Here is a 50,225-nt window from a genome sequence, read left to right as displayed (position 1 = left end):
CACGATGAGTGGAACGGTATGGGTGTCAAGAGGGCCCACAGACACCCACGGCGTTCCACTCGTCGCCAGATTCAGTCGCGAGTGGAACGCCATAAGTGTCTGTGGGCGCACGCCGCGCGGGGCAAGCCCCGACGCTCGCACGCCGACGAGCGAGCGCACCCCCAACGCGCGAGCGGGCGCGTATGTACCGGCAGGGACGGTCAGAGGATGGCGTCCAAGGCGGTCAGGTCCTCGTCGGACGGCTGCCACGTCCCGGCTTCGGCATTGGCCTTCACCTGGTCGGGAGTGGTGGCGCCGGCGATCACCGACGTCACGGCGGGACGGGCCGCCAGGCCGCCGATCGCCACCTGGAGCATGCTGATGCCGCGCTCGGCCGCGTACGCCTCGATCGCCTCGATGACGTCCCAGCGCGCGGCGGCCAGCCGCTCGGCGTACCGGCCGCCACCGGCCAGGCGGCTGCCCGCCGGGGGCGCCTCGCCGCGCTTGTACTTGCCGGTGAGCAGCCCGTTGGCGAGCGGGAAGAACGGCAGCATGCCGAGGCCGAACCGCTCGCAGGCGGGGATCACCTCGTCCTCCACCCCGCGCTCCACCAGCGAGTAGTGGTTCTGCGCGGAGATGAACCGGGTACGCCCCTGCGACGACGCGGTCCAGTCGGCGTCGGCGATCTGCCACCCGGCGAAGTTGGAGTTGCCGAGGTAGCGCACCTTGCCGGCGGTCACCAGGTCGTCCAGCGCGGCGAGCGTCTCGTCGATCGGGGTGCCCGGGTCGGGCTCGTGCATCTGGTACAGGTCGATGTGGTCGGTGCCGAGCCGGCGCAGCGACGCCTCGACCGCGCGGGCGATGTAGCGGCGGGCGCCCCGGGCGCCGTGGTCCGGCCCGTTCGCGCCGTTCATGTCCATGCCGAACTTGGTGGCCACCACCACGTCGTCGCGGCGGCCCTTGAGCGCCTGGCCGAGCAGTTCCTCGGAGGCGCCCTGCGGCTCGCCGTAGATGTCGGCGGTGTCGAAGAAGTTGATCCCGGCGTCGAGCGCGGCGTCCACCACCGCCCGGGTGCCGTCGAGGTCGAGTTTGCGGCCGAAGTTGTTGCAGCCGATACCGACCACTGACACCACGAGCCCGGAGTCGCCCAGCCGGCGATAGGTCATCTCACTCACGAGATCCACCCTATGCCCGCTGCCCGGGTGTCATCCGGGCAGCGGCAGCACCTGGTCGACCAGCATCCGGGCGGCACCGATCGTCGCCGCCAGTTCCTCAGGGGTACGCCCCACCGCGCCCAGCAGCGCCTGCGCCCGCTCGGCGAAGTCCGGCGGCGCACCGGGCAGGCGCCCGGCGGAGACGATCATGCCCTTCTCGTTGACCAGCCACCGTCCGGCCCGGCCGTGCAGCGCGTGGACCAGCACGCCGACCACCCGGAACAGGCAGCCCGCCACGTAGCCGGCGTCACCCCCTGCGGCGCCCTTCGCGGCGCCGTCGAGCAGCAGCCCGATCTCCCAGCCACCGGCGACCAGCGCGGCGCCGAGCGCGGGCGGGTAGTCGACGGTCTCGGCCCGCAGCGCGGTCAGCTCACCGGTCGGGTCGCCGAGCACCCGCCCGAGCGCCACCTCCCCGGCGTACGCGTGCGAGTAGAAGCCGAGCGGGTGCCCGGCCTGCGCCTCGACCGTGTAGCGGCCGGCCCGGCAGTCCGCCCAGACCCGGTGCACCCGGTCCAGGTCGCGGTAGATCCAGTCCACCGCCACCCCGCCGACGCGCAGCCAGCCGCCCCCGTCGACCCACGGTCCCCAGCCGCCCGGGGCGGTGAGGCCCACCGGCCCGTCGGCGATCGAGGCGGCCACCGCGCGCAGCCCGGCCAGGTCCGGCGCGCCCCGGTAGTAGAGGCCCACGTCCCAGTCGGAGTCGGGCCGGTGGTCGCCGCGGGCCCGGCTGCCGCCGAGCGCCACCGCGACCACGCCGTTCACCGCGCACAGCCGGTCGGCCAGGTCCCTGTCGATCACCCCACGTCCCAGACCGGCTCCGGCGTCTCCACCACGTCGCCGTCGCCCCGGAACAGCACGAACCGGTCGAAGGTACGGGTGAACCACCTGTCGTGTGTCACCGCGACCACAGTCCCCTCGAACGCGGTCAGCCCGGCTTCCAGCGCCTCGGCCGAGGCCAGGTCGAGGTTGTCGGTGGGCTCGTCGAGCAGCAGCAGCGTGGCCCCGGACAGCTCCAGCAGCAGCACCAGGAACCGCGCCTGCTGCCCGCCGGAGAGCGTGCCGAACCGCTGGTCGCCCTGGCCGGCCAGCTCGTACCGGGACAGCGCCGCCATCGCGGCGTGCCGGTCCATGCCGGCCCGGTGGTCGTCGCCGCGCCACAGCACCTCGACGAGCGTCTTGCCCATCAGCTCCGGCCGGTCGTGGGTCTGCGAGAAGTGCCCGGGCCGGACCCGTGCGCCGAGCCGGACCACGCCGCCGTGGGCGACAGGTGCGAGCGCGGCGGCGCCGTCCACAGGCGTGTTGCCCGGCTCCGGGTCGGTGCCGCCCCGGGCCAGCAGCCGCAGGAAGTGAGACTTGCCGGTGCCGTTCGCGCCCAGCACCGCGACCCGGTCGCCGTACCAGAGTTCCAGGTCGAACGGGTACGTCAGGCCGTCCAGCTCCAACTGCTCGGCGATCACCGCGCGCTTGCCGGTCCGCCCGCCGGTCAGGCGCATCCGGATGTCCTGGTCCTTCGGGGGTACGGGCGGCGGCCCGGCCTCCTCGAACTTGCGCAACCGGGTCTGCGCGGCCTGGTAGCGGGAGGCCATCCCGTCGTTGTACGCGGCCTTCTGCTTGTACATCAGCATCAGCTCGCGCAGCTTCTGGTGCTCCTCGTCCCAGCGCTTGCGCAGCTCGTCGAGGCGGGCGTGCCGGGCCACCCGTGCCTCGTGCCAGCTCGCGAAGCCGCCCGGGTGCACCCAGGCGCTGCCGCCCTCCACCGCGACGACCCGGTCGGCGGTCTGCGCCAGCAGTTCCCGGTCGTGCGAGACGTAGAGCACGGACTTGCCCGACTCGCGCAGGCGCGCCTCCAGCCAGCGTTTGCCGGGTACGTCGAGGAAGTTGTCCGGCTCGTCGAGCAGCAGCACCTCGTCGGGGCCGCGCAGCAGCAGCTCCAGCGCGAAGCGCTTCTGCTGGCCGCCGGACAGTGTGCGGACCGGCCGTTCCCGGGCGCTGTCCCAGGGCAGGTCGAGCACGATGGTGGCGACGGTGTCGAAGAGGACCTCGGCGTCGTACCCGCCGGTCTCGCCCCAGGCGGCCAGCGCCTCGGCGTACGCGAGCTGGGTCTTGGCGGCGGCGGAGCTGTACTTGCCGCGGACCTCGGCCGCCCGCATGGCCGCCTCGGTCTCGGCGAGCCGCCGCCCGGCGTCGCGCAGCGCCGGCGGCGCCAGCGACAGGGCGAGGTCGGCGAGCGTGGAGTCGTCGCCGATCATGCCGATGAACTGCCGCATCACGCCCAGCCCACCGGAGCGGGCGACAGCGCCGGTCTTCACCGGCAGGTCACCGGCGACCATCCGCAGCAGCGTGGTCTTGCCGGCGCCGTTCGGGCCGACCAGCGCCACCTTGGCACCCTCACCGACCCGGAACGACACGTCGCTGAACAGCTCACGCCCGTCCGGGAGGATGTGCCCTACTCCTGCCACGTCCACGTATCCCACGCGGGCATCCTGCCCGAGCCGGGTCGGTGGACGACACCGGATTACCGGGTGACCCGCAGCACCCGGTAGCCCTTCTGGCTGGCGTGCCGCTCGACCGACCAGCCCTGCTCGACCAGCCAGCGGTGCAGCGAGTCGCCGCCGAGGTGCCGGGCGACGACCAGCCAGGCCACGCCGTCCGGGGCGAGGCGGGGCAGCCAGCGCAGCAGCAGGCCGTGCAGTTCCGGCTTGCCGATGTGGATCGGCGGGTTGGACCAGATCTGGGCGAAGGTGACGTCGTCCGGCAGTTCGTCGGGCGCGACGGCGCGTACCCGGTCGGCGGCACCGACCCTTGCCGCGTTGGCGGTGGTGAGGGCGCGGGCGCGCTCGTTGACGTCCACGGCCCAGACGGTGGCCTTCGGCGCGACAGTGGCCAGGACGCAGGTGATCGGGCCGAAGCCGCAGCCGATGTCGAGCAGCACACCGGTGACGTCGGCGGATGGCAGGTCGGCCTTGCGCAGCAGTACGGCGGTGCCCGGGTCGAGCCGGTCGGCGGAGAAGACGCCGCCGGCCGAGGCGAGCGTGTAGTCGCGCCCGGCGACTGTGAACTCGACCTCGCGGGTGCGGGCCGGGGTCGAGGGCTCAGCTGTGAAGTAGTGGTCGCCGGTCACGCCCGCATTCTCGCACCGGGCCGCAGGGGTTCCGGCGACGGTGTCACGGGCGGGGTCGCACGCCACTCCGCCAGAATTTCCCGATATTACCCCTGAAAGGGACAATCAGTCCTACTCTATGCCACATGGTGTACCGGTACGAGTCCGATGAGGACGCCTTCCTGGAGTACCCGAAGCCCGGGTCGGCCCCGAACGGGCCCGCAGCCACGCCTCCGCCCGCGGGTCCGTCACGTTCCCGCTTCCCCACGCCGTCGCTGCCCCCGCCGCCGCGCCCGCAAGCGGCGCCGCCGCCGACCGGCGCGGCCGAGCAGGCCGATCCCGGCGGGCAGGCGGTGGCGGACGACGCTCGCGCACCCGCTCCGGCGCCCCCGGCCCCGGCGCCGACACCGGGACGGCCCGCCCCACCACGGGAGCCCTCCCCGGTGCCGCACCCCGCGCCGCCCATGCCGGCACCCGTACCGGCGGCGGCGAACCGGCCGACGGTGCCGATCCCGGCCAGCCCCACCGCCCGCGCCGCCGACGTCTCCGAACTGCCCCGGACCCGGCGCGCCGAACGCCGCGGCGGCGGCCGGTTCTGGCAGACGCTCGTCGGCGGCGCCGCCGTACTGCTCCTGCTCTCGCTCACCGGGCTCGCCGTCGCGGCCCTGCTCGACGAACGCACCACCACGCCGCCGGCGGGCCAGCCGACCCCGCAGCCGACCGAGTCGAGCACGCCGTCCGGCGGCACCGACCTGGACTCCCGGGACACCGACCAGGCGTCGCTCACCGCCAAGGAGGTCTTCCCGACCAAGGACCTGGTGGTCACCGACGGGAAACCGGCCTACCGGGTGCTGAAGACCCAGGCCAGCACGAAGTGCCAGGTCGCGGCCACCGGCGAGATCGCCGACCTGCTGGTCCGGCTCGGCTGCAACCAGGTGGTGCGGGGCACGCTCCGCTCCCCCGACGGCGACCACCTGATCACCGCCGGTCTGTTCAACCTCACCGACGTGGCCACCGCCCAGCGGGTACGCGACCGCATCCGGCCGCTGCTCGACGCGCGCCAGGGACGGTTCCGTGGCATGGCGGCGGGCGACGACACCGACGCGGTGGAGAAGGCCGCGGCCCGGGTCGCCTGGCAGGTACGCGGACACTACGTCGCCTTCTGCCTGGTCACCCGCGCCGACGGGGAACGCATCCCGAGCGACGACGCGACCGCCCGCGAGATCATGTACGACCTGGTCGAACTGCACCTCAACCGGGGTGTGCTGGACCGTCGCGCGGCGGCCGGCACGGCCGGGCAGCCCGACGCCGACTCGGCCGAGGACAGCGCCGGTCAGCGGGGCACGGACTGAGCCTGGCTCAGCCCTCGGCCACCGGCACCCGCAACCGGCGGGTCTCCTCGGCGCGGCGGGCGTACTCGGCCGGGTCGCCCGGGTAGCCCACAGCGACCAGGGCGAGGCCGTGCGCGGGCGCCACAGTCACCTCGCTGGAGCGCTCGCGGCGGGTCAGCAGGCCGGCCGGCCACTGGACCGGCCGCCGCCCGTCGCCCGCCACCAGCATCGCCCCGACCAGGCTGCGCACCATGTTCTGGCAGAACGCGTCGGCCTGCACGGTGGCGACCAGGATCCCGTCCGGGTCGCGCCGCCAGTCCAGCCGGGTCACCTCGCGCAGCGTGGTGGCGTTCTCCTTGCGCCGGCAGTACGCGGCGAAGTCGTGCTCGCCCACCAGCCCGGCAGCGGCGGCGTTCAGGGCCGCCAGGTCCAGCGGCTTCGGCCAGGCCAGGGTGTCCCCGCGGCGCAGCGGCTCGGCGCCCCACGGGGCGTCGGTGACCCGGTACTCGTAGCGCCGGAACGTGGCCGAGAACCGGGCGTCGAAGTCGGCGGGCACCTCGGTCATCGCGCGTACCCGGACGTCCGGGGGCAGGAGCCGGGCCAGCCGGCGCAACAACCGGCCCTCGTGCTCCCGCCACACGGGAGTCGGCAGGTCGAGGTGGCAGACCTGCCCGGTGGCGTGCACCCCGGCGTCGGTACGCCCGGCGACTGTCAGGCCGGTCGCCGTGCCCGCGCCGAGCACCAGGTCCAGCGTCTGCATGAGCACGCCGGCCACTGTGCGCCGGGCCGGCTGGGGCGCCCAGCCGGAGAAGTCGGTGCCGTCGTACGAGACGTCCAGCCGCAGCCGGGTCCGCTCGTCCACCTCGTACCTCCTGTCGACGGCGACGGGCCCGGCACCCCCGAGGGGATGCCGGGCCCGGTCGAGCCTGATGTCAGGCCTTGTCGTTCTCGGTGGCCTCGTCGCTGTCCTCACGGGCGGCGGCGGTGTCACCCGACGCGGAGACCGGCGCCTCGGCGTCCTGGTCACCGGCGCTGGAGCGCGGGGTCTCCTCGGCCGGGGCCAGGGCCTCGACCTTGTCCTGCTGGGCGGCCTTGCGGGCGGCGGTCTTCTTGTTCGCCTTCGGCTCGGCGACCTGAAGCTCCTCCACCAGCTCGATGATCGCCATCGGAGCGGCGTCACCCTTGCGCGGACCGGTCTTCACGATCCGGGTGTAGCCACCGTTGCGGTTGGCGTACCGGGGCGCGATCTGGTCGAACAGGGCGTAGACCACGTCCTTGTCCTTGACGACGCCCAGCACGCGGCGGCGCGAGGCGAGGTCGCCGCGCTTGGCCTTGGTGATGAGCTGCTCGGCCAGCGGACGCAGCCGCCGGGCCTTCGTCTCGGTGGTCTGGATCTTGCCGTGCTGGAACAGCGCGGTGGCCAGGTTGGCCAGCATCAGCCGCTCGTGCGCGGGGCTGCCGCCGAGGCGGGGGCCCTTGGTGGGCGTGGGCATGCTTGGTGCTCCTCAGGTGTGGCGGCAGCGCGGACTAGAGCTGCTCGGTCTCGCGGTAGTCGTCGGTGTCGTAGTCCGCCTCGCCGAAGGCGTCCACGACGTGCGCCGGGTCGAAGTTCGGAGCCGAGTCCTTCAGCCCCAGGCCCATCCCGGCGAGCTTCATCTTGACCTCGTCGATCGACTTCTGACCGAAGTTGCGGATGTCGAGGAGGTCGGCCTCGGTACGCCCGATGAGCTCACCAACGGAGTTGATGCCCTCGCGCTTGAGGCAGTTGTAGGAGCGGACGGTGAGGTCCAGCTCCTCGATCGGCAGGGCCAGGTCCGCCGCCAGCTGGGCGTCCTGCGGGGACGGCCCGATGTCGATGCCCTCGGCGGTCTCGTCCAGCTCCCGGGCCAGCCCGAACAGCTCCACCAGCGTCGAACCGGCCGAGGCCAGCGCGGTACGCGGGCCCATCGACGGCTTGGTCTCGACGTCGATGATGAGCCGGTCGAAGTCGGTCCGCTGCTCGACACGGGTCGCCTCGACCCGGTACGTCACCTTGAGCACCGGCGAGTAGATCGAGTCGACCGGGATCCGGCCGATCTCGGCGCCCGCCTGCTTGTTCTGCGCCGCGGTGACGTAGCCGCGACCCCGCTCGACGGTCAGCTCCATGTCGAGCCGGCCCTTGCCGTTGAGGGTGGCGAGCTTCAGGTCCGGGTTGTGCACCGAGACACCGGCCGGGGGCTGGATGTCACCGGCGGTCACGTCGCCCGGGCCCTGCTTGCGCAGGTACATGCTGACCGGCTCGTCGTGCTCGGAGCTGACGCACAGCTCCTTGATGTTCATGACGAGCTCGACCACGTCCTCCTTGACGCCGGGGATCGTGGTGAACTCGTGCAGCACACCGTCGATCTTGATCGAGGTGACCGCCGCACCCGGGATCGAGGACAGCAGCGTACGCCGCAGCGAGTTGCCCAGCGTGTAGCCGAAGCCGGGCTCCAGCGGCTCGATGGTGAACCGGGAGCGGGTCTCGTTGATCGACTCTTCGGAGAGAGACGGTCGCTGGCTGATGAGCATCTTTTCTCTTCTCTTCCGGGGCGCCCGCTATTTGACGCCCACGACACAACTGTTCCGGTGGCCCGCCCCGGAGGACGGGCCACCGCAACGAGCCCTTACTTGGAGTAGAGCTCGACGATCAGCTGCTCCTGGACCTGGGTGTCGATCACCTGGCGGGCCGGGAGCGAGTGCACGAGGATCTTCATCTGGCTCGGGATCGCCTCCAGCCATGCCGGAACGGTCCGCGAGCCGGCCTCACCCTGCGCCACGAGGAACGGGGTGAGCTCCTTGCTCTTGGCACGCACCTCGATGATGTCGTGCTCCTTGACGCGGTACGACGGGATGTCGACCTTCTTGCCGTTCACCGTGAAGTGGCCGTGCTTGACCAGCTGACGGGCCATGTCCCGGGACTTGGCGTAGCCAGCCCGGTAGACCACGTTGTCCAGCCGCGACTCGAGGATCTGCAGCAGGACCTCGCCGGTCTTGGCCTCCTTGCTCACGGCCTCTTCGTAGTAGCCGCGGAACTGCTTCTCCAGCACGCCGTAGACACGACGGGCCTTCTGCTTCTCACGGAGCTGGAGCAGGTACTCCGTCTCCTTCGTGCGGCCGCGGCCGTGCTGCCCGGGCGGGAACGGCCGGGACTCGAACGGGCACTTCGGACCATCGCACTTGCTGCCCTTGAGGAACAGCTTCATCTTCTCCCGCCGGCAACGGCGGCAGTCAGCACCGGTGTAACGAGCCATCTCTCTCTAACCTCTCAGACCCGGCGACGCTTCGGCGGACGGCACCCGTTGTGCGGCTGCGGCGTGACGTCGGAGATCTGCCCGACCTCGAGGCCGACTGCCTGCAGCGAACGGATGGCGGTCTCCCGGCCGGAGCCGGGGCCCTTGACGAACACGTCGACCTTGCGCATGCCGTGCTCCATCGCGCGGCGCGCGGCGGCCTCGGCGGCGAGCTGCGCGGCGAACGGAGTCGACTTGCGGGAGCCCTTGAAGCCCACCTGGCCGGAGGAGGCCCAGGAGATGACCGCACCGGTCGGGTCCGTGATGGACACGATGGTGTTGTTGAAGGTGCTCTTGATGTGCGCCTGCCCGTGGGCGACGTTCTTGCGTTCCTTGCGCCGGACCTTCTTGACGGCGGCTCCGGCACGAGCCTTCGGTGGCATAAGTCTGTGCGCTCCTAGTTACTTCTTGCCGGGCTTCTTCTTGCCGGCCACGGTCCGCTTCGGGCCCTTCCGGGTCCGCGCGTTGGTCTTGGTGCGCTGGCCACGCACGGGCAGACCGCGGCGGTGCCGGATACCGGCGTAGCAGCCGATCTCGACCTTGCGGCGGATGTCAGCGGCGACCTCGCGGCGCAGGTCGCCTTCAACCTTGTAGTTGCCCTCGATGTGGTTCCGGAGCTCGACGAGCTCCTCGTCCGTGAGGTCCCGAACGCGCTTGTCCGGCGAGATGCCGGTCGCGGCGAGCGTCTCCAGGGCGCGGGTGCGACCGACCCCGAAGATGTAGGTGAGCGCGATCTCCATCCGCTTCTCGCGGGGGAGATCCACGCCGACTAGACGTGCCATGTGCGGGCGTACTCCTCGTGATGTTGTGGCGGAGGTGTGGACCCGTCCCACCCCGCCACCGGCCGTCCCTGTCCTTCCGGCGTCAAGCACGCCGGCGACCGGGATCGGTCGCTGCCCGAGCGGGCCCCGGCCTCCGACCGGGGGTCAACCACGAGGGGGTACGCGCTGCGCACCCGACCGCGGCTGGGACGAGCTGGTGATGTGTGGGGCGTCAGCCCTGGCGCTGCTTGTGGCGCGGGTCGGTGCAGATGACCATGACCCGGCCGTGCCGGCGGATCACCCGGCACTTGTTGCAGATCCTCTTGACGCTCGGCTTGACCTTCACGGTTGCCTTACTTCCCATCTGGCCCGGACCCGCGACACAGCGCGACCCGGACGTCGAAGACGGACACGGAAACGTCCCGGCCGCCGTCAGGCTTACTTGTAGCGGTAGACGATGCGCCCGCGGGTCAGGTCGTACGGCGAGAGTTCGACGACGACCCGGTCCTCCGGCAGGATGCGGATGTAGTGCTGCCGCATCTTGCCGCTGATGTGAGCCAGCACCTTGTGACCGTTCGCGAGCTCCACCCGGAACATGGCGTTCGGCAGGGGCTCGATGACCCGACCCTCGATCTCGATGGCTCCGTCTTTTTTCGGCATGTCCTCCGCTGTCCTGACGTCGGTTACTCCGGACGGCCCACAACGTCTTACACGGGTGAACTGACCAAGATCAGGAAACCCGCGCCAGCCGCGGCTCCGACTCCCACCGAAGCGCAGGGTGGGCATGGCGGAGTGGACGCTGTGCGCCGATCAGAAAGTGTACGCCGACCCGTACGTGCTCGCCAAACCGACCGGCGCGACAGTCACCCGGACGGCTCGGATATGACGCAGGTCACGTCTCCGGAAGCTCGCGCTTCGCCCGCCGGCGGGCTTCCCGCTCGACCTGCTTGCGCCGCCGGCGTTCGGCGTCCTTCTCCGGCGCTCCGGTGGCCAGCCCCTGCGCGGTCTGGTAGAGCAACACGGCGCCCCACGGGCCGAGCACCCAGAGCGGCCAGTAGTCGTCGAACTCGAACTCGCCCTCAGCCAGCTGGGAGACGAACCAGATCGCGGTGAGGATCAGGGCCACCTTGAGCCACGGCCCCCAGACCCCCAGCAGCCAGGCGCTGCGCGCCCCGCTCACGGCCTCCGTGCCCGGGACCGCGACCCCGCCCTCCCCGGCCGCACGAGGCGCCGGCAGGGGGCGCCCGGCCGGGCCGGCGCCGGGCAGGTCGGTCAGCAGCTCGTCCAGCTCGCCGTAGGTCTTCGACCCGTACGCCCGGCGCAGCCGGTCGTCGTACTCGTGCAGGTCGAGCCGGCCCTCGTTCAACGCCGCCCGGAGTCGCTCCGCGGTGGCCTCACGGTCCGCGTCGGCCGCCCGCATGCGGTTGCGCTCCTCCATGGGAGCAAGCATGTCACCCGATCGCCAGCCCGGCACGACGTGGCCGGTCATCCGGGGCGGCCGGGGCCCCGATCAGGCCGGGGAGTCCACCGACGTCTGCCGCTTGGTCACCAGGTCACCCAGGCGGGCCCGTCCGCCGTCCTCGGCGGTCAGCACCCACACGCCGTCGTCCAGCAGCGCCATCGAGTGCTCGACGTGCACCGCCATCGACCCGTCCCGGGTCACCACGGTCCAGCCGTCGGACAGCTCGACGGTACGCGGCGAGCCCATCGTGATCATCGGCTCGATCGCGAGCGCCAGGCCCGGCACCAGGCGCGGCCCCTTACCGGGACGCCCGTGGTTGAGCACGTGCGGGTCCTGGTGCATCTCGGTGCCGATGCCGTGGCCGCCGTAGCCGTCGACGATGCCGTACCGGCCGCCCTTGCGGACCGCCGTCTCGACCGCGTGGGAGATGTCGGTGAGCCGGCCCTTGCCGGAGGCCGCACCGCGCGCCGCGGCGGCGATCCCGGCCCACATGGCGTCCTCGGCCACCGCCGTCATCCTCAGCAGCGCCGGGTCGACCTCGCCGACCGGCACCGTGACCGCCGCGTCGCCGTGCCAGCCGTCCAGCACCGCGCCGCAGTCGATCGAGATCAGGTCGCCCTCGCGCAGCACCTGCTCGGCCGACGGGATGGCGTGCACCACCTGCCGGTTGACCGAGGAGCAGATCGACGCCGGGAAGCCGTGGTAGCCCTTGAACGACGGCACGGCGCCCGCCTCGCGGATGGTCGACTCGGCGATCGCGTCCAGGTCGGCCGTCGACACGCCCGGCGCCACCGCCTCCCGCATCCGGCGCAGGGCACGGGCGACGACCAGACCGGCGGCCCGCATCAGCTCGATCTGCTCGGGGGTCTTCAGCTGGATGTCCAGCTGGGGACGGCGCATGGTGGTGGTTACCTTTCGTCACGCGTACGCGGAGCAGCGGGGCACGTCGCACGTACCCCGCTGTTCGCACTCTATCCGCCGGGTGGCGGGTGGGACCTCAGCCGCCGTACGAGCGCAGCGCGTCGATGGCGCGGACGGTGACGTCCTCCACCGGGCCGGTCGCGTCGATGCCGACCAGCTTGCCCTGGGCGCCGTAGTAGTCCACGAGCGGCGCGGTCTTCTCGGCGTACTCCCGCAGCCGGGCGGCGATGGTCTCCGGCTTGTCGTCGTCGCGCTGGAACAGCTCGGCGCCGCAGCGGTCGCAGACGCCCTCCCGGCTCGGCGAGTCGAACTCGACGTGCCAGATCTTGCCGCAGCCGCGGCAGGTGCGCCGGCCGGACAGCCGCCGGATCACCTCGTCGTCGTCGACGACCAGCTCCAGCACCAGGTCCAGCGCGGTGCCGAGGTCGGCGAGGAGCTTGTCCAGCGCGGCGGCCTGCGGAGTGGTCCGCGGGAAGCCGTCGAGCAGGAAGCCCTCGCTCGCGTCCGGCTCGGCGAGCCGGTCCCGCACCATGTTGATGGTGACCTCGTCCGGAACCAGCTTGCCGGCGTCCATGTACCGCTTGGCCTCGACGCCCAGCGGCGTGCCCTGGGAGACGTTCGCCCGGAAGATGTCACCGGTCGAGATCTTCGGCACCGAGAGGTGCGCGGCGACGAACTCCGCCTGTGTGCCCTTGCCCGCGCCCGGCGGGCCAACCAGAACGAGTCTCATCTACCGCAGGAACCCTTCGTAGTTCCGCTGCATGAGTTGGCTCTCGATCTGCTTCACGGTCTCCAGACCGACGCCGACCATGATGAGCACAGCGGTGCCGCCGAACGGGAAGTTCTGGAACTGCTGGTTGTCGAGCCAGATGAAGAAGAAGTTCGGCAGGATCGCGACGATGCCCAGGTAGAGCGCGCCCGGCAGGGTGATCCGGCTGAGGATGAAGTCGAGGTACTCGGCGGTCGGCTTGCCGGGGCGGATGCCCGGCACGAAGCCGCCGTACTTCTTCATGTTGTCCGCGACCTCGGTCGGGTTGAACGTGATCGACACGTAGAAGTACGTGAAGAAGATGATCAGCAGGAAGTAGATCGCGATGTGCTCCGGCGCGCTCGCCTTCACGATGTGGTTCTGGATCCACGCCTGGACCTTGCCCGGGTCGTTCTGATCGAAGAACTGGAGCGCGAGCTGCGGCAGGTAGAGCAGCGACGAGGCGAAGATGACCGGGATGACGCCCGCCTGGTTCACCTTCAGCGGGATGTAGGTCGACGTGCCGCCGTACATCCGCCGGCCGATCATGCGCTTGGCGTACTGCACCGGGATGCGGCGCTGCGCCTGCTCGATGAACGTGACAGCGGTGATGACCACCAGCACCAGGGCGATGACGAGGAGGAACATCCCCCAGCCCTTGGTGGTCTTGATCTTCCAGCCCTCGCTGGGGAGGCGGGCCGCGATCGAGGTGAAGATCAGCACGGACATGCCGTTGCCGACGCCCCGGTCGGTGATCAGCTCACCGAGCCACATCACCACGCCGGTGCCGGCGGTCATGGTCATGACCAGGATGCTCAGGGTCAGCCAGTTCGGGATGCCGGTGCCCTCGGGCACGATCGGGAACTGGTCGCACTGGTTGTTGAACAGCTGCCCGGAGCGGGCCAGCGCCACGAACGCCGAGGCCTGGAGGACACCCAGGCCCAGCGTCAGGTAGCGGGTGTACTGCGTGATCTTGGCCTGCCCGGCCTGGCCCTCCTTGCGGAGCTGCTCCAGGCGCGGGATCACCACCGTCAGCAGCTGAAGGATGATCGACGCGGTGATGTAGGGCATGATGCCCAGCGCGAAGACCGAGAGCTGGAGCAGCGCGCCACCGGAGAAGAGATCCAGCAGGTTCAGCACACCCGTGCTGCCACCCTGGATCGTGTCGAGGCACTTCTGCACGTTGCCGTACGAGACGCCCGGGCTGGGCAGCGTGGCGCCCAGCCGGTAGACCGCGATGATGCCTACTGTGAACAGCAGCTTCTTGCGCAGGTCAGGCGTACGGAACGCACTGAGAAAGGCGGACAGCAACTTCTTCCTCCTGCGCGACGCGGGCCGCCGGTGACGAGTCCCTGGCGGGGCGGGGTGTGGTGCCGGACGGAGTGTCCGGAATCCATGGCTGGGAACGGACTCTAACAGCCCGGTCCCGGTCCGGGCAGATGCGCCCGGCTACATAAACCGAATCCGATGTTACCCGGCGCACACGTGGCCGGTAGACCATGGCGCCCGCCCAGTCGCGAACAACTGAGCGGGCGCCATGAACATCGTCTTACAGCTCGGTGACCGAGCCACCGGCGGCGGTGATCTTCTCCTTGGCCGACGCGCTGAACGCGTGCGCCGACACCTGGAGGGACACGCCGCCGAGGTCGCCGGTGCCGAGCACCTTGACCGGGTGACCCTTGCGGACCGCGCCGGCCTCGACCAGCTCGACCGGGCCGACCTGGCCGCCGTTCGGGAACAGCTCGGCCAGCCGGTCCAGGTTGACCACCTGGAACACGACCTTGAACTTGTTCTTGAAGCCCTTCATCTTCGGCAGGCGCATGTGGATGGGCATCTGCCCACCCTCGAACGCCGCCGAGATGTTCTTGCGGGCCTTGGAACCCTTGGTACCGCGACCGGCCGTCTTGCCCTTCGAGCCCTCACCGCGACCCACACGGGTCTTGTCGGTCTTGGCGCCGGGAGCCGGACGCAGGTGGTGCACCTTGATCGTCATTACTCGACCTCCTCGACCTTCACGAGGTGGTTGACCGTGAAGATCATGCCGCGGATCTCCGGCCGGTCCTCCTTGACCACCACGTCGTTGATCCGCTTGAGACCGAGGGAACGCAGCGAGTCACGCTGGTTCTTCTTGGTCCCGATCTCGGACCGGACCTGGGTGACCTTCAGGCGTGCCATCAGGACGCCACCCCCGCCCGCGACGCCAGCATGGCGGCCGGCGCGACGTCCTCGACCGGCAGACCACGACGGGCCGCGACCTGCTCCGGGGACTCGAGCCCCTTCAGGGCCGCCACCGTGGCGTGCACGATGTTGATCGGGTTGGACGAGCCGAGGCTCTTGGAGAGCACGTCGTGGATGCCCGCGCACTCCAGCACGGCACGCACCGGGCCACCGGCGATGACGCCCGTACCGGCGGAGGCCGGCTTGAGCAGCACCACACCGGCGGCGTCCTCGCCCGTGACCGGGTGCGGGATCGACTGACCGATCCGCGGCACCTTGAAGAAGTGCTTCTTGGCCTCCTCGACACCCTTGGCGATCGCCGCGGGCACCTCCTTGGCCTTTCCGTAGCCCACACCGACGGTGCCGTCGCCGTCGCCCACGATCACCAGGGCGGTGAAGCTGAAGCGACGACCACCCTTCACGACCTTGGCGACGCGGTTGATCGCGACGACCCGCTCGAGGTGCGGGGTCTTCTCGACGGGCGCGTTTCCGCGGCCGCCCTCACGGCGGTTGTCGCGGCGACCACCCTCGTTGCCACCGGACCCGCCGCCACGGCGCTGTTGACCTGGCATCAGCAGCCTTCCTTCTCTCTCGTGACGGGGTTTCTAGAACTCGAGCCCGGCTTCGCGGGCGGCGTCGGCAAGCGCGGCGACACGCCCCGCGTACCGGTTGCCACCGCGGTCGAAGACGACCTTCGAGACGCCGGCGGCCTTGGCGCGCTCGGCGAGCAGGGCGCCGACCTTGCCGGCCAGGGCGCTCTTGTCGCCCTCGGCGCCGCGCAGCGAGGCGTCCATGGTCGAGGCCGACGCCAGGGTGTGACCCTTGGTGTCGTCCACGACCTGGGCCACCACGTGGCGCAGGGAGCGGGTGACGACCAGGCGGGGACGCTCGGCGGTGCCGCTGACGTTCTTGCGGACCCGGAAGTGCCGACGCGCACGCCCGACGGCACGCTTGGCGGCGACGCCGCGGCGGCGCTTGAGCAGCGTGGCGCTCACTTCTTACCTGCCTTTCCAGCCTTGCGGCGGATGACCTCGCCCTGGTACTTCACGCCCTTGCCCTTGTAGGGCTCCGGCGGACGGATCTTCCGGATGTTGGCGGCGACCTCGCCGACCTGCTGCTTGTCGATGCCGGCCACGTGGAACAGCGTCGGCTTCTCGACCGTGAAGGTGATGCCCTCCGGCGCCGGAACCAGGACCGGGTGCGAGAACCCGAGCGCGAACTCCAGGTCCTTGCCCTTGGCGGTCACGCGGTAACCGGTACCGGCGATCTCCAGGCTCTTGCGGTAGCCCTCGGTGACACCGACGATCATGTTGGCCACCAGCGTACGGCTCAGGCCGTGCAGCTCCTTGGCCTTGCGCTCGTCGTTGGGCCGGTTGACGTGCAGCTCGCCGTCCTCGCCCCGCTCCGCCGTGATCGGCTCGGCCAGCACGTGGCTCAGCTCGCCCTTGGGGCCCTTGACCTTGACGGTCCGGCCGTCGATCGTGATGTCGACGCCGGCAGGCACCGGGATCGACTTACGTCCAATACGCGACATTTCTACCTGTCTCCCGTTACCAGACGAAGGCGAGGACTTCCCCGCCAACGCTCCGCTTGCGGGCCTGCCGGTCGGTGAGCAGCCCCTGGGACGTCGAAATGATCGCCACGCCCAGCCCGCCGAGCACCCGCGGGAGCCCGTCCGACTTGGCGTACACCCGGAGACCGGGCTTGGACACGCGCTTGATGCCGGCCAGGCTCCGCTCGCGGTTCTGGCCGTACTTCAGCTCGACGACCAGTCGCTTGCCGACGGCGCCCTCCTCGGGCTCCTCGACCGACCAGGTGGCGATGTAACCCTCGGCCTTGAGGACCTCGGCGATGTTCGCCTTGATCTTCGAGTAGGGCATCGTCACCCGGTCGTGGTACGCCTGGTTGGCGTTACGCAGACGCGTGAGCATGTCTGCGATCGGGTCGGTCATCGTCATGAAAACTCGTCAACCTTTCTCGCCGGGGTTCCCCGGGCCAGGCCCGGGGCCTACGGCGAAGAGACAGTTCAGCTGACGCGCCGGAGCGCGCCGGGCTATTACCAGGAAGCCTTGGACACGCCGGGCAGCTCACCGCGGTGGGCCATCTCCCGGATGCACACCCGGCAGAGACCGAACTTGCGGTAGACCGCCTTCGGACGCCCGCACCGCTGGCAGCGGGTGTACGCGCGAACCGAGAACTTCGGCTTCGCGGCCGCCTTGAGGATCAGCGCCTTCTTGGCCATCTCAGTTCTCCTTGAACGGGAAGCCCAGGAGCTTGAGCAGCGCCCGGCCCTCGTCGTCGGTCGTGGCGGTCGTGACCACCGTGATGTCCATGCCCCGCTGGCGATCGATCTTGTCCTGGTCGATCTCGTGGAACACCGACTGCTCGGTCAGGCCGAACGTGTAGTTGCCGTGCCCGTCGAGCTTGCGCCCGTCCAGGCCGCGGAAGTCACGGATACGCGGCAGCGCGATGGAGAGCAGCCGGTCCAGGAACTCCCACATCCGGTCGCCGCGCAGGGTGACCTTCGCGCCGATCGGCATGCCCTCGCGGAGCTTGAACTGCGCGATGGACTTGGTGGCCCGCCGGACCTGCGGCTTCTGGCCGGTGATGGTGGCCAGGTCGCGGACGGCCCCGTCGATCAGCTTGGCGTCGCGAGCAGCCTCGCCGACACCCATGTTGACGACGATCTTGACCAGCCGCGGAACCTGCATCGGGTTGGCGAACTCGAACTGCTTCTGCAGCTCGCCCACGATCTCGTTGCGGTACCGCTCCTTGAGGCGCGGCAGGGTCTTGGTTTCGGTAGCCGTGGTCATCAGAGGTCCTTACCGGTGCTACGCGCGATGCGGACCTTCTGGCCGTTGTCGTCGATCCGGTAGCCGACGCGGGTCGGCTTGCCGTCGGAGTCCAGGACCATCACGTTCGAGACGTGGATCGGGGCCTCCTGGGTGACGATGCCACCGGTCTTGGCGCCACGCTGGGTGGTGCTGATGCGGGTGTGCTTCTTGACCCGGTTCACGCCCTCGACCAGGACCTTGTCCTGCCGCGGGTAGGCCGCGATGACCTTGCCCTTGGCACCCTTGTCCTTGCCGGCGATGACGACGACCGTGTCGCCCTTCTTGACCTTCACGGTCACAACACCTCCGGCGCGAGAGAGATGATCTTCATGAACCGCTTGTCCCGCAGCTCCCGGCCCACCGGGCCGAAGATGCGGGTACCGCGCGGGTCCCCACCGTCCTTGATGATGACGGCGGCGTTCTCGTCGAAGCGGATGTACGACCCGTCCGGCCGCCGCTTCTCCTTGGCGGTCCGAACGACGACGGCCTTGACGACGTCGCCCTTCTTCACACCGGCACCGGGGATCGCGTCCTTGACGGTCGCCACGATGACGTCGCCGATGCTCGCGTAGCGCCGACCGGAGCCGCCGAGCACCCGGATGCACAGGATCTCCCGGGCACCCGTGTTGTCGGCGACGCGCAGTCGCGACTCCTGCTGAATCACGTCTATCTCCTATGTCTGCCGGTTCTCCGGCCGCTCGGGGCGGCCGGAGCCTGGCGGAACCTGCGCCCGACCGAGACCCGGCCGAGCTCGAGCCTTCGCTACTTGGCCTTCTCGAGGATCTCCACGAGCCGCCAGCGCTTGGTGGCGGACAGCGGCCGGGTCTCCATGATCAGGACCCGGTCGCCGATGCCGGCCGAGTTCTGCTCGTCGTGCACCTTCAGCTTGCTCGTACGGCGCATGATCTTGCCGTACAGCGCGTGCTTGACGCGGTCCTCGACCTCGACCACGACGGTCTTGTCCATCTTGTCGCTGACCACGAGGCCCTCGCGGACCTTGCGGCGGGACCGCGCGGGGGCGGTGGTGTTCTCACTCATGATGCAGTCACCTCAGTCGGCGCGGCCGAGAGACCCAGCTCACGCTCACGCATGATCGTGTAGATCCGGGCGATCTCCCGACGGATGACCTGCAGCCGCCGGTTGTTGTCCAGCTGCCCGGTTGCGGCCTGCACGCGGAGGTTGAACAGCTCCGCCTTCGCCTCGCGCAACTTCGTGACCAGCTCCTCCTCGGAGAGCTCACGCAGCTCGGAGGGCTTGACGCCCGCTGCCATCAGGATTCACCCACTTCGCGCGTAACAATGCGGCACTTCATCGGGAGCTTGTGGATCGCGCGACGCATCGCCTCTCGCGCGATCTGCTCGTTGGGGAAGGACATCTCGAAGAGAACCCGCCCCGGCTTCACGTTGGCGACCCACCACTCGGGCGAACCCTTACCGGAACCCATCCGGGTCTCGGCCGGCTTCTTGGTGAGGGCCTGGTCCGGGAAGATCGTGATCCAGACCTTGCCGCCACGCTTGATGTGGCGGGTCATCGCGATACGCGCCGACTCGATCTGGCGGTTGGTCACGTACGCCGGCTCGAGAGCCTGGATCCCGAACTCGCCGAACACCACCCGGTTACCACCCTTGGACGCGCCACTGCGGTCCGGGTGGTGCGGCTTGCGGAAGCCCTTCGGGGGCTTGCGCGGCATCAGCATCTGTCAGCCCTCCTGCTGCGTTTCTGCCGGCTGGGTCGCGGCTGCGGCGACAGCGCTGCTGTCGACCGGCTCACCGGCCGGCGTCTCCGCCTGCTGCGCGATGGTGGTCGCGGCAGCCCGGCCGGCCTCGGTGCCACCGGCGGTCGTACCGGACGAGCCCGAGCGGCCACGGCGCGGCCGGTCCGGCCGGTCGCCACGGTCGCGGCGCGGGCCGCGCGACGGGGCGGCCTCGGCCGGGGCCTCGCGGCCCGGGACGGCGTCGCCCTTGTAGATCCAGACCTTCACGCCGATCCGGCCGAAGGTGGTACGGGCCTCGAAGAAGCCGTACTCGATGTTGGCCCGCAGCGTGTGCAGCGGAACCCGGCCCTCGCGGTAGAACTCGGTCCGGCTCATCTCGGCGCCGCCCAGACGACCCGAGACCTGAACCCGGATGCCCTTGCAGGCGGGGTTCTTCATCGCGGACTGCATCGCCTTGCGCATGGCCCGACGGAAGCTGACCCGGCTGGAGAGCTGCTCGGCGACGCCCTGGGCGACCAGCTGCGCGTCCGACTCGGGGTTCTTCACCTCGATGATGTTCAGCTGGACCTGCTTGCCGGTGAGCTTCTCCAGCTCGCCGCGGATCCGGTCGGCCTCCGCACCCTTACGGCCGATGACGATGCCCGGCCGGGCGGTGTGGATGTCGACGCGGACCCGGTCACGGGTGCGCTCGATGTCGACCTTGGAGATGCCGGCGCGCTCGAGGCCCTTGGACATCATCCGGCGGATTTTGACATCCTCGCCGATGTAGTCCTTGTAGAGCTTGTCCGCGAACCAGCGGGACTTCCAGTCGGTCGAGATGCCGAGCCGGAACCCGGTCGGGTGAACCTTCTGACCCATTACTCGGCACCCTCCGTCGTGCTCTGCTCCTCAGCGGCCGGCTTGGCCGGAGCGGCCTTCTTCGCCGACTTCTTCGGCGTGGCCGCCGCAACCGCCTCGACCGCCACGGTGATGTGGCAGGTGCGCTTCCGGATCCGGTACGCCCGGCCCTGCGCACGCGGCCGGAACCGCTTCATGGTCGGGCCCTCGTCGACGAACGCCTCGCTGACGAGCAGCGCGTCGGGGTCCAGCCGCTCGTTGTTCTCCGCGTTGGCGATCGCGCTCGCGAGCACCTTGTACACCTGCTCGCTCGCAGCCTGCGGCGCGAACTGCAGCACCGTGAGCGCCTCCTTCGCGGGCAGGCCGCGGACGAGGTTGACCACCCGGCGCGCCTTCATCGGCGAGATGCGCACGTGCCGCGCAACCGCCCGCGCGCCCGGAAGCACCGGAGCGTCGCCCTTTCCTGGCATCGCTGTAACCCCTTGTTCCTCTATCCGTATGCCCGCGGCGTCAGCGCCGGCGGCTCTTCCGGTCGTCCTTCTCGTGACCCTTGAACGTGCGGGTCAGCGCGAACTCGCCGAGCTTGTGCCCGACCATGGCCTCGGTCACGAAGACCGGGACGTGCTTGCGTCCGTCGTGCACGGCGATCGTGTGACCCAGCATCTCCGGGATGATCGTCGAGCGCCGCGACCAGGTCTTGATCACGTTCTTCGAGCCCTTGTCGTTCTGCGTCTCCACCTTCTTGAGCAGGTGGTCGTCGACGAACGGGCCCTTCTTCAGGCTGCGAGGCATGTCTTATCTCCCTCAGCCGCGCTTACGCGTGGCGTAGCGGCGGCGGACGATCAGCCGGTCGCTCGGCTGGCCCTTACGACGGGTGCGGCCCTCGGGCTTACCCTGCGGGTTGACCGGGTGGCGACCACCGGAGGTCTTACCCTCACCACCACCGTGCGGGTGGTCGACCGGGTTCATCGCGACACCACGGACGGTCGGGCGCTTGCCCTTCCACCGCATACGGCCGGCCTTACCCCAGTTGATGTTCGACTGGTCGGCGTTGCCGATCTCGCCGATGCTGGCGCGGCAGCGCACGTCCACACGCCGGATCTCACCGGACGGCATACGCAGGGTCGCGTACGCGCCCTCACGGCCGAGCAGCTGGATGCCGACGCCGGCCGAGCGGGCCAGCTTGGCGCCGCCGCCCGGACGCAGCTCCACGTTGTGGATGGTGGTACCGACCGGGATGTTGCGCAGCGGCAGGTTGTTGCCCGGCTTGATGTCGGCGCCCGGACCGGACTCGACACGGTCGCCCTGCTTCAGGTCCTTCGGCGCGATGATGTAACGCTTCTCGCCGTCGGCGTAGTGCAGCAGCGCGATGCGCGCGGTGCGGTTCGGGTCGTACTCGATGTGGGCGACCTTCGCCGGTACGCCGTCCTTGTCGACCCGCTTGAAGTCGATCAGACGGTACTGGCGCTTGTGGCCGCCACCGTGGTGCCGCGTGGTGATCCGGCCGTGGGCGTTGCGTCCGCCCTTCTTCGGCAGCGGAGCCAGCAGCGACTTCTCGGGCGTCGACCGGGTGATCTCGGCGAAGTCGGCAACGCTCGAGCCACGCCGGCCCGGCGTCGTCGGCTTGTACTTACGGATAGCCATTGTCTACACCCCTCAGCTGACCGGGCCGCCGAAGGCCTCGATACGGTCACCGTCAGCCAGCTTCACCATCGCGCGCTTGGTGTCCTTGCGCTTGCCGAACCCGGTACGGGTCCGCTTGCGCTTGCCCTCGCGGTTGAGCGTGTTGACCGTCAGGACGCGGACGTTGAAGATCTGCTGGATAGCGATCTTGATCTCGGTCTTGTTGGCGTCCGGGTGCACCAGGAAGGTGTACCAGTTGCGGTTCAGCTCGCTGTAGCTCTTCTCCGAGACGACCGGCGCGACGATGACGTCACGCGGATCGGCGATCGTGCTCACTTGCCATCCTCCTCGGTGGTCTCGGCGGGAACGCCCAGGAACTCGTCCAGGGCCTCCTTGGTGAAGACCACGTCGTCGGCCACCAGCACGTCGTAGGTGTTGAGCTGGCCGGCCTCGATCAGGTGCACCCGGCTGTCCCGCGCGTTGCGCAGGTTCCGCAGCGACACCCAGTTCAGCTCGTCGGTGCTGCTCAGCACGACCAGGACCCGACGGGCCTGGGTCAGCTTGGTCAGCGTGGCCAGGGCCGCCTTGGTGGACGGCTTCTCGCCGGAGACGAACGCCTCGACGACGTGCACCTGGCCGGCGCGGGCCCGGTCGGAGAGGGCGCCACGCAGGGCGGCGGCCTTCATCTTCTTCGGGGTGCGCTGGCTGTAGTCGCGCGGCACCGGGCCGTGGACCACGCCACCGCCGGCGAACTGCGGCGCGCGGGTCGAGCCCTGGCGGGCACGACCGGTGCCCTTCTGCTTGTACGGCTTCCTGCCTCCACCGGAGACCTCGCCGCGGGTCTTCGTCTTGTGCGTACCCTGGCGGGCCGCCGCAAGCTGGGCCACCACGACCTGGTGCATCAGGGCGATGTTGGCCTGCGCGTCGAAGATGTCGGCCGGCAGCTCGACGGAGCCGCTCTTGGCGCCTTCGACGTTGATGACGTCAACGGTGGTCACTTGGCCGCACCGCCCTTCTTCACCTTCGCCTTGGCCGCGGTGCGGACCAGGACCAGCGCGCCCTTCGGGCCGGGGATGGCACCGCGGACGAGCAGGAGGTTGTTCTCGGTGTCGACCGCCTGGACGGTCAGGTTCTGGACGGTGTAGCGCACGCCACCCATCCGGCCCGCCATCCGGGTGCCCTTGAAGACGCGACCCGGGGTCGCGCAGGCGCCGATCGAGCCGGGCGAGCGGTGCTTGCGCTCGACACCGTGGCTGGCACGCAGACCGTGGAAGCCGTGCCGCTTCATCGGGCCGGCGTAGCCCTTGCCCTTGGTCTTGCCGGTCACGTCGATCACGACGCCGGCCGGGAACTCCTCGACCGTGACCTCCTGGCCCGGCGCGTAGTCCGCGGCGTCGGAGGTGCGCAGCTCGACGATGTGCCGGCGCGGCGCGACGTCCGCCTTGGCGTAGTGCCCGGCGATCGGCTTCTTGACCTTGCGCGGGTCGATGACCCCGTACGCCAGCTGGACCGCGGAGTAGCCGTCCTTGTCGGCGCTACGAACCTGGCTCACGACGCACGGGCCGGCCTGAACCACGGTCACGGGCACAACCTTGTTGTTGTCCCAGACCTGGGTCATGCCGAGCTTGGCGCCCAGGATCCCCTTGACTTGCCTGTCCATTTGTCCGGTCCCTACAGCTTGATCTCGATGTCGACGCCAGCCGGCAGGTCGAGGCGCATGAGCGAGTCGACCGTCTTCGGGGTCGGGTCGATGATGTCGATCAGACGCTTGTGCGTACGCATTTCGAAGTGCTCGCGCGAGTCCTTGTACTTGTGCGGCGAGCGGATGACGCAGAAACGGTTGATCTCCGTGGGCAGCGGCACCGGGCCAGCGACCTGCGCCCCGGTACGCGTCACCGTCTCGACGATCTTCCGAGCCGAGGAGTCGACGACCTCGTGGTCATAGGCCTTGAGCCGGATGCGGATCTTCTGTCCCGCCATGGTGGCTTCTGTTCCTTCTCTCGATGCCGCTGTGTTGCGGGCGCCTGTACCGGCTGGCACAGGCCCACTTCCGCCGACCCCCGCGGTCGGGCGTGTCGCGCCCATGGGCCAGGCTCCGCCCCGGGACTCCGGAGCGATTCTCTGACCACGCGGTGGGTCATGGCGCCGATCGCGGTGACCGCGACCTGGACGCCGCGCGAGGGTGGTTGACCGCCGATGGCGGCCAACCACCCTACGCGAGACAGTCTGACTCCCGGAGGTCCAGCGTCAACCGGACGCAGGTGACCGACTGTCGTTACGCAACCTGACTAGTATGCCGCACGACCGGCGGCAACGCTAATCGGGGTTACCCAGCTCACTTGATGATCTTGGTGACGCGACCAGCGCCGACCGTACGACCACCCTCGCGGATCGCGAACTTCAGGTTCTCCTCCATGGCGATGGGCTGGATCAGCTTCACCGTCATCGAGGTGTTGTCGCCCGGCATGACCATCTCGGTGCCCTCGGGCAGCGTGACGACGCCGGTGACGTCCGTGGTCCGGAAGTAGAACTGCGGGCGGTAGTTCTGGAAGAACGGGGTGTGCCGGCCGCCCTCCTCCTTGGAGAGGATGTAGACCGTCGCCTCGAACTCCGTGTGCGGGGTCGTGGTGCCCGGCTTGATGACGACCATGCCGCGCTCGACGTCCTCGCGCTTGATGCCGCGCAGCAGCAGACCGACGTTCTCACCCGCGCGGGCCTCGTCGAGCAGCTTGCGGAACATCTCGATGCCGGTGCAGGTGGTCTTCATCGACTTCTCACGGATGCCGACGATCTCCACCTCCTCGTTCGGCTTGAGAATGCCGCGCTCGGCGCGACCGGTGACCACGGTGCCGCGACCGGTGATGGTGAAGACGTCCTCGATGGGCATGAGGAACGGCTTCTCGGTCTCGCGCTCCGGCTGCGGGATCGCGGTGTCCACGGCGTTCATCAGGTCCAGGAGCTTCCCGGTCCACTCCGGGTCGCCCTCGAGGGCCTTCAGCGCCGAGACCCGGACGACCGGCAGGTCGTCACCCGGGTACTCCTGCGAGGAGAGCAGCTCACGGACCTCGAGCTCGACGAGCTCCAGGAGCTCCTCGTCGTCGACCATGTCGCTCTTGTTGAGCGCCACGACGATGTACGGCACACCGACCTGACGGGCCAGCAGCACGTGCTCGCGGGTCTGCGGCATCGGGCCGTCGGTCGCCGCCACCACCAGGATCGCGCCGTCCATCTGCGCGGCACCGGTGATCATGTTCTTGATGTAGTCGGCGTGACCGGGGCAGTCGACGTGCGCGTAGTGACGCGCCTCGGTCTGGTACTCGACGTGCGCGATGGAGATCGTGATGCCGCGGGCCTTCTCCTCCGGCGCCTTGTCGATCTCGTCGAACGGCGTGTACGGGTTCAGGTCCGGGTACTGGTCGTGCAGGACCTTGGTGATGGCCGCCGTCAGCGTCGTCTTACCGTGGTCGATGTGACCAATGGTGCCGATGTTGACGTGCGGCTTAGTCCGCTCGAACTTCGCCTTCGCCACTGGTGTCCTCCTGTGGACTTTCTTGGTTCGTTCGCCCCGGCGCGCCGTTCGGCGCTTAGGACTCTGTCGACAGCCTTTCCGGCCGGAAGGCCGGAGAGCTTTTGTGGGTTCTGCGGCGATGAAGCCTACAGGCCCGGTCTCACGCAATCCGATCGAGGTGGCCGCGGGCGGGAGAACCCTCCCGCGACCGCCCTCGTGTCATCGGGTCAGCCGAGGGTGAGCGTCACTCACCCGTCGCCTTGGCGATGATCTCCTTGGCCACCGAGTTCGGAACCTCGGCGTAGGAGTCGAACTGCATGCTGTAGCTAGCCCGGCCCTGGGTCTTCGACCGCAGGTCGCCGACGTAGCCGAACATCTCCGACAGCGGCACCAGAGCCCGGACGACGCGAGCGCCGCTGCGCTCCTCCATCGCCTGGATGATGCCACGCCGGGAGTTGAGGTCGCCGATGACGTCACCCATGTTCTCCTCAGGAGTGGTGACCTCAACGGCCATCATCGGCTCGAGGAGAGCGGGGTCGGCCTTGCGGGCCGCCTCCTTCATCGCCATCGAGCCGGCGATCTTGAACGCCATCTCCGACGAGTCGACCTCGTGGTACTGGCCGTCCACCAGGGTGAGCTTGACGCCCACCAGGGGGAAGCCGGCGAGGATGCCGTACTGCATGGCGTCCTGCGCGCCCGCGTCCACCGAGGGGATGAACTCCCGGGGGATGCGGCCACCGGTCACCGCGTTGGCGAACTCGTACGTCGGGGCGTCGTTGCCGAGCGGCAGCGGCTCCACGCTGATGATCACGCGGGCGTACTGGCCGGAACCACCGGTCTGCTTCTTGTGGGTGTACTCGACCTTCTCCACCTTGCGGCGGATGGTCTCGCGGTACGCCACCTGCGGCTTACCGATGTTCGCCTCGACGTTGAACTCGCGGCGCATCCGGTCGACCAGGATGTCCAGGTGCAGCTCGCCCATGCCGGAGATGACCGTCTGACCGGTCTGGTCGTCCAGCTTGACGCGGAAGGTCGGGTCCTCCTCGGCCAGCCGCTGGATGGCGGTGCTGAGCTTCTCCTGGTCGGCCTTGGTCTTCGGCTCGATGGCCACCTCGATGACCGGCTCCGGGAAGGTCATCGACTCCAGGATGACCGGGTTCGCCGGGTCGCACAGGGTGTCACCGGTGGTGGTCTGCTTCAGACCCTGCACCGCGATGATGTCGCCGGCCTGGGCGGAGCTGCGCTCCTCCCGCTTGTTGGCGTGCATCTGGTAGATCTTGCCGATCCGCTCCTTGCGGTCCTTGGTGGAGTTGATCACCTGAGAACCGGACTCGAGCGTGCCGGAGTAGATCCGGACGTACGTCAGCTTGCCGAGGTGCTTGTCGGTCTGGATCTTGAAGGCCAGCCCGGAGAACGGCTCGGAGACCGAGGGCTTCCGCTGCAGCGGGGTCTCGCCGTCGGTGGCCGTACCCTCGATCGCCGGGATGTCCAGCGGCGAGGGCAGGTACGCGACGACCGCGTCCAGCATCGGCTGGATGCCCTTGTTCTTGAAGGCGGTACCGGTGAGGACCGGGTTGGCCTTGCCGGCGATGGTGGACCGGCGGATGGCGGCCTTGATCTCGTCGACCGAGATCTCCTCGCCCTCGAGGTACTTCTCCATCACCGAGTCGTCGACGTCGGCGAGGGTCTCCATCAGCTTCTCGCGCCACTCGGCAGCCGAGTCGGCGAGGTCGGCCGGGATCTCCTCGACCGCGTAGTCCTCACCCTTCTGGGTCTCGCCGCGCCAGGTCAGCGCACGCATCTCGACCAGGTCGACCACGCCGATGAAATCGGACTCGGCGCCGATCGGGATCTGGAGGACCAGCGGGGTGGCGTTGAGCCGGTCGATCATCATCTGCACGCAGCGGAAGAAGTCGGCGCCGGTCCGGTCGAGCTTGTTGACGAAGCACATCCGGGGGACGTTGTACTTGTCCGCCTGCCGCCAGACGTTCTCCGTCTGGGGCTCCACGCCGGCCACGCCGTCGTAGACCGCGACCGCACCGTCCAGAACACGCAGCGACCGCTCGACCTCGACCGTGAAGTCGACGTGGCCGGGCGTGTCGATGATCTGGATCGTGTGGCCCTTCCACTCGCACTTGGTGGCGGCGGAAGTGATGGTGATACCGCGCTCCTGCTCCTGCTCCATCCAGTCCATGACGGCGGCGCCCTCGTGGACCTCACCGATCTTGTACGTGATGCCGGTGTAGAACAGGATTCGCTCGGTGGTAGTGGTCTTACCGGCATCGATGTGGGCCATGATGCCGATGTTGCGTACGTTGGCGAGCGCGTCTGCGGCGGCCACTTCAATCCCTACTTATCGTCGTCTCGACACAACTGGTGGCGGTTCCGGCGCCGGTGGGCGCCGGAACCTCAGGTGTTACCAGCGGTAGTGCGCGAAGGCCTTGTTCGACTCGGCCATCTTGTGCGTGTCCTCACGCCGCTTGACGGCGGCGCCGAGGCCGTTGCTCGCGTCCAGCAGCTCGTTCATCAGCCGCTCGACCATGGTCTTCTCGCGCCGCGCCCGGGAGTAGGTCACCAGCCAGCGCAGACCGAGCGTGGTCGCGCGGGACGGCCGGACCTCGACCGGAACCTGGTAGGTGGCGCCACCGACACGGCGGCTGCGCACCTCGAGGGTCGGCTTGACGTTGTCCATCGCGCGCTTGAGCGTGACGACGGGGTCGGTGCCGGACTTCTCGCGGCAGCCCTCCAGGGCGGCGTACACGATGCGCTCGGCGAGCTGACGCTTGCCGCGCAGCAGGATCTTGTTCACCAGCTGGGTGACCAGGGGCGAGTTGTACACCGGGTCAGCGACCAGCGGCTTCCGCGGAGCGGGTCCCTTACGCGGCATGTCAGCTCTTCTCCTTCTTCGCGCCGTAGCGGCTGCGAGCCTGCTTGCGGTTGCGGACACCCTGGGTGTCCAGCGAACCGCGCACGATCTTGTACCGCACGCCCGGGAGGTCCTTCACACGACCGCCGCGCACGAGCACGATCGAGTGCTCCTGGAGGTTGTGGCCGACGCCCGGGATGTAGGCGGTCACCTCGATCTGGCTGCTGAGCTTGACACGAGCGACCTTGCGCAGCGCCGAGTTCGGCTTCTTCGGGGTGGTGGTGTACACACGGGTGCACACGCCGCGCCGCTGGGGAGACCCCTTGAGCGCCGGGGTCTTGGTCTTGGTCGTCTTGGCCTGACGGCCCTTTCGGACCAACTGCTGAATGGTGGGCACCGGGTTTCTCCGCTCCCTTCGGCCGCTGCGAGGCGACCGCGCCGTCTGCTCCAGCCGTCCGGATGGGCGGCTCTCCTACATTTCAACCAGGGCCGCCTGACGGCTCCCCAGCACCCGCGGTCGGGCGTGTCGCCCGAGTCACGGTTCCGGTGCCGGCCGCTCACGCGTCGTACCGGATCTTCTGGTCTTGGTGGTGCGACCGCGCGATCACCGGCTGACCGGTTCCAGCGCACGCACGCATTGCCCGGGCGGGCCCGGGCACAAGGGGAAAGAGTACCTACCACAGCCGCGCCGGTCAAAACGGATGGGTCGGGAAGGACCGCTGTGCGGTCCGCCGCCCGGTCTCCGGGTCGCCGATGCGCCGGTGATGGGCACCTACAGTGACAAGTGTACCGGCTCGTCCGCCGCGTGACCCGGCGGCCCCGACACCGCCCGGCCTTCGGACACCCGGACATTCCGCTCAACCCAGGTCACCGGCCGCAGGCGTCGCAGACGCGGCGTCACGTGATCTGCACCACCAGGGCCAGCGCGAGCCCGATCAGGCCGAACAGCACCCCCGCCGCCCCGCAGGAGATCCCCGCCACGGCCAGGCCGGCGCCGGTGAAGCGCACCGACGGCGGCGGCGCCGGCCGCCGGATCTGCCGCCGGGCGAGCAGCCCGGCCACCACCGCGCCGGCGCCGATCAGCCCGCCGAGCACTGTGAACGCGCCGGCCGCCCAGGCGCCGCCGACGTCGCGGCCGGCCAGACCGAAGCACAACACCAGCAGCGACACCCCGATCGCGGCGATGCCTGCGACGAGCGACCCGATCGCCAGGCCGGAGGTGACGGGCGGCACGTCGAGGTGGACCACGCCGAACGGCGTACCCGGCACCGCGTCGACCCGCTTCGGCGGCCGCGGCGTCTCGGCCGGCGGCGGAAGCGCCGGCCCGCCGTGCGGACCCCAGCCGCCGTGGCCGGGCACGCTCGCCGGCGCCGGCCACCCGCCGCCGTGCGCCGGCGGACTCCCCGGGTACGCCCCGTACGGCCCCGGCTGGTGCGCCGGCGCGGACGCGGAACCCGGCGGGTACGGCCCGGGGCGCGGCTGGTCGCCTCCCGGCGGAGCCGGTTCCGTCACGGGGTCCTCCTGTCCACACGCGCCCGCCGCGCGGCGGACACCGGCCAGGCTACCGCCGCCGATCATTGCGGGGTGGGCGGGCGCGGGCCCGCTCCCCCACCGGGTCAGTCGAAGTTCGGCGCGAAGTCGTGGCCGAACGAGGCGTCCGCGGCCCGGACCACGCCGATCACCACCGCCGCGACCACCGCGGCGGCGGTCAGCACCAGACCGGTCCGCGCCATCTGCTCGCCGCGCCGCAGCCAGTCCGCGCCGGTGAGATAACCACCCGAGGCGTACGCCTCCCGGCGCGCCTGCCGGGCGAGCACGAGCGCGATCGTGGCCGGCACCGCGCCGCCGAGGAACAGACCGGTGAGCACGCCGATCAGCCCGAGCGCGAAGACGGCGCGGGCCTTGGTGGAGCGGACCGGCTCCGGGTCGTACGGATGGCGGTACGCCTGCGGCACGACGGGCGCCTGCCCGGGCACGGTCGTCATGCCTCCATCATGCCCCGACCCGGCCGTCCGTCCCGGCGGAAGGCAGCCGGTCCCGGCACTCCGGACGCGACGAGGCCCCCGGCGGATGCCGGGGGCCTCGTCGTTCCTACTGCTTAGCGGTACGACCCGAAGTCGAAGTCGTCCAGCGGAACCGCCTGGCCGCTGGCCGGCCCGAAGCCGTAGTCGGTCTCCGGGTAGCCGGTCATCGAGTAGACCTTGGCCTTCGCCTCCTCGGTCGGCTCGACCCGGACGTTGCGGTACTTGCTGATGCCCGTACCGGCCGGGATGAGCTTACCGATGATCACGTTCTCCTTGAGGCCGATCAGCGAGTCGCTGCGGGCGTGGATCGCCGCGTCCGTCAGCACCCGGGTGGTCTCCTGGAAGGAGGCCGCCGACAGCCAGGAGTCAGTGGCCAGCGAGGCCTTGGTGATACCCATCAGCACCGGGCGACCGGCGGCGGGCTCGCCACCCTCGCCGACGAGCCGGCGGTTCTCCGACTCGAACAGCGCCCGGTCGACCAGCACGCCCGGCAGGAACTCGGTCGAGCCGGAGTCGATCACAGTCACCCGCTTGAGCATCTGGCGGATGATGATCTCGATGTGCTTGTCGTGGATGAGCACACCCTGCGAGCGGTAGACCTCCTGGACCTCCTGGGTCAGGTGGACCTGGACCGCGCGCGGGCCGAGGATGCGCAGCAGCTCGTGCGGGTCGATGGTGCCCTCGGTGAGCTTCTCGCCGACCTCGACGTGGTCGCCGTCGTGCGCCCGGAGCCGGACCCGCTTCGAGATCTTGTCGTACACGATCTCGTCGCTGCCGTCGTCCGGGATGACCACGATCTTGCGGGACCGCTCGCCGTCCTCGATCCGGATGCGACCCGGGGTGTCGGCGATGGGCGCCTTACCCTTCGGCACCCGGGCCTCGAAGATCTCCTGGACACGGGGCAGACCCTGGGTGATGTCCTCACCCGCGACACCACCGGTGTGGAAGGTACGCATCGTCAGCTGCGTACCCGGCTCACCGATCGACTGGGCGGCGATGATGCCGACCGCCTCGCCGACGTCCACGGTCTTGCCGGTCGGCAGCGAGCGGCCGTAGCACGCACCGCAGACGCCCAGCTTCGACTCGCAGGTGAGCACGCTGCGCACCCGCACCGTCTCGGTCCCGGCGGCGACGATCGCGTCCACCAGGATCGAGTTGATGTCCTGGCCGCGGTGGGCCACCACGGTGCCGTCCGGCCCCTTGATGTCGTCGGCGAGCGTCCGGGCGTGCACGCTGGTCTCGGCGTGCTCGTGCACGACCAGCTTGCCGTCGATGCGCTCACCGACCTGCATCGGGATGGCGCGGTCGGTGCCGCAGTCCTCCTCACGGATGATGACGTCCTGCGAGACGTCCACCAGACGCCGGGTCAGGTAACCCGAGTCGGCGGTACGCAGGGCGGTGTCCGCGAGACCCTTGCGGGCACCGTGCGTGGAGATGAAGTACTCCAGCACGGACAGACCCTCCCGGTAGCTGGCCTTGATCGGCCGCGGGATGATCTCGCCCTTCGGGTTGGCCACCAGACCACGGATCGCCGCGATCTGCCGGAGCTGGAGCAGGTTACCGCGGGCACCCGAGTTGATCATCTTCCACAGCGGGTTCTCCTGCGGCAGCGCGGTGTCCATCTCCTTGGCGACCTCGTTGGTCGCCTTGGTCCAGATCTCGATGAGCTCGCCGCGGCGCTCCTCGGCGGTCATCAGACCACGCTGGTACTGCTTGTCGATCCGGTCGGCTTCCTTCTCGTACCGCTCCAGGATCTCCCGCTTGCGCGGCGGAGCGATGACGTCCTCCATGCCGATGGTGACGCCGGACCAGGTGGCCCAGTGGAAACCGGCCTCCTTGAGCCCGTCCAGGGTGGCCGCCAGGGCCACCTTCGGGAAGCGCTCGGCGAGGTCGTTGACGATCGCGGAGAGCTGGCCCTTGCGGATCTCGTAGTTCACGAAGCGGTAGCCCGGGGGCAGCGTCTCGTTGAACAGGACCCGGCCCAGCGTGGTCTCCACGGTCACCGGCTCGCCCTCGGTCCAGCCCTCGGGGGCGGTCCACGGCTCGGCGCCGGCGCCGTTGTCCACACCGACCACGTCGCGCAGCCGGATCCGGACCGGCGTCTGCAGGTGCAGCTCGCCGTTGTCGTACGCCATCCGCGCCTCGGCGTCCGAGCTGAACGCCCGGCCCTCGCCCTTGCCACCCGGGGTGAGGTGGGTGAGGTGGTACAGACCGATGACCATGTCCTGGGTCGGCATGGTGACCGGCTTGCCGTCGGCCGGCTTGAGGATGTTGTTCGACGACAGCATCAGGATCCGCGCCTCGGCCTGGGCCTCGGCGGACAGCGGCACGTGGACCGCCATCTGGTCACCGTCGAAGTCGGCGTTGAACGCGGTGCAGACCAGCGGGTGGATCTGGATGGCCTTGCCCTCGACCAGCTGCGGCTCGAAGGCCTGGATGCCCAGACGGTGCAGGGTCGGCGCGCGGTTCAGCAGAACCGGGTGCTCGCCGATGACCTCTTCCAGCACGTCCCACACGACCGGCCGCTGCCGCTCGACCATCCGCTTGGCGGACTTGATGTTCTGCGCGTGGTTGAGGTCGACCAGCCGCTTCATCACGAACGGCTTGAACAGCTCCAGCGCCATCTGCTTGGGCAGGCCGCACTGGTGCAGCTTGAGCTTCGGGCCGACCACGATGACCGAACGGCCGGAGTAGTCGACGCGCTTGCCCAGCAGGTTCTGGCGGAACCGGCCCTGCTTGCCCTTGAGCATGTCGGACAGCGACTTCAGCGGCCGGTTACCCGGGCCGGTGACCGGACGGCCACGGCGGCCGTTGTCGAACAGCGCGTCGACGGCCTCCTGGAGCATCCGCTTCTCGTTGTTGACGATGATCTCGGGCGCGCCGAGGTCGATCAGCCGCTTGAGGCGGTTGTTCCGGTTGATCACACGCCGGTACAGGTCGTTCAGGTCGGAGGTCGCGAAGCGGCCACCGTCGAGCTGCACCATCGGGCGCAGGTCCGGCGGGATGACCGGGACGCAGTCCAGCACCATGCCGAGCGGCGAGTTGCGGGTGTTCTGGAACGCCGCGACGACCTTGAGCCGCTTGAGCGCACGGATCTTCCGCTGGCCCTTGCCGGAGCGGATGGTCTCGCGCAGGTTCTCCGCCTCGGCCTCCAGGTCCATGTTCTGGACCAGGGCCTTGATCGCCTCGGCGCCCATGCTGCCGGTGAAGTACTCACCGAAGCGGTCGCGCAGCTCGCGGTAGAGCAGCTCGTCGGTGACCAGCTGCTTCGGCTCCAGCTTGCGGAAGGTGTCGAGGACCTCGTCGAGGCGGTCGATCTCGCGCTGGGCCCGGTCGCGGATCTGGCGCATCTCGCGCTCTCCGCCCTCCTTGACCTTGCGCCGGACGTCCGCCTTCGCGCCCTCGGCCTCCAGCTCGGCCAGGTCGGCCTCCAGCTTGGCGGCCCGCTTCTCGATCTCCGAGTCGCGGCTGTTCTCGGCCTGCCGCTTCTCGGCCAGGATCTCGTTCTCGATGGTCGAGAGGTCGCGGTGACGCGCTTCGGCGTCCACGCTCGTCACGACGTACGAGGCGAAGTAGATGATCTTCTCGAGGTCCTTCGGGGCGAGGTCCAGCAGGTAGCCCAGCCGGCTCGGCACGCCCTTGAAGTACCAGATGTGGGTCACCGGAGCGGCCAGCTCGATGTGACCCATCCGCTCCCGGCGAACCTTGGAGCGCGTCACCTCGACGCCGCAGCGCTCGCAGATGATGCCCTTGAAGCGGACCCGCTTGTACTTACCGCAGTAGCACTCCCAGTCCCGCTGCGGACCGAAGATCTTCTCGCAGAAGAGCCCGTCCTTCTCCGGCTTGAGGGTGCGGTAGTTGATGGTCTCGGGCTTCTTGACCTCGCCGTGGGACCACTGACGGATGTCGTCAGCGGTGGCGAGGCCGATGCGCAGCTCGTCGAAGAAGTTGACGTCGAGCACTATGTCCCCTATGTCGTCGTCTGTACTGCTAGCTAACGAGTGGGATCCGGGGCAGGGTGACCCTGCCCCGGATCACCACCTCAGACCTCTTCGACCGAGCTCGGCTCGCGCCGGGACAGGTCGATGCCCAGCTCCTCCGCCGCCCGGAACACCTCGTCGTCGGTCTCGCGCATCTCCAGGGCCACACCGTCGCTGGAGAGCACCTCGACGTTGAGGCACAGCGACTGCAGCTCCTTGAGCAGCACCTTGAACGACTCCGGGATGCCCGGCTCGGGGATGTTCTCGCCCTTGACGATCGCCTCGTAGACCTTGACCCGGCCCAGGACGTCGTCGGACTTGATGGTCAGCAGCTCCTGCAGGGCGTAGGCGGCGCCGTACGCCTGCATGGCCCAGCACTCCATCTCACCGAAGCGCTGGCCACCGAACTGCGCCTTACCACCCAGCGGCTGCTGCGTGATCATCGAGTACGGGCCGGTCGACCGGGCGTGGATCTTGTCGTCGACCAGGTGGTTGAGCTTCAGGATGTAGACGTAGCCGACCGCGATCGGGTCGGGCAGCGGCTCGCCGGAACGACCGTCGAACAGCTGCGCCTTGCCGCTGCCCCCGATGAGCTGGTTGCCGTCCCGGTTGGGCAGGGTCGACGCCAGCAGGCCGGAGATCTCCTCCTCGCGTGCACCGTCGAAGACCGGCGTGGCCACGTTGGTGTCCGGCTCGGACTCGTGCGCGTTGATCGAGCGGAGCTGGCGCTTCCACTCGGCGTCGTCGCCGTCCACGCTCCAGCCGGTCTTGGCCACCCACCCGAGGTGGGTCTCCAGGACCTGACCGATGTTCATCCGGGACGGCACACCGAGCGGGTTCAGCACGATGTCGACCGGGGTGCCGTCCTCCAGGAACGGCATGTCCTCGATCGGCAGGATCTTGGAGATGACGCCCTTGTTGCCGTGGCGGCCAGCGAGCTTGTCACCGTCCTGGATCTTGCGCTTCTGGGCCACGTAGACCCGGACCAGCTCGTTCACGCCCGGGGGCAGCTCGTCGCCGTCCTCGCGGGAGAAGGTACGCACACCGATGACCGTGCCGGTCTCGCCGTGCGGCACCTTCAGCGAGGTGTCCCGGACCTCGCGCGCCTTCTCGCCGAAGATCGCGCGGAGCAGCCGCTCCTCGGGGGTCAGCTCGGTCTCACCCTTCGGGGTGACCTTGCCGACCAGGATGTCACCGGGGACGACCTCGGCGCCGATCCGGATGATGCCGCGCTCGTCGAGGTCGGCGAGCATCTCCTCGCTGACGTTCGGGATGTCGCGGGTGATCTCCTCCGGGCCGAGCTTGGTGTCCCGGGCGTCGACCTCGTGCTCCTCGATGTGGATCGAGGTGAGCACGTCCTGCTGCACGAGGCGCTGCGACAGGATGATCGCGTCCTCGTAGTTGTGGCCTTCCCAGCACATGAACGCCACCAGCAGGTTGCGTCCGAGCGCCATCTCGCCCTCGTCGGTGCACGGACCGTCGGCGATGACCTGACCGGCCTCGACGCGGTCGCCCTCGAAGACGACCGGCTTCTGGTTGACGCAGGAGCCGGCGTTGGAGCGGCGGAACTTGTGCAGCAGGTACGTCCGGCGGTGGCCGTCGTCCTGGTGGACGGTGATGTAGTCCGCGCACAGGTCCTCGACCACACCGCCGACCTCGGCGACGACGACGTCACCGGCGTCGACCGCGGCGCGGTACTCCATGCCCGTACCGACCAGCGGAGCCTCGGCCTTGACCAGCGGCACCGCCTGACGCTGCATGTTCGCGCCCATGAGCGCGCGGTTGGCGTCGTCGTGCTCCAGGAACGGGATCATCGCGGTGGCGACCGAGGTCATCTGCCGCGGCGACACGTCCATGTAGTCCACGGCGCCCGGCGCGACGTCCTCGGTCTCGCCGCCCTTACGGCGGACCAGGACGCGGTCCTCGGCGAAGGTGCCGTCCGACTTCAGCGGGGCGTTTGCCTGCGCCTTGACGAACCGGTCCTCCTCGTCCGCGGTCAGGTAGTCGATCTGGTCGGTGACCCGGCCGTCGATGACCTTCCGGTACGGCGTCTCGATGAAGCCGAACGGGTTGACCCGGGCGAACGTGGACAGAGCGCCGATCAGGCCGATGTTCGGGCCTTCCGGCGTCTCGATCGGGCACATCCGGCCGTAGTGGGACGGGTGCACGTCCCGGACCTCGAAGCCGGCCCGCTCGCGGGACAGACCACCCGGGCCGAGCGCGCTCAGCCGGCGCCGGTGGGTCAGGCCCGCCAGCGGGTTGGTCTGGTCCATGAACTGGGACAGCTGCGACGTACCGAAGAACTCCTTGATCGCCGCCACCACCGGGCGGATGTTGATCAGGGTCTGCGGCGTGATCGCCTCGACGTCCTGGGTGGTCATCCGCTCGCGGACGACCCGCTCCATCCGGGAGAGACCCACCCGGACCTGGTTCTGGATCAGCTCGCCCACGGTACGCAGGCGACGGTTGCCGAAGTGGTCGATGTCGTCGGCCTCGTAGCCCTCCTCACCGGCGTGCAGCCGGCAGAGGTATTCCACGGTGGCGACGATGTCGTCCTCGGTGAGCGTGCCGGTGGTGATCGGCACGTCCAGCTCGAGCTTCTTGTTGAACTTGTAGCGCCCGACCTTGGCGACGTCGTACCGCTTCGGGTTGAAGAAGAGGTTGTCGAGCAGGGTCTGGGCGTTCTCACGGGTCGGCGGCTCGCCAGGGCGGAGCTTCCGGTAGATGTCGAGCAGGGCCTCGTCCTGGCCGGCGATGTGGTCCTTCTCGAGCGTGGTCATCATGAGCTCGGACCAGCCGAACTTCTCACGGATGCGCTCGGCGGACCACCCGATGGCCTTGAGCAGGACGGTGACGGCCTGGCGGCGCTTGCGGTCGATGCGAACGCCGACCGTGTCGCGCTTGTCGATGTCGAACTCCAGCCAGGCACCCCGGCTCGGGATGACCTTGACGCTGGAGAGGTCGCGGTCGGAGGTCTTGTCCGGCTGCTTGTCGAAGTACACGCCCGGCGAGCGGACGAGCTGGCTGACCACGACGCGCTCGGTGCCGTTGATGATGAAGGTGCCCTTCGGCGTCATCATCGGGAAGTCACCCATGAACACCGTCTGGCTCTTGATCTCGCCAGTGGTGTTGTTGGTGAACTCCGCGGTCACGAACAGCGGCGCGCAGTAGGTCAGGTCCTTCTCCTTGCACTCCTCGATCGAGGCCTTGACCTCGTCGAAGCGCGGAGCCGAGAAGGAGAGCGACATGGTGCCGGAGAAGTCCTCAATGGGACTGATCTCGTCGAGGATCTCCGCGAGACCCGAGCGTGCGTGCGGGTCGTCCGCCGACCGGCCCTGCCAAGCCTCGTTGCCGACGAGCCAGTCGAAGGACTCGTTCTGGATGGCGAGGAGGTTGGGGACCTCGAGGTGTTCGGTGATCCGACCGAAAGAAACTCGGCGGGGCGCGAATGCGCTCGACGTACGACTGGTCTTCGCAGGGCGGGAAGCTGCCAAGATGCGTCCTTCCGAGGACCGGTGCTGCAGAACGGCTGGTACGCGTGCACTCCAATGACCCCACCAGAAATATCCACAATCGGACATTTCCGAGCAGGGGTCAAGTCGGAAGGCAGCGCAAACTAGCAGTGTAGCCGAGAGGCTAACCGCTGTCCAGCCCACCCCGCAGGTCGTCGCGGAACAAGCCCTGGGACCTCGGAAACCGGGTCGACCGGGCCGCTCGGAACGCGACGCTCCTGCCGGTCCGCTCGGGAGCCGCGGCGGCGGTGCTGCCGTTGCCTTACCCGAGAGGCGGCCGTTGCAAGCGCGGAAGGTCTTGCTGATGTTCAGCGTGCCTGGCAGGCCCGTGCCGCGTCAAGGGCCGGTTACTGCTCGGGGTGTCTTTCCCACCGACGGGCTACCGACAGACGTCGCTGACCGGCCGATGAGAGGACGCTGTACGCCCTGCTCACGCCGTTCGCCGGCGGGCGGCACCAACACGGCGGGCGGTGACCCGGTCTCCCGGATCACCGCCCGCCGCGACGCGATGTGCCCCGGCTCACGTGAGCCGGACGCGCGTCAGGTGGAGCAAGGTCACTTGAGGGTGACCTTGGCGCCCTCGCCCTCGAGCTTGGCCTTGGCCTTCTCGGCGGTCTCCTTGTTGGCCTTCTCCAGGACGGCCTTCGGAGCGGCCTCGACCAGGTCCTTGGCCTCCTTGAGGCCCAGGCCGGTCAGCTCGCGCACGACCTTGATGACCTGGATCTTCTTGCCACCGTCGGCGTCGAGGATGACGTCGAACTCGTCCTTCTCCGGCTCGGCCTCGGCGGCCGGTGCACCCGGACCGGCCGGGCCGGCGACGGCGACCGGAGCGGCGGCGGTGACCTCGAAGGTCTCCTCGAACTGCTTCACGAACTCGGAGAGCTCGATCAGCGTCATCTCCTTGAACGCGTCGAGCAGCTCGTCGGTGCTGAGCTTCGCCATGTCTGGCGTCCTTTCTCGCAATGAAAACTAAGAACGTGGTGCGCCGGGAGGGCCTCAGGCCGCCTCGGCGCCCTCCTGCTCGCGCTTCTTGTCCGCCAGGGCGGCCGCCGCGCGGGCGGCCTTGGAGAGCGGAGCCTGGAACAGGGCCGCGGCCTTGCTCAGGTTGCCCTTCATGGCGCCGGCCAGCTTGGCCAGCAGCACCTCGCGGGACTCCAGGTCGGCGAGCTTCGTGACCTCGGCCGCGGAAATGGCCTTGCCCTCGAAGACACCGCCCTTGATGACGAGCTTCGGGTTGGCCTTCGCGAAGTCGCGAAGCCCCTTCGCCGCCTCGACGACGTCGCCCGAAACGAAAGTCAGCGCGGTAGGACCGGAGAACAGCTCGTCGAGCCCGGAGATGCCCGCATCGGCCGCGGCACGCTTGGCAAGCGTGTTCTTCGCAACCGTGTAGCTGGTCTCCTTGCCGAGCGAGCGCCGCAGCTGGGTGAGCTGCGAAACCGTGAGCCCGCGGTACTCGGTCAGCACGGTCGCTCCCGCGTTGCGGAAGCTCTCGGTCAGCTCGGCGACGGCCGTGGCCTTGTCGGCCCGGATCGGCTTGTCCGCCATGTCCCTCCTCTCTCGTTGCTCGGAGCTGGTACGCCGGCGGCGAGCCGAGGCTCGACGACGGCGGCGGAGGCATCACGACAACGAAAAAGCCCCGGCGCAGGGCGCACGGGGCGAGGGCCGGGGACACGGGCACAGTCGGCGGACCGTGCGTGAAACCGAGTTTCGCTTACCGCCCTGCGCGGGTCGCCCGTCGTCGCGGGACCTTCGACCGTGCCGGAGCACGGTGACCAGCGGTCTTTGGGTGGAACTACCGCACCAGGTTACGCGACGTGCGCCGCAGCACCAAATCGCCGGAGGTGCTCCCGGTCACCAGGGCTCAGGCCCGGGTGCGCCGCGCCCAGGCGTAGCCGGTCAGCGCCACCGCCGTCCAGGCCAGGGCCCAGCCGGTGAGCAGCAGACCGGCCCCGGCCGCGACCGGCCCGGTGACCGCCCGCGCGGTCGCCATGACCGGCGGGGCCAGCCACGGCACGACCGAGCCGGAGAGCCCGAGCACCACGACCCCGACCGCGCCCGTGACCAGCACGGCGACCCCGTAGCCGGCGCTGCGGGTCACGGCCCGGCTCGCCAGCGCGCCGAGCGCCACCGCCGCCGGCAGCGAGAGCAGGTGCGCCCAGAGCCCGAGCGCCACCCCGACGAGCACCGGCCGCTCCCCCGGCCCGACGGTCGCGGTGACCCCGCCGAGCGGCCACGGCAGCGCCAGCGCGACGAGCACCACGGCGAGCCCGGCCACCAGCGCCGCGAGCAGCCCGGCCGCCCGCTCCCGGGCCGGGCCGGCCACCACCCGGGCCATCCGGCGCTGCACGTCGGGTTCCACGTCCAGCAGGATCTTGGTCTGCCAGGCCAGCACCGGGAACAGCACCACGGCGGAGACGCCGTAGGCCTCCGCCGGCCGGGCCCGGCCACCGCCGTAGAGGACGCCGAGGACGAGCAGGCCGGCCAGCACCGGCGCCAGCGCCCGTCCGGTACGCACGAAGCCGGCCAGCCGCAGCCGGACCAGCGCGATCACCGGGCCACCTCCGGCGCCGGCCCGGGCCGGGCGGAGTCCCCGGCCTCGGCACCGGCCTGGTCCGGGGAACCAGCGGCGGACGCGCCGACCGACCCGCCGGTGCCCGACGGCCCGGCGGAGGCCGGCACCGGGTGCGTGGCCGGGGGCGGGACGGCGTGTTCGCGTACCCGAAGGATCTGGTGGCCGTCGGCGCGCAGGCGGGCGACGGCGGCGGCCAGCCCGGCGGCCGGGACCGCCAGCTCGACCACGGCGACGGCCGCGCCGCCCGACGACGCCTCCTCGGTCACCGTGCCGTCGGTGACCGACAGGTGCCGGGCTCCGGGGAGCCGGACCGTCTCGCCGCGGTGGTCGCTGACCAGCACCGTGCCGCCGTCGGCCAGCACCTCGCCGATGATCTCGGGGACCGACTCGCGGGCGGTGGCGTCCAGCCCCTCCCAGGGCTCGTCGAGCACCAGCAGGCCGGGCGGGCGCAGCAGTGCCTGCGCCAGGCCGACCTTCTGCGCGGTGCCCTTGGACAGCCGCGGCAGGCGCACGTCGTGGAAGCGGGTCAGGCCCAGTCGCTCCACCCAGTGGCGCACCGCCCGGTCGGTGGCGGGACCGCGCAGGCCGGCGACGCGGCCCATGGCGGACAGGTAGGCCCCGACTGTGAACGGCTGGTCGGCGGGGAAGCGCTCCGGCACCCAGCCGACGACCGGCGGCCGGTCGGCGACCCGGCCCCGGCTCGGGCGCAGCACCCCGGCGGCGAGCTGGAGCAGAGTGGACTTGCCGGCGCCGTTGCGGCCGAGCACGACCGCTGCCTCACCCGGGCCGATCGCGACGTCGACCTGCCGCAGCACCCACGGGCCGTGCCTGTGGTAGCGGAGCCAGACGCCGTCGAGCCGCATGCGCCCGAGAGTGCCACACCGGACAGACGAACGGGGCCCCGCCACGACGTGGTGGCGGGGCCCCGTTCGGGAGTACGCGTGCTCAGCCCTCGGCCGAGCCCTCCTGGAAGTTCTTCACGACCTTCGGGTCGACCGGGATGCCCGGACCCATGGTGGTGGTGAGGGTGACCTTCTTGAGGTAGGTGCCCTTGGCCGCGGACGGCTTGGCCCGCAGCACCTCGTCCAGCACCGCGGCGTAGTTGTCCACCAGCTGGTTCTCCGAGAAGGAGGCCTTGCCGATGATCAGGTGCAGGTTGGAGTGCTTGTCCACCCGGAAGGTGATCTTACCGCCCTTGATGTCCGAGACGGCCTTGGTGACGTCCATGGTCACGGTGCCGGTCTTCGGGTTCGGCATCAGACCGCGCGGGCCCAGGATCCGCGCGATCCGGCCGATCTTGGCCATCTGGTCGGGCGTGGCGATCGCCGCGTCGAAGTCCAGCCAACCGCCCTGGATACGGGCGACCAGCTCGTCGGTGCCCACCTCGTCCGCACCCGCGGCGACGGCCTCCTCGGCCTTCGCGCCGGCGGCGAAGACGATCACGCGGGCGGTCTTACCGGTGCCGTGCGGCAGGTTGACCGTGCCGCGGACCATCTGGTCCGCCTTCCGGGGGTCGACGCCGAGGCGCATCGCGACCTCGACCGTGGCGTCGAACTTGACGTTGGTGGTCTCCTTGGCCAGCTTGACGGCCTCGACCGGGGTGTAGAGCTTCGACCGGTCGATGACATCGGCGGCCTTGCGGTAGCTCTTGCTGCGCTGCATTTCTGGTGACTCCTGTGGTCTCTGGCGGGCGCGCGGCGTACGCGGCCCTCCCACGAACAGACAGATCGGGTGGAGCGGTGGAGCGAGATCAGTCGGCGACGGTCAGGCCCATCGACCGGGCGGTGCCGGCGATGATCTTCTCGGCCTGGTCGATGTCGTTGGCGTTGAGGTCCGCCATCTTCTTCTCGGCGATCTCGCGCAGCTGGGCGCGGGTGACCGAGCCGACCTTCTCCTTGTGCGGGACGCCCGAGCCCTTCTGCACGCCGGCGGCCTTGATCAGCAGCCGGGCGGCGGGCGGGGTCTTCAGCACGAAGGTGAACGTGCGGTCCTCGTAGACGCTGATCTCGGCGGGGACGATGTCGCCCCGCTGGGACTCGGTCTGCGCGTTGTAGGACTTGCAGAACTCCATGATGTTCACGCCGTGCTGGCCGAGCGCGGGGCCGACCGGCGGCGCCGGCGTGGCCTGGCCCGCCGGCAGCTGAAGCGTGAACGTCTTGACGAGCTTCTTCTTCGGAGGCATGTCTCTTCCTGGGGCTTGGAACTGGGATTCTCGCCGGTCCGCGGGCGCGCACGGTCAGCACGGTGCGGACAGCCGACGTTCTAGGGTAGCGCAGCCGTCGGCCACCCCCGCGCCGAGGTCGGCGGATGGCGAAACGGCGCACCGGCGGCCACCCCGGGAAGGGGCGGGCCGCCGGTGCCGACGTACGTCAGATCTTGGCGACCTGGTTGAAGTTCAGCTCGACCGGCGTCTCCCGGCCGAAGATCGACACCAGCACCTTGAGCTTCTGCTGGTCGGCGTTGATCTCGCTGATCGTCGCCGGCAGCGACGCGAACGCGCCGTCGGTGACGGTGACCGAGTCGCCGACCTCGAAGTCGAGGACCTTGATCTCGGGCTTGGCCTTCTTCTGCTCGGTCTCGACCGCCGGGGCCAGCCACTTGAGCACCTCGTCGAGGCTCAGCGGCGCCGGCCGGTCGGCCCGGTCGGTCGCGCCGACGAAGCCGGTGACCCCCGGGGTGTTCCGGACGCAGGAGTAGGACTCGGCGGTCAGTTCCATCCGGACCAGGATGTAGCCCGGGAAGACCTTCGCCTGGACCTGCGACCGCTTGCCGTTCTTGACCTCGACCTCTTCCCGGGTCGGCACCTCGACCTGGTAGATGAAGTCCTCCATGTCGAGGGAGGTGATCCGGGTCTCGAGGTTGGTCTTGACCTTGTTCTCGTAGCCGGCGTACGAGTGCACCACGTACCAGTCGCCGGGCGCGTAACGCAGCTTCTGGCGCAGCTCGGCGACCGGGTCGAAGTCCTCGTCCGGGGCCGGCTCGGTGGTCGGGAACTCCGGCTCGCTGGCGGCCTCGACCGACTCGTTGTTGGCCGCCGTCGCCACCGTGGACTGCTCGTCCGGGGTTCCGGCGGTCTCGTCGTACTCAGGCACGCTCGCTCACTTCCGTCAGTATCGCTGTCCGCAGGTCAGCTGGACTCGCCGAAGACCCACAGCACCGCCTTGGCGAAGCCGTAGTCCAGGCCGGCCACGATCGCCAGCATCACCGCGACGAAGGTGACCACCACGGCCGTGTAGGTCAGCAGCTCCTTGCGGGTCGGCCAGATGACCTTACGCAGCTCTGCCACGACCTCGCGGAAGAACCGCGCGATGCGGGCGAACAGCCCGATCCGCTCGGTGTCCTTGCGGGTCTTCCGGCCCTCGGCCGGCTCGGCCTGCGCCCGCTTGCGGGTCGCGGTGCCACCCCGGGCGACCGGCTCGTCCGCGTCGGTGGCGTCGTCGTCGGCCACGTCGTCGACGGTCGCGTCGTCGTTCAGACGCTCGTCGCCGTCGTCCTCGCCGCGGCGCTTGCTCTCGGCCACTTCGCCCTCCGTGCGGGTATGGGGTCGCACGCCGGGCGGCGTGCGCGGCGTGTTGGTCACGCCGGCCGGACCAACCGTCCCGCGACGGGCCGCGGCCGGCGGACCGGCCGGGAGGGCCCGAACGCCTCGGAACCACCCCACCGATGCCACCACCACGGGCCGGACGCCGCCGGTGAGGGCGGCGCGACCCACGGAACGGTCAGGCCTGAGGCGCAGGGGTGACAGGACTTGAACCTGCAGCCTGCGGTTTTGGAGACCGCTGCTCTGCCAATTGAGCTACACCCCTGTGCGGCAACTCACCTCCACCCGGACACGCTGTGCCGAGCGGGGGTCACTTGCCCCACGGCGGACCAGTGTACGGGTAGTCGTGCGACTTTCCCAACCGGTCTGCCTCTCGCGCGTCGGGCGAACCCTCAGCGCGTCGTGCGGATCAGTGCCCGAGCCTGCGACAGCACCTTCTCGCCCTGGCAGGTGGCGGTGATGTCGAGCCTGGTCAGGCCCTCTTCGGTGACCTCCTTGACCACCGCTGACACCTCGATCTCGGTGCCCTCGTCGGTGTCCGGGACGACCACCGGGCGGGTGAACCGGACGCCGAAGTCGACCACCGCGTCCGGCGCGCCGGCCCAGCCGGCCACCGCCCGGCCGACCAGCGCCATGGTGAACATGCCGTGGGCGATGACGCCCGGCAGCCCGACGCCGGTGGCGGTGCGGTCGCTCCAGTGGATCGGGTTGAAGTCGCCCGAGGCGCCCGCGTAGCGGACCAGGTCCGCGCGGGTCACCCGGTACGTCTGGGTGGGCAGCTCCATGTCCTCAGGCCTCCCCGCGTACGACGATCTTGGACCACACGGCGACCACCGGCTCACCGTCCACCGTGCTCACGTCCGTGCGCGTGGTCAGGAAGCCGTGCCCGCCCCGGGTGGTGACCTCCTCGATGGTGTTCACGCACACCAGCTCGTCCCCGGCCACCACCGGCCGGGTGTACGCGAACCGCTGGTCGCCGTGCACCACACGGCTGTAGTCGACGCCGAGCGCCGGGTCCTCGACGATCTGCCGGCTGGCCGACATGGTGACGACCACGGGGAACGTCGGCGGCGCCACCACGTCGGGGTGGCCGAGCGCCCGGGCCGCCTCCGGGTCGTGGTGGACCGGGTCGGTGGCGCCGACGGCGGTGGCGAACTCGCGGATCTTTTCTCGGCCCACCTGGTAGGGGGCGGTCGGCGGGTACGTCCGGCCGACGAAGGACGGGTCCAGGGACATGCCGCCGAACCTACACGGAAAACACGAACGCCGATCCGCCCGGTCGGGCGGCCCGGAGGCCACCCGTCAGGTGGATCGGCGTTCGAGAAGCTGTTGCGGTGCCGGCTTGTGCCGGCCGCGGTCAGCGGGTCTCGCGGTGGACGGTGTGCTTGCCGTCCCGGGGGCAGAACTTCTTCAGCTCGATGCGGTCCGGGTCGTTACGGCGGTTCTTGCGCGTGATGTAGTTGCGCTCCTTGCACTCCACACACGCCAAAGTGATCTTCGGCCGGACATCGGTCGCCTTCGCCACGGCGGAGTGCCTTCCTCGCTCACGGATATCAACTACGGCGTGTCAGCGTACGCGCTGACGACGCGGACATGCAAAGTGGGCGCCTGTGGCGCCCATCCCACCGGCCACCGGGCTGGGCCCGGAGGACGAGAGTAGCGGTGGCCGGACTTGAACCGGCGACACAGCGATTATGAGCCGCTTGCTCTGCCATCTGAGCTACACCGCCGTGGCGGGTCCAGCCGGACCCTCTGAGCCCCCTTACGGAATCGAACCGTAGACCTTCTCCTTACCATGGAGACGCTCTGCCGACTGAGCTAAGGGGGCCTGCCCGATCACCCCGGGGGGTGTCGCGCAGGGGAAACAGTACACGACCGCGTCGCGCAGGTGAAATCGGATCCCCCGAGTGCGTGTCCGCCCTGGTCAGGGCACCACTCGCAGGCGCGGCAGCTCCCCCGCGACCACCGTCTCCGGGTCGACCTGGGCGCCGAACCAGGCCTCCAGCCGCTCGTACGGCAGAGGGCGGCTGAACAGGAATCCCTGGCCGATCTCACAGCCGATGTCCTGGAGCAGCTCCAGCGTCAGCTCGCTCTCCACGCCCTCGGCCACCACCGCCAGGCCGAACTGCTGCGACAGCGTCACCACCGCGTTGACGATCGCCAGGTCGCCCGGATCGGTCGCCATGCCCTGCACGAACGACCGGTCCACCTTCACCTCGTGCACAGGCAGCCGGCGCAGTTGCGCCAGCGACGAGTTACCCGTGCCGAAGTCGTCCACCGAGAGGCGGACACCGAGGTCACGCAGGCTGCGCAGGGTGGGTATGGGACGTTCGGTGCCGTCCAGGACACCCGCCTCGGTGACCTCCAGCGTCAGCCGCTGCGGCGGTACGCCGTACTCGGCCAGCAGGTCGCGTACCAGCGCCGGGAAGTGCTGGTCGGTGAGCGTACGCGCGGCGAGGTTGACCGCGACGGACAGCGGCTGTTCGCCGTGGCTCCAGTCGCGGCTGCGCCGCAGGCTCTCCCGGAGCACGAACTCGGTGAGCCGGCCGAGCTGGCCGGTGTGCTCGGCCACCGCCACGAAGTCGTCCGGGGCGACACTGCCGTGCGCCGGGTGCTCCCACCGGGCCAGGCACTCCACGCCCACCAGGCGGCGGTCCCGCAACGTGACCTTGGGCTGGAAGTAGACCTCCAGCTCGCCCTCGTCCAGCGCGCGTTGCAGGTCGCCGGCGAGGCCGAGCCGGCGCAGCGACCGCGACTCCAGCGCCGGGCTGTAGAGCTGCACGCTGCCCGGTACCGACTTGGCCGCGGTGGCGGCCAGGTCGACGCGTTGCAGCAGCGCCACCGCGTCGCTGCCGTGGTCCGGATGCACGGCCACCCCGACGACCGTGTCCACGTCCAGGGTGAGCGCGTCGAAGACCATCTCGTCGCGGATCTGCTCCCGCAGCTGGGCCGCCAGTTCCAGGGCCGCCTCGGTGCTCTCCAGCCGCAGCGTCACCAGGAACTCGTCACCGCCGGCCCGGCCGACGAGCGCCGAGGAGGGCGCGCAGGAGCGCAGCCGCTCGGCCACCTCCATGAGCACCTTGTCGCCGGCGGCGTGGCCCAGCGACTCGTTCACCTGGCGGAGCCGGTCCACGTCGAAGAGCAGCAGCGCCACCACCTCACCCGGGGCGCGGATCTTGACCGCCTCCGCCACCGACGAGGTGAGGCGCCGCCGGTTGGGCAGGCCGGTGAGTGCGTCGTGGTCGGCGTCGTGTCGCAGCCGGTCGACCAGGCGGGAGTTCTCCAGCGCCACAGCGGCGTGCGCGGCGACCGTCTCGAAGACGGGGATGTCGCCGGGGGCGAAGTGGCCGATGTCGCTGAGCCGGTTGGTCACCTCCAGCGTGCCGATCACGGCCTGGCCGGAGCGCAGCGGCACCACGATGGCGTCCTTGACCCGCTCCTCCCCCGCGGCCTGCCGCAACGCCGGATCGCCGCCGAGCCAGCGGCCGATCGAGAGGGTACGACCCTTCTTGTGCACCTGCTGGCGCAGGCTCGCCGGGGTGGGCGCCAGGTCCAGCAGGCCGGGGGTGTCCACCCGGGCGGTGAGCAGCACCTCGGGATGCCGGCCCTGGGCGGGCAGCCAGAGCGTCGCGTACTCGGCCTGCATCAGCGCGCGTACCCGGTCGAGGAGGATGTCGGCGAGTGACCGCTCGGTGCCGGAGGCGAGAAGGCGGGTGAGCTCGTACATCCCGGCCAGCGTGCGGTGCTGGCGGAAGAACTGGGAGTAGGAGCGGTAGACCAGGACCAGGCCGCTGAAGAGGGCGGCGAGCAGCAGCGCCGACCACCACGTCGTCTTCAGGGCGATCAGGACGAGCAGGCCGATCGCCACGTTGATGGCGGCGGTGAGCAGAGCGGTCGGCATGCTGCGCAGCGCGTCCCGCCCGGCCTGCCAGCCCTGGAGCAGCACGTGCACGCCGACCACGCTCACGAGGCTGACCAGCGTGACCACGCAGACGGCGAGGAACAGCGAGCCCCAGGTCCCCGGTCCGACACCGCGCAGCGGCGGCAGCGCCAGGAGTACGAGGCTGGCCAGCGAGGTGGCGGCGGCGGCCTTGGCGACGTTGAACCAGAGCTTCGCCGCGCCGAAACGGTGCGAGGCACTCCAGATCAGCACCGAGAGTGTGTAGATCAGTACGACACTCAAGGGCGGCAGGAAGTAGAGCGCCACGATCAGTGGCACCTCGGTGAGCGTCACGCCCACCGACTGGCGCCGGACGTAGACGTTCAGCACCGCGAAGCTGATCCCCGCCATGACGACGAAGAACACGAAGGCGAGCGGCCACTTGCCGAACGGGTGGTCCGCCACCAGGGCGATGCAGGTGCTGAAGACCACCGCCAGCAGCGCCAGAGGGGCGGTGACGAGCCAGGCACGTTCCGTTGACCTACGAGGTCGGCCCTGGCTTGCCATGCCCCTCCTACCCGAGACGTCGTCCGCCGGCCGGCGGACGACTCGATGATTCAGCGCGGGGCGTCCATCGTCCAGACGATGTCGGCGAGTTGCGCGCTACTGGTGCCGGGGAGGATGCCGAAGGCGCCTGCGATGGCGGCGAGCACGAGGAGCGAGCCAAGCAGCCGGCCCAGCGTTCGACCAGACATGATTGCTCCTGTCGGGAGATTGCCACAGGGATGGTGAAGGTTTCCCGATCGTGCCACAAGCCTGAGGGGCAGAAAAGCGGAGAGGACCCGCCCAGCCCGAGTAGCTGTCAGGTTCCGCCGTTCGGCCCGGCCACCCACGACACGCAGCCAGGTCATGGGGGTGAAGGGACGTCAGCCGCTTCGTCCATTGCGGATTCCCACCTTCACCCACGAAGGGGATCAAGTCACGCGAAACCCCACACCACCAACCCTGGGTCGCCCGGCCGGCTCGACCTGGCCGATCCGCCCGGTGGACCACCACCGGACCCGCGGGCATTGACCACCATACCTGCCCCTGTCATGAACACCAGAGGATGATTCCCTCATTCACGCCGGAACCGTTCAGTGGGCTCACCAGGGGCGTCCAGCGCCTTCGGCGTACGTCACCTGAGCATGTCCGCCACGCCGGTGTCCGGATCGACCGCCACGCTGAGCTTGCAGTGTCCCCCGGCTCGGGTCTCGCCACGGGGGACGAAGTCGACGACCAGCAGGCGCTCGGTTCCGCGGAGTCCTCGCACCTGCGCTTCGTACGGCTCGGAGAGCTGCCAGTCGTCGATCTGGAACCCGCCTCGGGGCTTGCCGGCGCGCATCCGTCTGGTGAACTCGGCGGTCGCCAGCACCCGAACCTCGTCCTGATCCACGACCCAGTATCGATCTACCGGCCCGTCCGCCGGAGGACGCGGCCCGGCGGACCGGTCGCGCGGCTACTGGCCGAAGGTGTACCGCAGATTCGCGTTGATCAGCTCGTTCAGTCGCCTACGCAGATGCCCGAGCAGCGAGGGGTCGGGAAGAGGCTCGGCGAGCAGCAGCGTCCACCGAAGCAGGGTGCCTTGATGCCCGTCGGACGCGAGATCGAAGCGCACCTGCGCGTCGGGTCGCTTCGACCACAGCGATGACCAGACGACCAGGTTCGGGCGTTCGCGGCGCAGGATCTGCGGTCGCTGTTCGTCGTCGAGCAACCGAAGCCACGGGCGTGCCGGGTCGCGGTCGGGCTCGGTCAGCGCCTCGAAGACGACGGCGGGCGGAGGCGCTTGACCGCGCATGCGACTGCCCGCTTCGATCATGGCTCAGCTTAACGGCGCAAGCCGACAGGGCTGACGAGCAAAGTACGACCTGAACGAGAATGGCCCCGGAGCGCGTTTCGCAGCTCACGGGGCCGTTCTTGCACCTGGTAGCGGGTAGAGGATTCGAACCTCTGTAGCTTTCGCGACGGATTTACAGGGTGTCAACGATCTTGCACGCCTCAACCTCGTTGAGCTGCTGTTTCTCTTCCCCATGCAACGATTGGTTGACCAACTGCCCACCATGTGCCCACGACGGGAGACAGCTCGGCGGTCGCACGACTGTGGCCGCGGGCAGGGCACCGGTTGCTACAGAGGTTGAAAGGCTGACGTCCGTCGGCGTGTCTGCGTGATCTGGGTCGATGTGGGCGGTAGGTCGGAGGCATGAGGTATCCGGCTGGTGGTGGCGTGAACGCGGCAGCCCGGGTCCGGCGT

Annotated in this window: 61 protein-coding genes and 3 tRNA genes; 1 reads left to right on the top strand and 63 read right to left on the bottom strand. The window is 69.8% G+C overall.

Annotated elements, in window-relative coordinates:
* Window positions 1–200 precede the first annotated feature (200 nt).
* Genes ABD52_RS10255 through ABD52_RS10240 form a run of 4 tightly spaced genes read right to left on the bottom strand, consistent with a single transcriptional unit; the run spans window position 201 to window position 4,314 of the window.
* Window positions 201–1,163, bottom strand: coding sequence for an aldo/keto reductase (locus tag ABD52_RS10255; protein ID WP_186466411.1), 963 nt, complete (start codon window positions 1,161–1,163; stop codon window positions 201–203).
* A 21-nt stretch (window positions 1,164–1,184) separates the two neighbouring features.
* Window positions 1,185–1,991 carry a nucleotidyltransferase family protein gene (locus ABD52_RS10250; protein ID WP_047891649.1) on the bottom strand — a complete coding sequence of 269 codons (807 nt, stop codon included), beginning with the start codon at window positions 1,989–1,991 and terminating at the stop codon, window positions 1,185–1,187.
* Entirely contained in the window at window positions 1,988–3,667 is a 1,680-nt protein-coding gene (locus ABD52_RS10245) for an ABC-F family ATP-binding cassette domain-containing protein (protein ID WP_047891648.1), read from the bottom strand. The genes ABD52_RS10250 and ABD52_RS10245 overlap by 4 nt, the downstream gene beginning before the upstream one ends.
* Window positions 3,668–3,708: 41 nt before the next feature.
* On the bottom strand, window positions 3,709–4,314 hold the full coding sequence (locus ABD52_RS10240; RefSeq protein ID WP_047891647.1) for a class I SAM-dependent methyltransferase: 606 nt from the start codon (window positions 4,312–4,314) through the stop codon (window positions 3,709–3,711).
* 125 nt (window positions 4,315–4,439) lie between these two features.
* Here ABD52_RS10240 and ABD52_RS10235 point away from each other — a divergent pair, with 125 nt between their 5' ends.
* A complete protein-coding gene (locus tag ABD52_RS10235; RefSeq protein WP_278091020.1) occupies window positions 4,440–5,645 on the top strand; it encodes a hypothetical protein in 1,206 nt (401 codons plus the stop codon).
* A gap of 7 nt (window positions 5,646–5,652) precedes the next feature.
* On the opposite strand, the gene truA is transcribed toward ABD52_RS10235, so the two are convergent.
* The 59 genes from truA to ABD52_RS09945 all read right to left on the bottom strand — a co-directional run bounded on the left by truA (window position 5,653) and on the right by ABD52_RS09945 (window position 49,793).
* Window positions 5,653–6,486, bottom strand: a complete 834-nt coding sequence (gene truA / locus ABD52_RS10230) for a tRNA pseudouridine(38-40) synthase TruA (protein ID WP_013288610.1) — start codon at window positions 6,484–6,486, stop codon at window positions 5,653–5,655.
* Between the two features lie 70 nt (window positions 6,487–6,556).
* A complete protein-coding gene (gene rplQ / locus ABD52_RS10225) occupies window positions 6,557–7,117 on the bottom strand; it encodes a 50S ribosomal protein L17 (RefSeq protein ID WP_013288611.1) in 561 nt (186 codons plus the stop codon).
* Window positions 7,118–7,151: 34 nt separating this feature from the next.
* Window positions 7,152–8,174, bottom strand: a complete 1,023-nt coding sequence (locus tag ABD52_RS10220) for a DNA-directed RNA polymerase subunit alpha (protein WP_007073009.1) — start codon at window positions 8,172–8,174, stop codon at window positions 7,152–7,154.
* Window positions 8,175–8,269: 95 nt separating this feature from the next.
* Window positions 8,270–8,896, bottom strand: a complete 627-nt coding sequence (gene rpsD, locus ABD52_RS10215) for a 30S ribosomal protein S4 (protein WP_013288612.1) — start codon at window positions 8,894–8,896, stop codon at window positions 8,270–8,272.
* Between the two features lie 14 nt (window positions 8,897–8,910).
* Window positions 8,911–9,318 carry a 30S ribosomal protein S11 gene (rpsK, locus tag ABD52_RS10210; protein WP_013288613.1) on the bottom strand — a complete coding sequence of 136 codons (408 nt, stop codon included), beginning with the start codon at window positions 9,316–9,318 and terminating at the stop codon, window positions 8,911–8,913.
* A gap of 18 nt (window positions 9,319–9,336) precedes the next feature.
* Complete coding sequence (gene rpsM / locus ABD52_RS10205) at window positions 9,337–9,717, bottom strand: 30S ribosomal protein S13 (RefSeq protein WP_013288614.1); 381 nt, start codon at window positions 9,715–9,717, stop codon at window positions 9,337–9,339.
* 211 nt (window positions 9,718–9,928) lie between these two features.
* Window positions 9,929–10,042: a 50S ribosomal protein L36 gene (gene rpmJ / locus ABD52_RS10200; protein ID WP_012184307.1), complete on the bottom strand. Its 114-nt coding sequence runs from the start codon at window positions 10,040–10,042 to the stop codon at window positions 9,929–9,931.
* 92 nt (window positions 10,043–10,134) lie between these two features.
* Window positions 10,135–10,356, bottom strand: a complete 222-nt coding sequence (infA, locus tag ABD52_RS10195) for a translation initiation factor IF-1 (RefSeq protein WP_007073013.1) — start codon at window positions 10,354–10,356, stop codon at window positions 10,135–10,137.
* A gap of 232 nt (window positions 10,357–10,588) precedes the next feature.
* On the bottom strand, window positions 10,589–11,134 hold the full coding sequence (locus ABD52_RS10190) for a DUF1707 domain-containing protein (protein WP_030269335.1): 546 nt from the start codon (window positions 11,132–11,134) through the stop codon (window positions 10,589–10,591).
* 72 nt (window positions 11,135–11,206) lie between these two features.
* Entirely contained in the window at window positions 11,207–12,058 is an 852-nt protein-coding gene (map, locus tag ABD52_RS10185) for a type I methionyl aminopeptidase (RefSeq protein ID WP_013288617.1), read from the bottom strand.
* Between the two features lie 97 nt (window positions 12,059–12,155).
* Window positions 12,156–12,809, bottom strand: a complete 654-nt coding sequence (locus tag ABD52_RS10180) for an adenylate kinase (RefSeq protein WP_013288618.1) — start codon at window positions 12,807–12,809, stop codon at window positions 12,156–12,158.
* Window positions 12,810–14,138 carry a preprotein translocase subunit SecY gene (gene secY, locus ABD52_RS10175; protein ID WP_013288619.1) on the bottom strand — a complete coding sequence of 443 codons (1,329 nt, stop codon included), beginning with the start codon at window positions 14,136–14,138 and terminating at the stop codon, window positions 12,810–12,812.
* A gap of 238 nt (window positions 14,139–14,376) precedes the next feature.
* Window positions 14,377–14,820 (bottom strand): 50S ribosomal protein L15, encoded by a 444-nt coding sequence (gene rplO / locus ABD52_RS10170; RefSeq protein WP_013288620.1) that lies wholly within the window; start codon window positions 14,818–14,820, stop codon window positions 14,377–14,379.
* Window positions 14,820–15,002: a 50S ribosomal protein L30 gene (gene rpmD / locus ABD52_RS10165; protein WP_013473693.1), complete on the bottom strand. Its 183-nt coding sequence runs from the start codon at window positions 15,000–15,002 to the stop codon at window positions 14,820–14,822. Before rpmD ends, rplO begins: the two co-directional genes overlap by 1 nt.
* Complete coding sequence (gene rpsE, locus ABD52_RS10160) at window positions 15,002–15,616, bottom strand: 30S ribosomal protein S5 (protein ID WP_013288621.1); 615 nt, start codon at window positions 15,614–15,616, stop codon at window positions 15,002–15,004. Before rpsE ends, rpmD begins: the two co-directional genes overlap by 1 nt.
* A 33-nt stretch (window positions 15,617–15,649) precedes the next feature.
* Window positions 15,650–16,039 (bottom strand): 50S ribosomal protein L18, encoded by a 390-nt coding sequence (gene rplR / locus ABD52_RS10155; protein WP_013288622.1) that lies wholly within the window; start codon window positions 16,037–16,039, stop codon window positions 15,650–15,652.
* On the bottom strand, window positions 16,036–16,578 hold the full coding sequence (rplF, locus tag ABD52_RS10150) for a 50S ribosomal protein L6 (protein ID WP_013288623.1): 543 nt from the start codon (window positions 16,576–16,578) through the stop codon (window positions 16,036–16,038). The genes rplR and rplF overlap by 4 nt, the downstream gene beginning before the upstream one ends.
* 16 nt (window positions 16,579–16,594) lie before the next feature.
* Window positions 16,595–17,002, bottom strand: a complete 408-nt coding sequence (gene rpsH, locus ABD52_RS10145; protein ID WP_013288624.1) for a 30S ribosomal protein S8 — start codon at window positions 17,000–17,002, stop codon at window positions 16,595–16,597.
* 98 nt (window positions 17,003–17,100) lie between these two features.
* Entirely contained in the window at window positions 17,101–17,286 is a 186-nt protein-coding gene (locus tag ABD52_RS10140; protein ID WP_007073023.1) for a type Z 30S ribosomal protein S14, read from the bottom strand.
* 1 nt (window position 17,287) lies between these two features.
* Window positions 17,288–17,857, bottom strand: a complete 570-nt coding sequence (rplE, locus tag ABD52_RS10135) for a 50S ribosomal protein L5 (protein WP_013288625.1) — start codon at window positions 17,855–17,857, stop codon at window positions 17,288–17,290.
* Window positions 17,857–18,177, bottom strand: a complete 321-nt coding sequence (gene rplX, locus ABD52_RS10130; protein WP_013288626.1) for a 50S ribosomal protein L24 — start codon at window positions 18,175–18,177, stop codon at window positions 17,857–17,859. Before rplX ends, rplE begins: the two co-directional genes overlap by 1 nt.
* Window positions 18,174–18,542, bottom strand: a complete 369-nt coding sequence (gene rplN / locus ABD52_RS10125) for a 50S ribosomal protein L14 (RefSeq protein WP_007073026.1) — start codon at window positions 18,540–18,542, stop codon at window positions 18,174–18,176. The genes rplX and rplN overlap by 4 nt, the downstream gene beginning before the upstream one ends.
* Window positions 18,543–18,640: 98 nt before the next feature.
* Complete coding sequence (gene rpsQ, locus ABD52_RS10120) at window positions 18,641–18,916, bottom strand: 30S ribosomal protein S17 (protein WP_013288627.1); 276 nt, start codon at window positions 18,914–18,916, stop codon at window positions 18,641–18,643.
* Window positions 18,913–19,149, bottom strand: coding sequence for a 50S ribosomal protein L29 (rpmC, locus tag ABD52_RS10115; protein WP_013288628.1), 237 nt, complete (start codon window positions 19,147–19,149; stop codon window positions 18,913–18,915). The genes rpsQ and rpmC overlap by 4 nt, the downstream gene beginning before the upstream one ends.
* Window positions 19,149–19,574 carry a 50S ribosomal protein L16 gene (gene rplP, locus ABD52_RS10110; RefSeq protein ID WP_007465292.1) on the bottom strand — a complete coding sequence of 142 codons (426 nt, stop codon included), beginning with the start codon at window positions 19,572–19,574 and terminating at the stop codon, window positions 19,149–19,151. Before rplP ends, rpmC begins: the two co-directional genes overlap by 1 nt.
* A gap of 3 nt (window positions 19,575–19,577) precedes the next feature.
* Window positions 19,578–20,450: a 30S ribosomal protein S3 gene (gene rpsC / locus ABD52_RS10105; RefSeq protein WP_047891645.1), complete on the bottom strand. Its 873-nt coding sequence runs from the start codon at window positions 20,448–20,450 to the stop codon at window positions 19,578–19,580.
* Window positions 20,450–20,899: a 50S ribosomal protein L22 gene (gene rplV, locus ABD52_RS10100; RefSeq protein ID WP_013288630.1), complete on the bottom strand. Its 450-nt coding sequence runs from the start codon at window positions 20,897–20,899 to the stop codon at window positions 20,450–20,452. The genes rpsC and rplV overlap by 1 nt, the downstream gene beginning before the upstream one ends.
* Window positions 20,900–20,939: 40 nt before the next feature.
* A complete protein-coding gene (gene rpsS, locus ABD52_RS10095; RefSeq protein WP_007073032.1) occupies window positions 20,940–21,221 on the bottom strand; it encodes a 30S ribosomal protein S19 in 282 nt (93 codons plus the stop codon).
* Between the two features lie 12 nt (window positions 21,222–21,233).
* Entirely contained in the window at window positions 21,234–22,073 is an 840-nt protein-coding gene (gene rplB / locus ABD52_RS10090) for a 50S ribosomal protein L2 (protein WP_013288631.1), read from the bottom strand.
* A 12-nt stretch (window positions 22,074–22,085) separates the two neighbouring features.
* Window positions 22,086–22,388 carry a 50S ribosomal protein L23 gene (gene rplW, locus ABD52_RS10085; protein WP_013288632.1) on the bottom strand — a complete coding sequence of 101 codons (303 nt, stop codon included), beginning with the start codon at window positions 22,386–22,388 and terminating at the stop codon, window positions 22,086–22,088.
* A complete protein-coding gene (gene rplD / locus ABD52_RS10080; RefSeq protein ID WP_047891644.1) occupies window positions 22,385–23,050 on the bottom strand; it encodes a 50S ribosomal protein L4 in 666 nt (221 codons plus the stop codon). Before rplD ends, rplW begins: the two co-directional genes overlap by 4 nt.
* Window positions 23,047–23,712, bottom strand: a complete 666-nt coding sequence (gene rplC, locus ABD52_RS10075) for a 50S ribosomal protein L3 (RefSeq protein ID WP_013288634.1) — start codon at window positions 23,710–23,712, stop codon at window positions 23,047–23,049. The genes rplD and rplC overlap by 4 nt, the downstream gene beginning before the upstream one ends.
* Before the next feature lie 11 nt (window positions 23,713–23,723).
* Window positions 23,724–24,032, bottom strand: coding sequence for a 30S ribosomal protein S10 (gene rpsJ, locus ABD52_RS10070; RefSeq protein ID WP_007073037.1), 309 nt, complete (start codon window positions 24,030–24,032; stop codon window positions 23,724–23,726).
* Window positions 24,033–24,387: 355 nt separating this feature from the next.
* Window positions 24,388–25,581 (bottom strand): elongation factor Tu, encoded by a 1,194-nt coding sequence (tuf, locus tag ABD52_RS10065; protein WP_013288635.1) that lies wholly within the window; start codon window positions 25,579–25,581, stop codon window positions 24,388–24,390.
* Between the two features lie 223 nt (window positions 25,582–25,804).
* On the bottom strand, window positions 25,805–27,901 hold the full coding sequence (fusA, locus tag ABD52_RS10060) for an elongation factor G (protein WP_013288636.1): 2,097 nt from the start codon (window positions 27,899–27,901) through the stop codon (window positions 25,805–25,807).
* A 75-nt stretch (window positions 27,902–27,976) separates the two neighbouring features.
* The gene (gene rpsG / locus ABD52_RS10055) at window positions 27,977–28,447 is read right to left on the bottom strand and encodes a 30S ribosomal protein S7 (RefSeq protein ID WP_013288637.1); all 471 of its coding nucleotides are present in this window, start codon (window positions 28,445–28,447) and stop codon (window positions 27,977–27,979) included.
* 1 nt (window position 28,448) lies between these two features.
* Window positions 28,449–28,823 carry a 30S ribosomal protein S12 gene (rpsL, locus tag ABD52_RS10050; RefSeq protein WP_007465318.1) on the bottom strand — a complete coding sequence of 125 codons (375 nt, stop codon included), beginning with the start codon at window positions 28,821–28,823 and terminating at the stop codon, window positions 28,449–28,451.
* A gap of 500 nt (window positions 28,824–29,323) precedes the next feature.
* Complete coding sequence (locus ABD52_RS40160) at window positions 29,324–29,695, bottom strand: hypothetical protein (RefSeq protein WP_030269326.1); 372 nt, start codon at window positions 29,693–29,695, stop codon at window positions 29,324–29,326.
* Between the two features lie 347 nt (window positions 29,696–30,042).
* Complete coding sequence (locus tag ABD52_RS10040) at window positions 30,043–30,411, bottom strand: hypothetical protein (RefSeq protein ID WP_041784065.1); 369 nt, start codon at window positions 30,409–30,411, stop codon at window positions 30,043–30,045.
* A gap of 113 nt (window positions 30,412–30,524) precedes the next feature.
* The gene (locus tag ABD52_RS10035; RefSeq protein WP_013288640.1) at window positions 30,525–34,412 is read right to left on the bottom strand and encodes a DNA-directed RNA polymerase subunit beta'; all 3,888 of its coding nucleotides are present in this window, start codon (window positions 34,410–34,412) and stop codon (window positions 30,525–30,527) included.
* Between the two features lie 80 nt (window positions 34,413–34,492).
* Window positions 34,493–37,924 (bottom strand): DNA-directed RNA polymerase subunit beta, encoded by a 3,432-nt coding sequence (locus ABD52_RS10030; protein WP_013288641.1) that lies wholly within the window; start codon window positions 37,922–37,924, stop codon window positions 34,493–34,495.
* A 573-nt stretch (window positions 37,925–38,497) separates the two neighbouring features.
* Complete coding sequence (gene rplL, locus ABD52_RS10025; protein ID WP_013288642.1) at window positions 38,498–38,884, bottom strand: 50S ribosomal protein L7/L12; 387 nt, start codon at window positions 38,882–38,884, stop codon at window positions 38,498–38,500.
* Window positions 38,885–38,938: 54 nt separating this feature from the next.
* Window positions 38,939–39,487, bottom strand: coding sequence for a 50S ribosomal protein L10 (gene rplJ / locus ABD52_RS10020; protein WP_013288643.1), 549 nt, complete (start codon window positions 39,485–39,487; stop codon window positions 38,939–38,941).
* Between the two features lie 316 nt (window positions 39,488–39,803).
* Complete coding sequence (locus tag ABD52_RS10015; protein WP_047891642.1) at window positions 39,804–40,493, bottom strand: hypothetical protein; 690 nt, start codon at window positions 40,491–40,493, stop codon at window positions 39,804–39,806.
* The gene (locus ABD52_RS10010; RefSeq protein WP_047891641.1) at window positions 40,490–41,377 is read right to left on the bottom strand and encodes an ATP-binding cassette domain-containing protein; all 888 of its coding nucleotides are present in this window, start codon (window positions 41,375–41,377) and stop codon (window positions 40,490–40,492) included. Before ABD52_RS10010 ends, ABD52_RS10015 begins: the two co-directional genes overlap by 4 nt.
* 82 nt (window positions 41,378–41,459) lie before the next feature.
* On the bottom strand, window positions 41,460–42,176 hold the full coding sequence (gene rplA / locus ABD52_RS10005) for a 50S ribosomal protein L1 (protein ID WP_047891640.1): 717 nt from the start codon (window positions 42,174–42,176) through the stop codon (window positions 41,460–41,462).
* Window positions 42,177–42,264: 88 nt separating this feature from the next.
* Entirely contained in the window at window positions 42,265–42,696 is a 432-nt protein-coding gene (gene rplK, locus ABD52_RS10000) for a 50S ribosomal protein L11 (RefSeq protein WP_013288647.1), read from the bottom strand.
* Between the two features lie 187 nt (window positions 42,697–42,883).
* On the bottom strand, window positions 42,884–43,606 hold the full coding sequence (gene nusG / locus ABD52_RS09995; RefSeq protein ID WP_013288648.1) for a transcription termination/antitermination protein NusG: 723 nt from the start codon (window positions 43,604–43,606) through the stop codon (window positions 42,884–42,886).
* Between the two features lie 35 nt (window positions 43,607–43,641).
* The gene (secE, locus tag ABD52_RS09990) at window positions 43,642–44,034 is read right to left on the bottom strand and encodes a preprotein translocase subunit SecE (protein WP_013288649.1); all 393 of its coding nucleotides are present in this window, start codon (window positions 44,032–44,034) and stop codon (window positions 43,642–43,644) included.
* A 213-nt stretch (window positions 44,035–44,247) separates the two neighbouring features.
* Window positions 44,248–44,320: transfer RNA gene (locus ABD52_RS09985), tRNA-Trp, on the bottom strand.
* A gap of 127 nt (window positions 44,321–44,447) precedes the next feature.
* Entirely contained in the window at window positions 44,448–44,840 is a 393-nt protein-coding gene (locus ABD52_RS09980; protein WP_030269317.1) for a MaoC family dehydratase, read from the bottom strand.
* Between the two features lie 4 nt (window positions 44,841–44,844).
* The gene (locus tag ABD52_RS09975; protein WP_013288651.1) at window positions 44,845–45,291 is read right to left on the bottom strand and encodes a MaoC family dehydratase N-terminal domain-containing protein; all 447 of its coding nucleotides are present in this window, start codon (window positions 45,289–45,291) and stop codon (window positions 44,845–44,847) included.
* Window positions 45,292–45,412: 121 nt separating this feature from the next.
* Entirely contained in the window at window positions 45,413–45,580 is a 168-nt protein-coding gene (gene rpmG / locus ABD52_RS09970; protein WP_013288652.1) for a 50S ribosomal protein L33, read from the bottom strand.
* 132 nt (window positions 45,581–45,712) lie between these two features.
* Window positions 45,713–45,785: transfer RNA gene (locus tag ABD52_RS09965), tRNA-Met, on the bottom strand.
* A gap of 25 nt (window positions 45,786–45,810) precedes the next feature.
* Window positions 45,811–45,883: transfer RNA gene (locus ABD52_RS09960), tRNA-Thr, on the bottom strand.
* A gap of 96 nt (window positions 45,884–45,979) precedes the next feature.
* Window positions 45,980–48,502: a bifunctional diguanylate cyclase/phosphodiesterase gene (locus ABD52_RS09955; protein ID WP_013288653.1), complete on the bottom strand. Its 2,523-nt coding sequence runs from the start codon at window positions 48,500–48,502 to the stop codon at window positions 45,980–45,982.
* Between the two features lie 50 nt (window positions 48,503–48,552).
* Entirely contained in the window at window positions 48,553–48,690 is a 138-nt protein-coding gene (locus tag ABD52_RS40155) for a hypothetical protein (RefSeq protein ID WP_013288654.1), read from the bottom strand.
* A 422-nt stretch (window positions 48,691–49,112) separates the two neighbouring features.
* On the bottom strand, window positions 49,113–49,370 hold the full coding sequence (locus ABD52_RS09950) for a hypothetical protein (protein ID WP_235437432.1): 258 nt from the start codon (window positions 49,368–49,370) through the stop codon (window positions 49,113–49,115).
* A 63-nt stretch (window positions 49,371–49,433) separates the two neighbouring features.
* Complete coding sequence (locus tag ABD52_RS09945) at window positions 49,434–49,793, bottom strand: hypothetical protein (RefSeq protein WP_013288656.1); 360 nt, start codon at window positions 49,791–49,793, stop codon at window positions 49,434–49,436.
* Between the last annotated feature and the right edge of the window lie 432 nt (window positions 49,794–50,225).

The organism is Micromonospora sp. RV43 (genome assembly GCF_001029515.1).
GTDB classification, from domain to species: domain Bacteria; phylum Actinomycetota; class Actinomycetes; order Mycobacteriales; family Micromonosporaceae; genus Micromonospora; species Micromonospora aurantiaca.
Note: the sequence above shows the minus strand (reverse complement) of the source record. Positions and strands in the feature narration are given on the sequence as shown.

What these genes read in the sequence shown, in the direction of transcription:
- ABD52_RS09980 (WP_030269317.1), bottom strand. Translation starts at nt 44,840, where the DNA reads ATGGAGCTGCCCACCCAGACGTACCGGGTGACCCGCGCGGACCTGGTC.
- ABD52_RS10040 (WP_041784065.1), bottom strand. Translation starts at nt 30,411, where the DNA reads ATGACGACCGTGCCCGGGCAGGCGCCCGTCGTGCCGCAGGCGTACCGC.
- ABD52_RS09975 (WP_013288651.1), bottom strand. Translation starts at nt 45,291, where the DNA reads ATGTCCCTGGACCCGTCCTTCGTCGGCCGGACGTACCCGCCGACCGCC.
- rpsD (WP_013288612.1), bottom strand. Translation starts at nt 8,896, where the DNA reads ATGGCTCGTTACACCGGTGCTGACTGCCGCCGTTGCCGGCGGGAGAAG.
- rpsC (WP_047891645.1), bottom strand. Translation starts at nt 20,450, where the DNA reads ATGGGTCAGAAGGTTCACCCGACCGGGTTCCGGCTCGGCATCTCGACC.
- ABD52_RS10190 (WP_030269335.1), bottom strand. Translation starts at nt 11,134, where the DNA reads ATGGAGGAGCGCAACCGCATGCGGGCGGCCGACGCGGACCGTGAGGCC.
- rpsJ (WP_007073037.1), bottom strand. Translation starts at nt 24,032, where the DNA reads ATGGCGGGACAGAAGATCCGCATCCGGCTCAAGGCCTATGACCACGAG.
- rplC (WP_013288634.1), bottom strand. Translation starts at nt 23,712, where the DNA reads ATGGACAGGCAAGTCAAGGGGATCCTGGGCGCCAAGCTCGGCATGACC.
- ABD52_RS10220 (WP_007073009.1), bottom strand. Translation starts at nt 8,174, where the DNA reads ATGCTCATCAGCCAGCGACCGTCTCTCTCCGAAGAGTCGATCAACGAG.
- infA (WP_007073013.1), bottom strand. Translation starts at nt 10,356, where the DNA reads ATGCCGAAAAAAGACGGAGCCATCGAGATCGAGGGTCGGGTCATCGAG.
- map (WP_013288617.1), bottom strand. Translation starts at nt 12,058, where the DNA reads ATGCGCCGTCCCCAGCTGGACATCCAGCTGAAGACCCCCGAGCAGATC.
- rplV (WP_013288630.1), bottom strand. Translation starts at nt 20,899, where the DNA reads ATGCCAGGAAAGGGCGACGCTCCGGTGCTTCCGGGCGCGCGGGCGGTT.
- ABD52_RS10010 (WP_047891641.1), bottom strand. Translation starts at nt 41,377, where the DNA reads ATGCGGCTCGACGGCGTCTGGCTCCGCTACCACAGGCACGGCCCGTGG.
- ABD52_RS40155 (WP_013288654.1), bottom strand. Translation starts at nt 48,690, where the DNA reads ATGTCTGGTCGAACGCTGGGCCGGCTGCTTGGCTCGCTCCTCGTGCTC.
- ABD52_RS09955 (WP_013288653.1), bottom strand. Translation starts at nt 48,502, where the DNA reads ATGGCAAGCCAGGGCCGACCTCGTAGGTCAACGGAACGTGCCTGGCTC.
- rplL (WP_013288642.1), bottom strand. Translation starts at nt 38,884, where the DNA reads ATGGCGAAGCTCAGCACCGACGAGCTGCTCGACGCGTTCAAGGAGATG.
- rpsQ (WP_013288627.1), bottom strand. Translation starts at nt 18,916, where the DNA reads ATGAGTGAGAACACCACCGCCCCCGCGCGGTCCCGCCGCAAGGTCCGC.
- rplK (WP_013288647.1), bottom strand. Translation starts at nt 42,696, where the DNA reads ATGCCTCCGAAGAAGAAGCTCGTCAAGACGTTCACGCTTCAGCTGCCG.
- rpsG (WP_013288637.1), bottom strand. Translation starts at nt 28,447, where the DNA reads ATGCCGCGTAAGGGACCCGCTCCGCGGAAGCCGCTGGTCGCTGACCCG.
- rplE (WP_013288625.1), bottom strand. Translation starts at nt 17,857, where the DNA reads ATGACCACGGCTACCGAAACCAAGACCCTGCCGCGCCTCAAGGAGCGG.
- rpsK (WP_013288613.1), bottom strand. Translation starts at nt 9,318, where the DNA reads ATGCCACCGAAGGCTCGTGCCGGAGCCGCCGTCAAGAAGGTCCGGCGC.
- rpsS (WP_007073032.1), bottom strand. Translation starts at nt 21,221, where the DNA reads ATGCCTCGCAGCCTGAAGAAGGGCCCGTTCGTCGACGACCACCTGCTC.
- ABD52_RS10140 (WP_007073023.1), bottom strand. Translation starts at nt 17,286, where the DNA reads ATGGCCAAGAAGGCGCTGATCCTCAAGGCGGCCGCGAAGCCGAAGTTC.
- rplJ (WP_013288643.1), bottom strand. Translation starts at nt 39,487, where the DNA reads ATGGCGGACAAGCCGATCCGGGCCGACAAGGCCACGGCCGTCGCCGAG.
- rplF (WP_013288623.1), bottom strand. Translation starts at nt 16,578, where the DNA reads ATGTCGCGTATTGGACGTAAGTCGATCCCGGTGCCTGCCGGCGTCGAC.
- ABD52_RS09945 (WP_013288656.1), bottom strand. Translation starts at nt 49,793, where the DNA reads ATGATCGAAGCGGGCAGTCGCATGCGCGGTCAAGCGCCTCCGCCCGCC.
- rplP (WP_007465292.1), bottom strand. Translation starts at nt 19,574, where the DNA reads ATGCTGATGCCGCGCAAGCCCCCGAAGGGCTTCCGCAAGCCGCACCAC.
- ABD52_RS10235 (WP_278091020.1), top strand. Translation starts at nt 4,440, where the DNA reads ATGGTGTACCGGTACGAGTCCGATGAGGACGCCTTCCTGGAGTACCCG.
- rpsE (WP_013288621.1), bottom strand. Translation starts at nt 15,616, where the DNA reads ATGCCAGGTCAACAGCGCCGTGGCGGCGGGTCCGGTGGCAACGAGGGT.
- rplB (WP_013288631.1), bottom strand. Translation starts at nt 22,073, where the DNA reads ATGGCTATCCGTAAGTACAAGCCGACGACGCCGGGCCGGCGTGGCTCG.
- rpmD (WP_013473693.1), bottom strand. Translation starts at nt 15,002, where the DNA reads ATGGCACGCCTGAAGGTCACCCAGGTCCGGTCCGAGATCGGGACCAAG.
- rplQ (WP_013288611.1), bottom strand. Translation starts at nt 7,117, where the DNA reads ATGCCCACGCCCACCAAGGGCCCCCGCCTCGGCGGCAGCCCCGCGCAC.
- rpsH (WP_013288624.1), bottom strand. Translation starts at nt 17,002, where the DNA reads ATGACGATGACCGACCCGATCGCAGACATGCTCACGCGTCTGCGTAAC.
- rplO (WP_013288620.1), bottom strand. Translation starts at nt 14,820, where the DNA reads ATGACGATCAAGGTGCACCACCTGCGTCCGGCTCCCGGCGCCAAGACC.
- ABD52_RS10180 (WP_013288618.1), bottom strand. Translation starts at nt 12,809, where the DNA reads ATGAGACTCGTTCTGGTTGGCCCGCCGGGCGCGGGCAAGGGCACACAG.
- rpsM (WP_013288614.1), bottom strand. Translation starts at nt 9,717, where the DNA reads ATGGCACGTCTAGTCGGCGTGGATCTCCCCCGCGAGAAGCGGATGGAG.
- rpmC (WP_013288628.1), bottom strand. Translation starts at nt 19,149, where the DNA reads ATGGCAGCGGGCGTCAAGCCCTCCGAGCTGCGTGAGCTCTCCGAGGAG.
- rplA (WP_047891640.1), bottom strand. Translation starts at nt 42,176, where the DNA reads ATGCAGCGCAGCAAGAGCTACCGCAAGGCCGCCGATGTCATCGACCGG.